Source organism: Pontibacter mucosus, assembly GCF_003054055.1.
Lineage (GTDB): Bacteria > Bacteroidota > Bacteroidia > Cytophagales > Hymenobacteraceae > Pontibacter > Pontibacter mucosus.
The window spans coordinates 230,687-288,357 of sequence record NZ_QBKI01000006.1 but is presented as its reverse complement, the minus strand read 5'-3'; the positions used below and the strand labels follow the sequence as shown (position 1 = coordinate 288,357).

Sequence of the window (57,671 nt, the reverse complement as noted above, 5' to 3'; positions counted from 1 at the left end):
AGGATAACAAAAAGAGACGAGTACAACTCTCTCCTGTTTTGTAGGGGATACGCTTTGGAGACCACTATAGCAGCGGCATTTTTATACTTTAGGTTTCCAGCCCGGAGTACCAACGAGGCTTATTCTCAGTTCGAGCGCGTACTTATAGCGGGCATGTTATACGTACGCCAGTTGAAAACTGGCCCAAAATAGCTCCAAGTTGTAAACTTGAAGCAGCAATGGACTTGGGTCCTAATCGTAGCCTTAGCCAAGGAGGGGCAAAGGTGGTTGGACCCGGTGCTGTAAAAGCTAAACCCTGTTTTTAGGACTGGTTTATACTTGTATAGGGTGGTTGGACCCACTTCTCCCCTACAACTCCAGCGTCAGTTGGTACCCCTCCCGCAGGCGGTCGTGCTGGTAAGTGAGGCTGGAGACAGAGATGCCCAGCAGGCGCACCGGGTAGGGCGGCAGTTGCGGCATGCGCAGAAGTTCTCTTGCAATAGTATAAATGGCATCGGTGGAGCTGAACTCGCTCAGGTAGGTTTTGCTGCGGGTGTTCAACGTAAAATCGAAGTACTTTATCTTGAGCGTCAAGGTTTTGGCGGTAGCCTGCAGGCGGGCCATGTCCTGGGCCACTTCTTCGGAGAGGTGCTGCAGGCGCTCCAGCATGTCGTCCTCCTCTGTCAGGTCGTTATCAAAGGTGCGCTCCGATCCGATGGACTTGCGGATGCGGTGTGGTTGTACTTCGCGCTCGTCCTGGGCGCGGGCTACGCGGAAATAGTAGCGGCCCACTTTGCCAAAGTGGCGTACCAGTTCCTCCTCTGTGCGCTGGCGCAGGTCAGCCCCGGTCAGGATGCCCATACTTTGCATTTTGGTCGCGGTTACCTTGCCAATACCATGAAACTTCTCAATTTCCAGGCCTGCCACCACTTCCTCGGCCTTATCCGGCGTGATGAGCGTAAAGCCGTTGGGCTTGTTCATGTCGGAGGCAATCTTGGCCAGAAACTTATTGAACGACACGCCTGCCGAGGCCGTAAGGCCTGTTTCCTCCAGAATCCGCTGTTTGATTTCTTTGGCGATGATGCTGGCTGAGGGCATACCGATTTTGTTTTCCGTCACGTCCAGGTAGGCCTCGTCGAGCGAGAGCGGCTCTACCAGGTCGGTGTAGGAGTAGAAAATCTCCCGTATCTGCCGCGACACGGCACTGTACACGTCAAACCTGGCTTTCACAAAGATAAGCTGGGGGCAACGCTGGGCTGCTATTTTGGAAGCCAATGCCGAATGCACGCCATACTTGCGGGCCTCGTAGCTGGCTGCGGCCACCACGCCCCGCGCTTTGGAGCCTCCCACGGCCACAGGCTTGCCGCGCAGCTCGGGGTTATCGCGCTGCTCCACGGAGGCAAAAAAGGCGTCCATGTCGATGTGGATGATCTTGCGGATGGGCTGTTCCAAGGTATGGCTTTTATACTTGCAAAGGTACAAAAACCGCTGCAGGAAGTACAGCGCCTGTCACCCCTTTGCCATACTTTCAATGGAGCCACTCTGCCCGGAGAACCCCTGATTGCATACCTAAGCCGGTACCGCCGGCTTGATGTTCTGGTTTACCTTAAACAGGTTATTTGGGTCATACTGATACTTGATGTGCGCCAGCCGGTCATAATTGTCGCGGTACGTGGCCCGGATGCGCTCGTCCCCTTCCTCCATCATAAAATTAACATACGCGCCACCCGCTGAGTAAGGGTGTAGGGCATCGAAGTAGGTCTTTGTCCAGGTAGTAATTTTTTCCTTGTTGGCCGGATCGGGATCTACACCGACGATGACCTGCGCCCAGTTGGCGTCGCGGTAGCTCCAGGCCGTGGCATCTTTGCCCAGTTCATGCGCGGCGCCGTTGACGGGGTAGAGGTGCATGGTGGATTGTGGCGTTGGTAGTTTGCGGGCAAACTCCAGGTGGCGATCAATAGCTTCATCGCTGATCTCTTTTACAAAGTCGGCGCGCCAGTACCATTGGTGGCCGGGCGGGTAAAGCGGGTCGAACATACTTTGCAAGGCCGGGTGCGGAATCGGGCCCACCAAATCAACGATAGGTTGGGGAGCCATACTTCGGATGGGGCCGAAGACCTGCTCCACTTTTTCCGGATCCCCGGTATAACACCACACCACACCGCCTACAATCTTGTTATGATGTTCGGCTGGGAAAGGTGCTACGGGTGGTATCTGTACGAAGGCGAAAAAGCCGTTCAAATCCTCTGGTGCCTCCAGTATGAAGTCGCGCCACCACTGCATCACCTCCTTCGCCTGGTCCAGCTCCCACATCATCGGGCCGCCATAGTCTATACTTACCGGGTGCAGTTTAAACAAGAAGGAGGTTACGACGCCAAAGTTGCCGCCGCCGCCGCGAATGGCCCAGAAGAGATCTTCATGGGTTGTCTCGCTTGCTTTTACCAGGCTGCCGTCGGCCAGCACCACATCCGCCTCCAGCAGGTTATCAATGGTTAAGCCATAAGCACGTGTCAGGTGCCCGATGCCGCCCCCGAGCGTAAGCCCGCCTACGCCGGTGGTGGAAATAATGCCGCTGGGTGTTGCCAGGCCAAAGGCATGCGTAGCGTGGTCTACTTTGCCCCAGGTACAGCCGCCTTCCACCCGCACCGTCATCTTCTCCGGGTTCACCTGCACCCCGTTCAGATGCGACAGGTCAATCACCAGGCCGTCGTCGCAAATGCCCAGCCCGCCGCCGTTGTGCCCGCCGCCCCTGATGGCCACCAGCAGGTTGTTTTCGCGGGCAAAGTTTACGGCGTAGATTACATCGGCCACGTCCTCGCACCTGGCAATGAGGCGGGGGCGCTTGTCTATCATGGCGTTGTATACTTTGCGGGCCTCGTCGTAGCCGCTTTCGCCGGGCTGTAGCACAGCGCCCCGCATACTTGCCTTCAGTTGTTGAATGTTAATTTCCTCCACCATATCGGCCTCCCTTTTTTAAACATGCACCCTAACACAGCAATGGGCTTGGGGGATGGGGGTGCTGCCAATACGACTGGTTAAGGTGCAATAAATAATTGATTGTCACTACAGTATACGAGTGTAAAAAGGCAGCAGGAATTGGCTTTCCGGAAAATGCGTCAGGGGAGATGGTGTGCCTTTGAAGGCCTACAGAGCGTGGGTAAAATGACAGCTGCTTCCTTGCCTGGCTTCCTCCAGACGGATTAAAAATAATGTGATTTTTATCGCTAAGGCAAACACGCCTTATAGGAATTACCTAAAAAAACCAAACAACTAACCTGACTATGAAAATAACGCATCTATACGTTTTGCTGGTAGCCTTGCTTGGAAGTATAACCTTATTCAGCTGCTCCGAGTCCGCACGGACGGTGGAGGAAGGAGACTCTGATACCACGGCAGTAGCTGGTGCCACCGGATCCACTGACTCCCTATTGCATCAAAACAATGCCAACGTGCAGCTGCCGTCACCGGATACCACGCACCGTGCCGAGAAAAGAAGCAAAGCCATTGGCTGGCCGGCGGGCAAAACCCCAACTGCACCGGCTGGTTTTACCGTTACCAAATTTGCCGGCGACCTGAAACACCCGCGCTACATCTACGTGGCCCCTAACAACGATATTTTTGTGGTGGAGTCGGATGATAAGGAGAAGAGCGCCAACCAAATAACCATTTTCCGTGATACGAACAACGATGGCAAACCCGAGCTGCGCGAGGTGTTTCTGACGGGCCTGAATCAGCCCTACGGCATGCTGGTGCTCAACAACTATTTCTACGTGGCCAATACCGACGGGCTGCTGCGCTATTCCTACAAGGCGGGCCAGACCAAAATTACAGGGCAAGGGGAGAAGATTCTGAACCTGCCGGCTGGCGGCTATAACCACCACTGGACGCGTAACCTGATTGCCCGCCCGGACGGTTCCAAGATTTATGTATCAGTAGGCTCTGCCAGCAACGTAGGCGAGTATGGCATGCAGGAAGAGGAGCGACGGGCTGCTATACTTGAGATTAACCCGGATGGCAGCGGCGAGCGCATTTACGCCGGCGGTTTGCGCAACCCGGTGGGCATGGACTGGGCTCCCGGCTCCAACACCCTCTGGACAGCCGTCAACGAACGCGACAACCTGGGCGATGACCTGGTGCCCGACTACCTAACCAGCGTGCAGGAAGGCGGTTTCTATGGCTGGCCGTATGCCTACTTCGGGCAGAACGAAGACCCGCGCCGCAAAGGCGAGCGGCCTGACCTGGTTCAGAAAACAATCGTGCCGGATCTGCCGCTGGGCTCCCATACGTCCTCCCTGGGGCTGGCATTTTACAAGGGCAACAAGTTTCCGGAGAAGTATAGAAACGGCGCTTTCGTAGGCCAGCACGGCTCCTGGAACCGCAGCGAGTTTTCCGGCTACAAAGTGGTATTCGTGCCGTTCCAGAATGGCAGGCCTACCGGAAGCTACGAGGATTTCCTGACCGGTTTTATAGCGGATGCGGCAAAGAACGAAGTATACGGCCGTCCCGCTTGCGTGGCCGAGCTGCCCGATGGCTCGCTCCTGGTAGCCGACGATGATGGCAACACCGTATGGCGCGTGACCGCCCGGTAAAAGTATAGCTCTGGCGAGGATGACCAACGACTAAGGTAACAACGTATAAACAGGCCTAGTAACCACTAATAAACAAGCTATGAAAGTATTATTTGTATTGACATCCCACGCAGAACTGGGTACTACCGGCAAGAAGACCGGCTTTTGGGTGGAAGAATTTGCCGCGCCTTACTATGTGCTGACCGATGCGGGTGTTGAGGTAGTCCTGGCGTCGCCGGAAGGAGGGCAGCCCCCCATTGACCCCAGCAGCGAGGCGCCCGGTGCCCAAACCGACGCCACCAAGCGCTACTACCAGGATACAGAACTGCTGGAGAAGATGCAGAACACCAGAAAGCTAAGCGAGGTGAATGCGGACGAGTTTGATGCCGTGTTTTATCCGGGAGGCCACGGTCCGCTCTGGGACCTGACTAACAACGAGGAATCCATCAGGCTGATTGAGAGTTTCGCCAAGCAGAAGAAGCCTGTGGCGGCCGTTTGCCACGCCCCGGCGGTACTTACCAAGGCCAGAAATGCCAACGGGGAACCACTGGTAAAAGGCAAAAAGGTAACTGGCTTCACCAACTCCGAGGAGGAGGCCGTGAAGCTGAGCGAGGTCGTGCCTTTTTTGGTGGAGGACGAGTTGCAGGAGCTCGGCGGTATATACTCTAAGGTGGACGACTGGCAGCCTCATGTGGTTCGCGACGGGCTGCTGATTACGGGCCAGAACCCGGCCTCCTCAGAGGGCGTTGCCGAAGAACTGCTGAACCTACTGAAAAAGCAACCTTAAGGCTGCTAGTTTCAAAGCAGCACCCTTTTAAAGTATAACCAGGGTATCTCCTTACCGGTAGAAAACTTGTGTGAACCATTGCACCGGTTGATGGTTTTCCTGCTGATACAAACAAAGCAATGGCTAAACTACTCGACTTTATAGGCAACACTCCGCTGGTGGAGCTCACCCAAATCAACCCAAAACCAAGCGTTAAACTGCTTGCCAAACTGGAGGGCAACAACCCCGGCGGCAGCGTGAAAGACAGGGCTGCTTATAGCATGATTAAAGGGGCGCTGGACCGTGGGGAGCTAAAGCCCGGCATGAAGTTGATTGAGGCCACCAGCGGCAACACCGGCATTGCCCTGGCTATGATTGCCAGGTTGTTTGAAGTGGAAATTGAGTTGGTGATGCCTGCCAGCGCCACCAAAGAGCGGGTGCAGACGATGGAGGCCTTCGGGGCCAAGGTTATACTTACGCCCGCCGAAAAATCGATGGAAGGGGCGATAGACTATGTGGCGGAGCAGGTGGAGCAGGGTGGATACCTGGTGCTGAACCAGTTTGGCAACCCCGATAATTACCTGGCACATGTGCGCACCACAGGCCCTGAGATCTGGCGCGACACCGGTGGGGAGGTAACGCACTTTGTTTCTTCCATGGGGACGACGGGTACGATCATGGGCGTGTCGCGCTACCTGAAACAGCAGAACCCGCAGGTGCAGATTGTAGGGGCTCAGCCTGTGGAGGGATCGCAGATCCCGGGTATCCGGCGCTGGCCGGAGGCGTACCTGCCCAAGATTTTTGAACCCGAGCGTGTGGACCGCATCATCGATGTAAGCCAGGACGAAGCCACAGCCATGACCCGACGGTTGGCCAGGGAGGAGGGTGTGTTTGCCGGCATGAGCAGCGGCGGTGCGGTGCATGTGGCTACCAAGCTGATAGAAGAACTGGACGAAGGCGTAGTAGTCTGCATCATCTGCGACCGCGGCGACCGCTACCTGTCTTCCGATTTGTTTGCTTCTAATTAAGCAAGTATAAAAGAGGCGCTGTATCAGGCCATCGCCATTTAAGAAGTGGGGCTGTTTCACTCTGCTTTCAATAAATCCAAACCATTTGTCATTCTGTTAAGAAACCTGTTGGAAGGGAGGTTAAACCTATACTACTCGCTACCAGGATCCTTACAGGATGACAAAAAAGAGAATGAAACAGTATTAGCATATAAGAAGGGCAGTGGAATGGGTATACCAAGGTATAAGCATTCATCCACTCGCTGAATTAAGCTTCCGCAAAGTATAAATCCCGCATAACTTGTACCCCGTTGCTTTGGTTTATACTTTAGTGTACCTACATGAAAGAATCTGATGAGGAAAATCAAAAAGAAACACAAAGCCATTAGCGCTCCCATTGCTGACCTGGTAACCTACCGGGCTCTACCCACCAACACTGTCAACTACATCGACCCCTTCCTGTTTCTGAACCACCACGGTCCGCAGGTATACCAGCCGGGCAACCAGGGCCTGCCCTTCGGGCCACACCCGCACCGGGGCTTCGAAACGCTCACGTTTATACTTGATGGCGACATTATGCACCAAGATACTGGTGGCGGGAAGGATGTGATTGAGGCCGGCGGCGTGCAGTGGATGACAGCCGGGCGTGGCTTGATTCATGCGGAGGTATCCTCTGAAAAATTTAAGCAGGAGGGTGGCTCGATGGAGATTCTGCAGCTCTGGTTTAACCTGCCTGCCAGGTATAAAATGACGGATCCGAAGTACATCGGGCTGCAAAAGGAAAGTATACCTGTTGTAAGTGAGGATGAAGGCAAAGTAAAAGTGAATGTGATCTCCGGCAACTGGCGCGGCACCAAGGGGCCAATTCCATCGCTGAGCGACATCCACATGGCAAGTATAGAAATGCAGCACGGCGGTTCCTTCGTTACTTCGGTAGAGGCGGCACGCAACATCTTTTTCTACGTGGTGCGCGGCTCGGTAAATGTAAACGGCGATACAGTAGAGAAACTGCACCTGGTGGAGTTCACCAATGAAGGGGAGCAGGTAGAGGTAGAGGCGTTGGAAGATAGCTATATCCTCTTTGGCCATGCCTTACCGTACAACGAGCCGGTGGTGGCGCACGGTCCCTTCGTTATGAACACAGAAGCGGAAATCCACCAAGCTTTCCGCGATTACCAGGCCGGCAAAATGGGAAGCTGGGAGAGTTGAGGAGTTAGAGAGTCAGAAAGTTAAAGAGTTAGAAAGTTAGAGAGTTATAAAACACGCAGCCCCTACTATATTTTGGTGTAGCAGGGGCTGCGTGTTTTATACTTTATACTTATACTTATACTTAGCGGGTTCTTCCGCTGCGGCCTTTGGGAGCGGGGGCCTTACCTGTAGTGCTTTTTCTGGTAGGGGCGCTAGTGCCCGAGGCGCCACCTCTGCCACCTGTTTTGGTGGGACCTTTGCCGGGGCTGCTTTTTCTGCCGCTAGTACCGCTTCCGTAGGAGCTTCCTGGGCCACCGCCTGCTTTAGGGCCTGCCGTTCTTTTGGCAGTGCTGCCACCTGGTTTGCTTTTGCCAAGGCGCGGGCCGCTTCCTTCAAAGGTTTTAGGCCGGCTCTTCCCGTCTCTGCCACCGCTTTTTTCAGAAAAAGCTGCCGTCTGGCTTTTGCTGCCACGGCTGCTGGTTATACTTGCCAGGGTTTCCACCTCGGCGGGGCTAAGCTTGCGCCAGTGGCCGTTCGGGAGTTTGGCCAGCGTAAAATTCTCTATCCTTACCCGCTGCAGGTGCACTACTTTATACCCCAAATCCTCGCACATCCTTTTAATGTTGTGGTTGGTGTTGGGCCTGAGTATGATTCTAAAACGGGTGGATCCCTCCTTGGCAATAAAGGTTTTCTGCAGCTTTTCGCCGCTCTCCGATTCGCCCCCGCCAATCAGTTTGGCAATAAAGTCCTGGCTGATGAGCTTGTCTACCGTAACGATGTACTCCTTCTCATACTTGTTATCGGCCTTCGTTATTTTGCGTACCAGCTCGCTGTCGTTGCTCAGGAAAAGCACGCCCTCTGCGTCGCGGTCCAGGTGGCCGATGGGCTGCAGGGAGGCCGGGTAGTTGATGGCCCGCACCACGTTGTCGCGCACGCCCATATCGGCCGTGGCCGACATGCCGGATGGCTTGTTGAGGAGCAAAAACACCGGCTCCTCCTCCCGCACGGTCAGCAGCTGGTCGTCTATACGCACTTTGTCTTTGGCGGAAACCTTCATGCCGGGCTCCGGCAGTTTGCCGTTTACCGTCACGCGTTCTTCCTCAATCAGCCGGTCAGCCTCGCGGCGGGAGCAAAAGCCCGAGTCGCTGATAAATTTATTTAATCGTTTTGGTTCCATGGTATGTGGTGGCGTTTTAGGGCAGGTATATATGTAGTGCGTTCTGCCCGCTTTGGTTACGCCGTTTTGGGAGAACAAACTTACGGGAAAAGCTTTGCTTTACCTATGCCGCACCGGAAGTGACCACTTAAAGTTGTTGATAAAGGAGCTTAGCGCCTTCTGCCACCTTTCCCTGCGGAGGTACGGCCCCGGCCGGCGCTGCTTCCGCTTTTGGCCGCCCCGCGCGCGCCTCTGGCACTGCCAGAGCTTTTCGATTTGCCTGGCTTGCCGGCAGCAGCGCTTTTGCCACTTCTGGGGCTGCTACTCTGTTTGCCTGGCCTGCTCGTGGAGGAGCTGCTGCGTGGCTTGCTGCTTTTGGGCTTGGAGGGGGCGGTCCCGGAGGCCGCTTTCTTAGCGCCTGGCTCTTCCCCCGTTTTAGAAGACCGCTCTACCAGGCGCATCATCTCGGCCACCTCGGCATCGGTCATATTGCGCCACTGGCCCAGCGGAATCTTCGCCAGCGACAAATGCATGATACGGGTGCGCTGCAGGGTCTGCACTTCGTAGCCCAGCGCCTCGCACATGCGCCGGATCTGGCGGTTCATGCCCTGGGTAAGTATAATCCGGAACTTGGTGGATCCCAACTGCTCTACAAAGCACTTCCGGGTGTTCACGCCAAGTATAGGCACCCCGTTGCTCATCCGCTCTACAAAGCTCTGGTTGATGGGCTTGTCCACCGTTACAATGTACTCCTTCTCGTGGTTGTTGCCGGCCCGCAGGATCTTGTTGACGATGTCGCCGTTGTTGGTCAGGATGATAAGCCCCTCGGAGTCCTTATCCAGGCGGCCCACCGGGAAAATGCGCTCCGGGTAATTGGTGAAGCTGATGATGTTGTCCTTCTGCGAGGTGTCGGTGGTGGTTTCGATGCCGGGCGGCTTGTTGAGCAGCAGGTATACCGGTTCCACGGCATCCACTTCCAGCAGGTTCCCGTCCACGCGTACTTTGTCGCGGGCTGTTACCCTAGTGCCTACCTCCGGTTGTTTCCCGTTCACGGTTACGCGGCCTTGTTCAATGAGCTTGTCGGCCTCGCGGCGGGAGCAGTAGCCTGCGTCGCTGATAAATTTGTTGAGTCGTTTGGGTTCCATAGGCGCGCCCGGCTTCAGTTAGGTACTTTGTAAGGTATAAATCCCCGCCAATTTAGCAAACACTTGTCAGGGGAATAAACCCTGCAAAGGTACGGGAATAGCCGGGCTATCCAATGCGGGTTGTGCAAGTGCCGGTGGTTATACTTTGCGGTGAACTTAGCTGGCAGCGCAAAAAATTAAGAGGTCTGCTTGCCCAGCGAGTATTGCCGGAGCCATGCTTCTGCGTCGCTCCTGTCGTCAAACACCTTCGTCTCGAAAAGCTTGGCGGTTTTGTGGAAGGTATCAGCCGTTGACCCGCCGAAGGTCTCGGGGGTGGCTATCATGGCAAAGTGCTTTAACCCGGCTTTGGCAGCCTGGGGCGACCACTCATTCTGCACCCAGTCCAGCGAGTGGTCCCAGCCCCCGATAATCAGGCGGGTGTCGTTCAGCACACAGTTATAGCCTGCAACAGTCAGCGCCTGCACATAGGCATTGGCGCCGTTCTTAATGTTATCTTCTGTCAGATACCCCATCCACCTTACATGGATCCACCTGTTAGCCCTGTTCGTTTCGATGGTTAAGTATACCCGACCAAATGGATTTGTGAGCTCTTGTATCATACAAAGTATAGATTCACAAATTTACTACAAAATCAAAAAACAGCTCCTGCCTTAACTGCGCCTGCTATCCGGAAATAGCCGGGCCACTAAAGCTGGTACAGGTAGAGCAGGGAGCAGTGATTCTAATTGCTTACGGGCTTATCGCCGGGGTGTTCGTGAAAAAAGAGGCTAACGTTATGCCTTCTCCAGCACAAGGCTACCCTGGCGCAGCGAAACCAGAAACCCAATAAGGCCTCCCACTATGGCAGGCAGCAGCCAGCCCATGCCCAGGCTAAACAGCGGAAGGTAGGTTGACAGGAAATCGTTGAGGGCGGTTGAACCAAGCCCAGCCGCGTTCAGGCCGTCCACGATACTTACTGCCCCTGCAAACAGCACGGCGAAAGTATAAATGGCATTTCTTTTCTTTAGGAATGGCCCAAACAGGGTAAGTATGATTAGGATGATAACAGTAGGGTAGATGGCAACCAGCACCGGTACTGAAAACGAGATAATTTGCGTCAGGCCCACGTTCGAAATCAGCGCACTGACAATGGACAGCACAATGACATAGGTTTTGTAGGAAACAGTAGGGCGCACTTTGCGGAAGAAGCTGGCGCAGGCTACAACCAGACCAACACTGGTGGTAAGGCAGGCAAAAATAATGGCAGTGCCAAGTAAGAGCTTGCCATACACCCCGAACTGCAGGTGAGAAATCTGGCTGATGATAAGGCCTCCGTTTTCCAGGTGCCCCAGGGTGTCGACGCTGGTAGCGCCGGCATAGCCCAGGCCAATATATACCAGGGCTAGCCCGGTAGCAGCGATGATGGCTGCGATGGTACATACTTTGGCAATCTGGCTTGGGTTAGTTACGCCCTTTTCGCGTATGGCGTTGATAACGATGAGGCCAAAGATGAAGGATCCGATCGTATCCATGGTCAGGTAGCCTTCCTGAAATCCTTTGAAGAAGGGAGCGCCCTCATAGGCAACCAACGGCTCCTGAAAATCTCCCAGCGGATCGGCAAAGCTCTTAACCAGCAGCACCGTGAGTATGATCAGCAGCACCGGCGTCAGGAATTTGCCGATACGGTCCACCACCTTACCAGGGTTCAGCGAAAGCCAGTAGGTTACGAAAAAGTAGATAGCTGTGTAGCAGAGCATACTGAGCCTGGAAGCTTTCAGGTCCTCAGACAAAAAGGGCGCAATCCCGATCTCGTAGGACACGGTGCCCGTTCTGGGTACAGCAAACAGCGGCCCGATAGTCAGGTAGATGACAACCGGGAAAATCAAACCGAAGAGTGGGTGCACCTTTGCCGAAATGGTTTGAACGTCCTCGTTTTTGGAAGCACCGATGGCAATCACTCCCAACAGGGGCAAGCCAACCCCAGTGGCAAGAAAGCCCAGAATAGCTGGTAACAAATTAGTGCCTGATGCCTGGCCAAGCGATAAAGGGAAAATCAGGTTGCCAGCGCCGAAGAAAACGGCAAACAGCAACAGACCAATAAAAAAGGTGTCTTTAAAGGAGAGGCTTGTAGAATTCAAAACTTAAGATTCAGGTTAGTAGGAAAATAAGTGTTCTAACTGCAAGTAAGCAACCCGAGGCTCAAAATCCTACATTTATCTTATGTTTTGAGGCAAAGGAAGGCCGAGAGGCCTTTTTTATACTTTTCGGAGTGGCAAGTGGTGGGCCTGTAAAGTATAAAGAAAGAAGCCCACCGGTGAGTTGCATAAAGCAATCACTGGTGGGCCGCTAAAGGTTGGTACTTCAATGCCGCATCAGGCCTCCGCCATACTTTCGCTGCTGTTTTGCGCGTTCTTCAGCGTGACAGAGGGCAGTGCCAGCAGCGGAACCTGCGGGTGCGCCGTGATCTTACCGGTTATACTTTTATCAAGCAGGCGATCCAGGAAACTGTGGCGCTGCGGAATAAGCACGAGCAGGTCGGCCTGCTGCTCCTGGATAAACCGCTGGATGCCCTCTGCCACATTGTCCCGGACATCGTAGGTGAAATCCAGGGCCAGACCTTGTAGTTTCTGCTCCACTTGCTCCTGCACCGCGCTTGGGTCGAAGGTGGCAAGCTGCATGTTGTTGCGGTAGAGGTGCAGCACTTTCAGTTCCGGCTCAAACGGAAGCAGGAAACTGCGGAGCGGCTCCAGGTCGGTAGTGGGCGGCATCTTGCGCATGTTGGTGGCAAATACCACTTTCCGGAACGGTCTGAAAGGGATGTTCTCCGGAACGGCAAGTATAGGCACCTCACACTCCTGCATCACGGAGATGGTGTTGCTGCCCAGCAAGGCCTGGCTGATGGCACCGCCACCCTGCATCCCCATGATCACCAGGTCCGCCTCATAGCGTTTTATGGCCTCCAGGATCATTTCATAAGAACCTCCCATGCGGGCGCCAGCCTTTATGACAATGGTCTTGTATACATCCAGGCGACCGTTCTCCTTGCCGAGTTCGGTGAGGGTGGTTCTACCGAAATCTTCCAGTGATCGGGCTTTGCCCTCTTCCAGGGCAGCGATCACATCGGTCGTGTCGAGGCTGGCCGGTGGCGGCATGATAGGGTAGAAGGCATGGAAAAGAACCAGCTGGGCGCCGGTTAAGCTGGCAATCTCCAGGGCGTAGCCCAGGGCGTTGCGGGAGTGCTTGGAATAATCGATCGGTACTACTATTGTCTTCATGGCGGTAACTTCTCAAAGGTAAAGCGGCTAATTTATAACCACATTACAAAGGTACCGCAAAAGCCGCGCTAAAACCATGCCCCTTGTCAACCCTAAAACTGAGGTTTATCAGCTTTTACATCAAAAGAGGCTACCGGTAAGGGTAGCCTCTTTTGATGTAAACTAGTGTCTTAGGAGATTAATCCAGCCCTCCCTTGCGGGTTGGCTCTCTCAGGGCAGGCCATGTGCGCTGCTCGCCTGTTCTAGGGTCTACAGGCAGCCTGATGCGCTCGCGGTTGGCAAACTCCGGGTCCTCGCTGGCTTGGTAGGCAAGTATGGCTACCAGGATGGCATTGCTGCGCACATCGTCAAACACGATCTTATCGTACGTGTCGCGGTTGGTGTGCCAGGTGTAGGTGCCGTATGACCAGCTAAGCGAGCTTAGCATGAAGGCAGGGGCGCCCGCTGCTACAAAAGAAGCGTGGTCGGAGCCACCGCCACCCGGGAAGCCAGGGAAGCTGGTTTCAATAGAGCTGGTAATCTCGCGGGGCGCGGCGCTCAGCCAGCGGCCCAGGAAGTCGTAAGAGTGCAGGAAGCCTTGTCCGGAGATGTTGGCTACGCGGCCTGTTCCGTTATCCTGATTAAACACGGCCTGGGTTTTCTCCACAATCTTCGGGTTGTCGGCTACAAAGGCGCGGGAACCGTTCAGGCCCTGCTCCTCACTGCCCCAGTGGCCCACCAGGATGGTGCGCTTCGGGTTCGGGTACAGTTTCTTCAGGATACGCATGGCCTCCATCATCACAATCGTGCCGGTGCCGTTGTCCGTGGCACCTGTGCCACCATCCCAGGAGTCGAAGTGCGCGGACAGGATTACGTACTCATCCGGCTTCTCTGTGCCCTTTATCTCAGCAATGGTGTTAAAGGTTGGGGCGTTTTTCTGGTGCTTAGACTCTGCCTGAATACGGATCTGCGGCTTCTGGCCGGATTCTGCCAGACGGTACAGCATGCCATAGTCTTCCAGCGCCATGTCGATGCTAGGTACTTTCTTGGTATAGGCTCCGAAAATCTTGTTTACACCGAATCCGCGCGACCAGTTGGACGTTACCACGGCGGCAGCGCCGGCCTGCTCCAGAGCTCCTGGCAGCGTGCGGGCATTGTAACCGGTTTTCTTCATGCGCTCCGACCAGGCCTCTGTCTGGGCATCGCGCTCCTTCTTCATTTTCTCCAGCGACTCCTTGGTAGCAAACTCCTCCCAGTTATAGTCGGGGCGGCCGGTTGGCTGTGGCATGGAGATAAGCACGATTTTGCCCTTGGCATTGGGCAGCCACTTCTGGAAAGCCACCGAGTCCTGTACGTCCGGCAGCATGATTACCTCACCGGTTACGCCCTTGCTTTTAGTGGATGGGCTCCAGGCCAGTTGTGTGGCCTCCAGCGATTGCACGCGCGGGTGCACCATGTCCACGTGGGTTACGCCACGCTGCCAGCCACGCCACTCGCCCCACTTATCGTTGCGGGCCTCGATGCCCCAGCTTTTATACTTTGCCACAGCCCAATCGTGGGCCTTCTGCATTTCGGGGGTACCTACCAGGCGAGGGCCAATGCCATCCAGCAGCTCATGTGCTAAAGCTTCCAGCTGTGAGTTCTCGTTCGCCTCCTTCACGATGGCTGCAATCACAGGGTCCTGGGCCTGCGTTTGCGTCTGCGCCTGGGTTTGTGCCTGCACCTGCACCATGCTGCCGCACAGCAGCAGCGACAGTACAACGGCTTGCATCCTTTTTTTCATCATTTTAAGTATAAGGGTTAGTGTTTGATAATGCGTTTCAAGAACCTGCTACCTTTGCCCCGCTACCGCAAGAGCCGTATCAGGCTTCGCAGTGTTTTAAGCCTCTAGTGCGTAAATCCTCCTTTAGAGGCAAATTAGGCAATATGGTTTAATTCTGAAAACTGAATATTTGAATTATGGGCTTCAGACACCTTAAATGAAACTTATTGCGCCCCGCCGGCCTTATTTATAGCTGAGTTATCCAGACCAAATTTATGCAGGAACACTCCATGTTTGAGCGGCTTCCGTTTCGGAGCCAGGCCGAGGTGATAGCCCGCGACGGGGTGGTGCTTGCCCAGCGCAAGTATAACCAGTGGCAGGTAACCCTGTATGCCGTAAACAACACGTTTGTGGAGTTGTGGGCCGGGGAAGAGGTGCAGGTTTACAGCACGTTTAAGCGCTCGGCCAACGCGGCCGCCATTCTGGAGCCCTACGTTGAGGGGGTGGATGTACGGGATGGCCTGAGCCTGCTTTAACTGTATTCAGAGTTTATAGTATACACGTACGCCCTGCTGAAGCATTTTCAGCAGGGCGTACGTGTATTATACTTGCACTACAGGCCGGAGCTGCCTGCGGACTGCGTTTACTGTACCTGGTCCAGCTCAAGTTCTGACTCAGACACTGTTACCGGAGCTTCCTGCATGTAGCGCTCGAAGCTGTCGTCCATCTCGTCGAGCCAGCGGGTATGGTGCTGGGCGGCTGGCGTGCCCGTCATTACGGAAGTATAGGTCTTGTCGCGGTAGCGGAGAATGTCCTCTTCCTTATCCTGGAGCCACTGCTTGAAAAGCATGGCCACTCTGTCCAGGTCAATCGTCGGGTAATCGGTCATGTTCATCAGCTCGCGCATGTACTCGGTCTGGAAGTCAATCTCATCGTCGTGGCTGCAGTTAGCGGCTGCCTTGTTTAGCCACAGGTTGATGTCCTTCTGTCTTTCTTCCTTTTCCGGCAGTTGAATCTTGCCCTGGATGACGTCGCGCGCATACCAGGCCTGCACATCAAACATGTTGAACGTATAGTACTGGTCCTGCATGCCCAGGTAAATGAGCTGGGGCAGCTCGTTGAAGAAGACGCCCTTGTAGATTTTATCCGGGTAGAGGCAGTTTTTGGTCTTCAGGCGCAGTTCGTCGGGCAGGTACGGGAATTTGTGCTGGTAGCCGGTGCACATCACCACCGCATCAAAACGCTCCTGGGTGCCGTCGCTGAAGTGGGCTACCTCTCCCTCAAAGTGGGTGAGCAAAGGCACTTCCTTCATGCCCTCCGGCCAGTCCATACCGATGGGGTTGCTGCGGTAGCTCAGGGTAACAGAGCGGGCGCCGTGCTTGTAGCTCTGCACGCCAATGTCCTCAGCAGAGTAGCTGCTGCCGATAAGCAGCACGTCCTTGTCCCGGAAAATATCTGCCCCACGGAAATCATGCGCGTGCATCACCAGACCCGGGAACTCCTCGATCCCTTCGAAGTACGGCATATTGGGTGTGGAGAAGTGGCCGGAGGCAACGATCAGGTAATCAAACTCCTCGGTATAGGTTTTGTTGTTAGCCAGGTCCTCGAGCACCACCGAGAAATGCTGCGTGTCCTCCTTGTACTCTACCCAGCGGGCGGTGGTGTTAAAGCGGATGTAGTCGCGCACGTTGCACTTGTTTACGCGGCCCTGTATGTAGTCGAACAGCACAGGGCGGGGCGGGTAAGAAGAGATAGGCTTGCCAAAGTGCTCATCGAAGGTATAATCAGCAAACTCCAGGCACTCCTTAGGGCCGTTGGACCACAGGTAGCGGTACATGCTGCCGTGGATAGGCTCGCCGTACTTGCCCACTCCGGTGCGCCAGGTGTAGTTCCAAAGGCCACCCCAGTCTGCCTGCTTCTCAAAGCACACGATTTCGGGTATGGCTTCGCCTTTCATTTCTGCTGATTTAAACGCGCGTAGCTGCGCCAGGCCGCTGGGGCCGGCTCCGATGATTCCTATTCTTAACTTCATATATACTTAAAATTGGTAAATGCAAAGCACAATAATCTGCCTCGAGATATGCTCTAAAGTCGGCTGTTTGGCGATCGGAAAAATTACAATTCCGGGTTTTCGCGCGAGGTTAAAACAGCCTGGCGGAAAACAGAAAGGGGTGCAGGAAGTATAAGAGAAAGAGGCGTTGGAAATGATGCCTTACAAAAGAAGCCGGTTGGCCTGAACTATACTATCAAAGCGCCCTTCTGAAATATTTATATCTCTATGTCAGAATGCCTGTTTTGCAAAGATACAGAATATGTAGGTAAATTTATAATTTCCTTTTTATGATGTTGTGTGTTAGATCTAATCTGTATTAGATAAAGAATACTTAAGGTGCATTAAGTGCAAGCATTAGATGCGGCTTACGTATGGCACTTTAGTCAGAGCCTCTTTAGGAGAATAAGAAAGCTGTGAGGTGGAGTAATGCCTTTAATAGCAAAGCATTGTAGCGCGTGGTCTCCACCGGAGAAGAGCAGCAAGGGCTTGTATGAAAAGGCGAAGTATAGGACGCGGAGGCAAGCTCCCTGCAAGCAACAATAAAAAAATCAGGGGTAGGCGATAAAGTATAGAAACCGGGCTGGTTTTTGGCAATAGGCCTGACTTCGTAATAGGAGTGCCTATAAAAGTATAAACCGCCCCCTCCAGCAGGAAAAGGCGGTTTAGGTATGGCTTGTACTTCGGGTTTACTCACACCCCATGTACTCCCCGCTTCCAATTGGCGCACCTGGCGGCAGGTCCAGGGTTTTGCCGGGCTTCACCTCTACGGTTACCGGGCGGGTGAGGCGCTCCAGCGCCAACGTGATGTGGGACTGGTAAGTATCCTGCGGGTTAAGGTTGTACCGGCGACCCAAGTAATTATTTAAATCCTTGAGGGTTGCGGTAGCCAGGGCACGGGCCTGGTAAGTGGCGTTTTCGTTTTGCGACAGGTCAAGCAAGTGCGTGAGTACAATCTGCTCGGTCTGCATCTGTACCAGCCCTTCCATACCGTCTTTTCGCTTGCTCTTCCAGGTGTTGTCCATCAACTGCCCGATCACGTCCTGCAGGCTGAGGCTGTTGCTGCGGGCTCCCAGCTCCACGAGGCGTGAGGCGCGTTCCGGGTGAAGCAGCAGGGAAATGGTAAAGTTAGCCGATGCCTCCGCTGCCGCCAGCGGGTCAAAGGTAACACCGGTGCGGCGCTCAAACAGCTCGCGGTTGTTGCGCAAACCCGGCGCGCGTGGTGGAATCATCGCAATAACAGGTTCTGGCAGCGCGAGCACCTCCGGCGAGATGGTTTTCAGCAAGGCATCCAGTGCTTTTTGCTGCTCGCGCTTGGCCAGCACGGCCGTTGCCTTTTGCCCATCGCCGCGCACGGTGTAGTTGTAGTACACGCCGCCCACCATTTTGGCTGCCGCCTCGGTCTGGTAACGGTGGAAGTTGTAGATAGGCACCAGCACATCCTCCAGCGCACTCATCGGGGTGCCGGGCTTGATGTTGTGCTCGGAGAAATTCTGCAGGGCCTTCTCCCGTACTTTGAGGACGTGCAGCAGTTCATCTGCCGCATGCGTGCCGTTGTCCCACAGGTGAGCGTCCGGGTGAGAACCACCTGGCGAACGGGCGTCGCGGTCGGTGATAAACTGTAGCCCTTTTTCTCTGCCTTTGGCCAGAATGTCATTTAGGGCCTTCTTCTCATCTGTTCCGTTTGGAAAATCCTGGTAGCCGTAGGCCACGGCCACTTTGTCCCACTCGCCAATGCTGGTGCCGTAGGCATTGCTCAGGTCGATGTTACCGGCGCGGTCCAGCTTTACCTGCGGGTGCGGGTAGTCCATCACGGAGGCGTTGTTGTTGGCGGCATAGTTGTGCATGATGCCCAGTGTGTGGCCCAGTTCGTGCGCCGACAGCTGCCGGATGCGCGCCAGGGCCATGTCCATCATCTGCTTGTTTTCCTTGTTGCCTTCTTTGTAAGGCGCCAGCAGGCCTTCGGCAATCAGGTAGTCCTGGCGCACGCGCAATGAGCCCAGCGATACGTGTCCTTTGATGATTTCGCCGGTACGTGGGTCAACCACGGAGGCGCCGTAAGACCAGCCGCGCGTGCTGCGGTGCACCCACTGGATAATGTTGTAGCGCACGTCCATCGGGTCAGCTCCGTCCGGCAGTACCTCCACCCGGAAAGCGTCTTTGTAACCGGCCGCCTCAAAGGCCTGGTTCCACCAGCGGGCGCCGTCCAACAGGGCGGTCCGAATAGGTTCGGGTGCGCCATTATCGACATAGTATACAATCGGCTCCACGGCTTCCGATACTCTAGCGGAAGGATCTTTTTTCTGCAGGCGGTGGCGGGCGATGTAACGCTTCTCGATGTTTTCGTCCACTGGGGTGGCGTAATCGAAGTAGGAGATGCCGAAGTAGCCGGCGCGCGGGTCTGCCTCCCGTGGTTTATACTTGTTGTCGGGGAGTTGGATGAAGGAGTGGTGCTGGCGCAGCGTGATGGCCTGCACGTCCGGGGTTACCTCGCGCACAAAGCGGCCGGCATCATCGCCTCCGGTAAAGGTAAGCGTGGCCTCAAACTCGGTGTTTTCCGGAAAGTTTTTGGTGCGCGGCAGGTAGATAGCCGAGCGGGTGGGGTCGAGCTTGTAGGTACCTTGTTTGGAGCGTTTTATACTTCCAATCACATCATGGGCGTCGCGCAGCAGGAAATCGGTGGCATCCACCAACACGCTGTTGCCTTCTACCGCTTGTGCCTTAAAGCCCCAAAGGATGGATTTGGCAAAAGACTCGTCCACGGCGCGGGCCTCGTTTTTGTTGTCGGTAATGGCGCGGTAGGCCAGGTTTGGCTGCACGAGCATCACTTTGGTGCCGATTTTCTCAAAGTATACCACGCGCTGGCCGCCCAGCTGGCCGCGGTCCAGGCCAATGTCGTTGGAGCCAAGACCGGAGGGTAGGGAGTTGACGTACAGGAACTCCTGGTTCACTTTATCTACCTCCAACCATACTTTGTCAGTTTCCCTGTCGTAATAAAAGGTGAAGTAGCCGGGAAACTTCCGCATGTCTTTGGTGAAGAGGGTGATGGTAGGCAGTGCCTGGGCCAGCGCCATACTTGCCGAAAGCAGCGGCAGCACCAGCGCGAGCCAGAGGGTTCTGAGGAAGGGTGATGTCATGGTTATAAGGTTAGAAATGCGCTTGATGCTGTAATATAGGAATTTTGAAATTCAGAATTACGGGCCTACCTTCGCAAAGGTATCACGGCATGGCTGCACGGGCCTTCCCGGAACCGGAGTTTCGTAACAAACCATAGCCGGAGAAAGTATAGTTTTCAGAAACACTCAATAAACAATTATGAGCTCAAAATTTCTTTATGCTGCACTTGGTCTAGGATTCATGCTCGCCTCCTGCGGTAACCAAAAATCAGAATACGACCGCTTTTACGAGCAGGATTATAAGGATTCCGTTGCCGAGGCCGTAGCCAACGCTCCGCAACCAGCGCCAGGCACCCGTACCCCAAGTGCTCCTGCCCAGCAGCAGCCTGCTCAGGAGATACACCCTGGCTCCAAACTAATTGCCGGCTCTGACTGTACGGCCTGCCACAGCAACCAGCAGAAGCTTGTAGGCCCGGCCTATGTTGATGTGGCTGCCAAGTATGAGGAAAACGATAAGAACCGGGAGTACCTGATCGGTAAGATTATAGAAGGTGGTGCAGGCGTATGGGGCCAGGTACCAATGCCTCCGCACCCGAACATTAAAAAGGAAGACGCCGGCCAGATGGTAGACTACATCTTGTCGCTGAATAACTAACAAACCCACCTAAGGCCACACAAATCAAGTTGTGTGGCCTTATACTTTTTTGCGCAATACCAGCGTGGTCATACTTCGCTCGTGCTCCACCAGCACGGTTTTCAGGGGCTCCAGTAGCTCGGCCTGCAACGCATTAACCAACTCCCGCAGCAGCGCCTCGTCAGGCAGAAACCACACCGGCCCGTGCGGCATTTTATACTTTTGCGGCGCCACCTGCTGCAGTTTTCCCTCCATGCCAATTGTTGTGCTGAAACGGCAGAAGAGCATCCCCTCCGGCTTTAGCACGCGCCACAACTGCTCCAGCATACTTTTAAAGTGAGCCTCGCCTTGGGCAAAATGCAACACAGCGCTGCACAGCACCACATCAAAAGCCTTGTCCTCAAAGGGCAGCTGGCTCAGGTCAGTCACCACAAAGTTTTTGGGCGATAGGGTAGGGGCCAGTTCGGCCGCCAGCCGCCTCACCTCCCGTATCGCTTCCTCAGAAATATCGGCACCGTATACTTTCACGCCGGCCTGCATCAGGTAGTATATGTTTCGGCCGGCGCCGCAGCCGGCATCCAGCACTTTCATCCCTTTGCGGATGCGGCCTTTCAGCAACTGGTCGAACAGGTAAATATCGATGTTGCCGAACTGGGCGGGCAGGGACGAGATAGGTAGATGGAACATAAACGGAAGTATAGAATGGTAAGGACTGTTAGGGCTTCTGCGGTTAAATTAGCACCGTTTTCCTGTTATTTTTGATATAAATTTCAGATTATTGAACAAACCCATACCGAATTAAAAACTATGACTACATCAGCTGCCACAGCATCATCACCAAAAGCCGGCCTCACGGCCGAGCAATTCATACAAAAATACGCAAACCATCCCACCTACATCCCGCCACGCGGCCCTGAGCTGCACTGCAAGAACTGGCAGGCAGAGGCCGCGCTGCGCATGTTCCTCAACAACCTGACCGACGAGGTGGCCGAAGCGCCTGCCGACCTGGTGGTATACGGTGGCACCGGGCAGGCGGCCCGCACGCCGGAGGATGCCCGCAAGATTATAGAAGTGCTGCTGGAACTGGAGGAGGATGAAAGCTTGCTGGTGCAGTCGGGCAAGCCGGTGGGCAAGGTGCGCACGCATGCCGAAGCCCCGCGCGTGCTCATCGCCAACTCCAACCTGGTGCCGCATTGGGCTACCTGGGAGTACTTTAACGACCTGCGAAAGCGTGGCCTGATCATGTACGGGCAGATGACGGCCGGAAGCTGGATTTACATCGGCTCGCAAGGTATATTGCAGGGCACCTACGAAACCTTTGCTGCCTGCGGCGATAAGTACTTTAACAGCGATTTGCGCCACAAGCTGCTCGTAACGGGCGGTCTGGGTGGTATGGGCGGCGCGCAGCCTTTGGCCGCTACCATTGCCGGCGCCACTTTCCTGGGCGTAGATGTGGACCCGGACCGTATCCAGAAGCGTCTCGATACCCGCTACATCGACAAAATGACCTACGATTATGAGGAGGCGAAGCGTTGGGTGCTGGAGGCAAAAGAGCGCGGGGAGGCTATCTCAGTTGGTCTGGTAGGTGATATTGGGGACGTACTGGAGAAGCTGATAGCAGATAACATCACACCGGACATTCTTACCGACCAAACCTCTGCCCATGACCCGATTAACGGTTATGTGCCGAACGGGCTGACACTGGAAGAGGCCAGAGCCTTGCGTCAGCAGGACCCGGCAAAGTATAAAGAACTGTCGCTGAAAAGTATGGCCCGCCATGTGGGCTTTATGCTGGAGCTGCAAAAGCGCGGCAGCAAAACCTTCGACTATGGCAACAACCTGCGCGAGTTCGCGCAGCAGGGCGGGGAGGCCAATGCCTTCAACATCCCGGGCTTTGTGCCCGAGTACATCCGTCCGCTTTTCTGCGAGGGCAAAGGACCCTTCCGCTGGGCGGCACTTTCCGGCGACCCGGAGGATATCCGTGTGACGGACGAGGCACTAAAGGAGCTGTTCACGGAGAACACGCACATGATCAAGTGGCTGGACGAGGCGCAGGAGAAAGTTGCTTTTCAGGGACTTCCGTGCCGCATCTGCTGGCTGGGCATGGGTGAGCGCGAGAAAGCCGGTCTGCTCTTCAACCAGCTCGTGCGTGAGGGCAAGGTAAAGGCCCCAATCGTCATCGGTCGCGACCATCTGGACTGCGGTTCTGTGGCCTCCCCGTACCGTGAAACCGAAGGCATGAAAGACGGCTCCGACGCCATCTCCGACTGGCCGCTGTTGAACCTGATGTCGAACACTGCCGGTGGCGCCACCTGGGTGTCGTTCCACCACGGCGGTGGCGTGGGCATCGGCTACTCGCAGCACGCAGGCATGGTGATATTGGCCGATGGCACCGACCGTGCCGAGCGCTGCCTCCGCCGCGTGCTCTACAACGATCCAGCCATGGGCATCTTCCGCCACGCCGACGCCGGCTACGAAACGGCGCAGGAAAACGCGAAGAAGTTTGGGTTGGAATTGTAATTTGGCCCTTGGCTGAATCAGGATTTTTGGGGTGGGTAGCAGTAAAGGGTTTAACCAGCTTCTGCAAAACCCCACCCCAACCCTCCCCTAAAAACAGGGGAGGGAGTTCTGCAGTCCCGGGTCCAACCACCCCTAACCCCTCCTTGGCCAAGGCGGGGAGCCTGTAGTTACTTTGGCTGAAGTATAAGTTCTATAGTAAAAGGTATTGCGGTTACACCCCTGTGGTCCCCTCAAGGGGGCAGTTTATACTTACTACTCACTATGTAATCTCGAACGCAGTGAGAGATCTATCCGGAATCCCATATAGATCTCTACCGATGGTCGAGATGACAGTAATAGCAGTGGCTATCGAACCTTATCCCAGCCTTTGGGTTGAGCGCCTCGAGAGGTTCCGGTGCCGAGCGTAAGTGAGGCAGCCCGAGGTACGAGGGCAGGAAGCGAAAGCAGCGCGATGCCCGAAGGCGAGGCCTCCCGGCCTAGGAGGGAGCCAAGTAGGAGATGCAACGATTGGTAAGTGGGGCTGGAGGATGAACTGTGGCTAGAAAGGATAGCTTGTGTCAAGTAGAGGGAAGCAGCGGCTAGGAAAGTATAACAGGCAAGTCTAAAGTGTAGCCCAAATATAAAGTATGGCTTTTCAAGCTAGTCGGGTTACAAACCCAACATCATAAAAAGACACGAGCTACAAGCCCGCGCCAGAGAAAGTATAAATCAGCAAGTATAAAAGTATAGCTGAAGTATAAATCCGGCTTTTAAGCAAAGTACTGACTACTTTTAGCTCGGACAAACAGTATAAAAGTATAACGCGCTACATCATCAAACCAACTATGAAAGATAACAAAGACACATCAACCCATACGTTAATCGGCCCCTTCAGCCAAACCCTGCCAATGACCAACCTGCCGGAGGCTGGCGCGATACAGGACGGGCAGCTGAAGGTAATCGAACAGGCCGGGGTGCTGGTGCAGGAGGGCAGGGTGCAGAAGGTAGGCAAGTATGACCAACTCCACCGCGAGGCGCTTGATAACAAGTATAAACTGGAACTGGTAGAGGAGCCGATGGTGCTGCTCCCCGGCCTTGTCGACGCCCATACCCACATTTGCTTTGCCGGAAGCCGTGCCAACGACTACGCCATGCGCGTGGCCGGTAAAACCTACTTAGAAATTGCCCGCAGCGGCGGCGGCATACTGGACAGTGTACGTAAAACCCGCGAAGCAACCTTGGTGGAACTGGTTGATCTACTGCGCAAGCGCTGCGACCGCCACCTGCGCGAGGGCGTTACCACCTGCGAGGTTAAGAGCGGGTATGGCCTGACGGTGGACGATGAACTGAAAATGCTGGAGGCCATCAGTCTCGTAAACAAGCACCATGCACTAGACCTGGTGCCCACCTGCCTGGCGGCACACATGCGCCCACCTGAGTTTACCGACTCCAAAGTATACTTGCAGCATATTTTAAATGAGTTGCTGCCTCAGGTGCAGGAGCAGAACCTGGCCAGCCGCGTGGATATCTTTGTCGAAGACACCGCCTTTACGGAAGTAGAATCGCTGGAATTCTTACTAGCTGCCAGGGAAATGGGCTTTGATATAACGGTTCACGCCGATCAGTTCAGCACGGATGGCAGCCGGGTAGCCGCAGAGGCCGGTGCTGTGAGTGCCGACCACCTGGAGGCCAGCGGAGACGAGGAAATTGCCCTGCTGCGCGATGCCGGGGTGGTGGCTACGGTACTACCGGGGGCCTCGCTGGGGCTGGGCATGCATTACGCGCCTGCCCGCAAAATGCTGGACGGCGGCCTATGCCTGGCCATCGCTACGGATTGGAACCCGGGCTCTGCCCCCATGGGCGACTTGCTGATGCAGGCGGCTATACTTGGTGCTGCTGAAAAATTAACTACTGCCGAGACCTTGGCCGCCATTACGACCCGCGCCGCCAAAGCGCTCAACCTCCCGGACCGTGGCAACCTGGCGAAAGGAAACCTGGCCGACATGATCGCCTTCCCGACAGAAAACTACAGGGAGATTTTATACTTGCAGGGGAAACTGAAACCTTCGAAAGTATGGAAAAGCGGGAGACAAGTATAAATTACAAGCGCTCGTGCGAATCACTATAAGTCACAAAACGGAAGATTCGCTTCAGGGACAAAAACAATCAACAACAAACAATTAAGAACATAACAAATGTATAAACCCACCGCACCCGGGACCTGGAAAGGCAGAGTAGACACGCTCGATGGTGAAGAAGGCAAACGCTGGCACCAGGGGATTAAACTGCTCCACCTGACCGACACCACGGACCCCGCTCCAGCAAATCAGGCTATCACGTTTTTGGGGTTCTGCTGTGATGAAGGCGTGCGCCGCAACCAGGGCAGGGAAGGGGCAGTGGAAGGGCCGGCGGCGTTGCGGCAGGCAATGGCCTCGTTTGCGTGGCATTTGGAGGATGATGTGGCGCTGTTCGATGCGGGCGATGTATACTGTACTAACCAGAACCTGGAGGAAGCACAGAAGCAGTTAGGCCGGAAAGTGAGCGCCCTGCTATCCAACACATACAAAACGATTATACTCGGCGGCGGGCACGAAACCGCCTACGGCCATTTTTTAGGTATCAAGCAGGCTCTCCCGGAGGGGCAGCAGTTGGGCATCATCAACTTCGACGCGCATTTCGACCTGCGGAGCTATGAGAAACAGGCCAGCTCCGGCACCCCGTTCCTGCAGATCGCTGACGACCTGGACGCGTTGGGGCAGGACTTTAATTACCTGTGCCTGGGCATACAGCAGCAGGGCAATACGCAGAAGCTGTTTAACACCGCCGCCGCCTATGGTGCCGATTACGTGTTTGCGCCGGCGATGCAGGTGTATAACTACGAGGCGCTGCGGGAGCGGCTGCAGCAGTTTACGGAGCTGGTTGATGTGCTGTATGTAAGCATCGATATGGACGTGTTTGCCGCAGCCTACGCGCCGGGCGTGAGTGCCCCGGCCGCCCTGGGCGTGCATCCGGAGATCGTGCTGTTGCTGTTGCAGCAGATCATCAGCAGCGGCAAACTGCTGACGCTGGATGTGGTGGAGCTAAACCCAAAACTCGATGTTGATAACCGCACGGCCAGGTTGGGAGCATCGCTGCTCTACCATGTAGTGCAGCAGTGGAGCCAGGTATAGTTCTTAAATTATTTCAGATGAACGGTGCGCATCTGAAATAAGTGCACTGCTGCTCCGGATTGTAATCCGGAGCTTTATACTTTGCGGATTTGTAATCCGCCTGCCTGAGAGTAGCTACTCCTCTGCCACTGCGGATTACAAATCCGCGGTTACTATACTTTCGGATTGCAAATCCGAAAGAGCATGTCATAATTGAATCCGCAATAAATTTTTCAAGATTGACTTAAGTATAAAACACAACGGCCCTGCAGTATAATGCAGGGCCGTTGTGTTTTATACTTATTTGCCCACTTTAAACTTGGTCCAGTAGGTGGTGTCGCTGGTTTTTACCTCTATCAGGTAGGTGTCGGGCTTAAGCTTGCCGAGCTGGTAACGCCAGCTGCTGCGGTTGCCCTCTATGCTGACAGGTTTGGTGTATACCGTTTTTCCGGCGGAGCTTTTTACAAAAAGTACGGCATTCTCATCCAGCTCCTGCGAGAAGTCCAGTTCAAAGGAACCTTTAGCGGTGGGCTTCAGGAAAATCCCCGACAGGGTTTCCTTGTTGGCATCAGGGTGCTCGGTGCTAACAAGTATATGTTCTTTCTCCTGTGGAGGTAAGGGCGTGGTCTGTGCTTTGGCGAAGGTCAGGCTGAAAAGCGGCAGGCTCAGGGCCAGTGCTAAGGTATATGTTTGCTTCCTGTTCATGTGTGTTCTGCTTAAAGTATAAGTATAACACACGTTATTGCATTTTTGATGCCAGATTTATCAGGCGTGCTTGCGCAGGCCCCCTTTTTCTGGATCGAAGCAGTAGGGGCAGCTGCCGTTTACCTCTGAGCCACCCAGCCAGCGTGATTTAGGGATGAAAGCTCCGTATCCCTCCAGCACCCGCTCCCCAAAAAAACTGAGGGAAAGCGGCTCTTTGGCCTGTACCAGGTCGGGTTGCAGACGGGCTAATATCTCTTGTAGCTGCCAATCGCCGAAGCCGTAGCCGGGGTCCTGCTGCCAGAACTGCTGCATAAGCGCATCTACAGTGGTAGTGCCAGCCTGTATTATACGTAGCAGCATGTGCTCGGGCTGGCTAAGGCCATTTGTGCAGGCCGGGAAACGGTGCAGGTGCAGTTGCAGGGCCTGCTGCAAGTATAAAAACGGGGCAGACTGCTGCTGTAAGTATACCTGTAGGTTAAGGTGATTGGGGCTGGCATAGAGTTGCCACAGTTGCTTGGCCTGCTCCAACTGCGTATCATCCACCTGTATCCTGCCTTCAAACAGTTGTTGCAATTCCTCTGGCCTCAGCAGCGCAATGTTTTTGCCTTGCACAGGTGTGCAGATTGATACTATGGGTGGTTTTTTCTGGTGCAGGCGCTGCAGTAAGTATAACAGGTTTACCTGGCACATCAGGTCAGCGTCGAACCACAGCACCACCTCAAAAAAAGCCCCGATTCCCTCCAGTTTCTGCACTTCATCCAGCACTTTGGCTCTATACTTCTCTGCCGGCTCGCCATAGGTGGAGGTGATGTAGTCCTGCCGCTTTTGCCAGAACTCCGGCTCAGGCAACATATAGAATACCGGCCCTTCCGAAAGAATTTCGCGCCACACCAGCACTTGGCCGGGCAACCCGGCTGCGGTAAAGGCAGGCACTGAGGCATCGCCGTTGAGGATGTGCAGGGTGGGAAGTTTTTTCATCAGCCTAAAGTATAAAACGCCGCAAATGAGAAGGCAACTAACACGTAACGGTGCAGCTGCCTTACCTCAAACATTATAACGGTATAAGTATCTAACGTAATTACCTGCCTTTTAGTCTGTAAGCCACCACCCTGTTATCACGGAAAGTGGGCACCAGCAGCAGGCCGGGCTGCCGGGCATAGCTGATGTCGGCAGCGTTGATGTTTTTGCTTTTCGTGTCCAGCACGCGCCATTTACGGCCTTCCTGGTTCACGTAGTATACTTCGCCATCCCAGCTGGAGATTAAATAATTGCCATCTTCCAGACGCGTAATGCCGTCCGCTGACTTAATGCCATCGGTCCAGTCCGTGAAGTCTTTCGTGCCGGGGTCTACCAAACGCACGTGGCCGCTGTTAAAGAAAGCCACCAACATGCGGTCGCCTTCGATAAAGATGCCGTTTGGATTCTCGCGCTTGGTGTTTTCTATCCATGTGCTGATGCGGCCGTTGCGCATCTGGTAAATGCGCCGCTGCTCTGAGTCGGTAACGTACACTGTGCCGTTGTCGTCAACCGCCACATCGTTCAGGAACTTGGCTTTCTCGGCTTTATACTTGCCCAGCACCGAGCCGGATTGCGTGGCAATGGCCACTACCTCGTCTGCATCGGCCACGTAAAGCACGTTGTTGTGCAGGGCCATACCCGCCGGGTTGTTCAGGCCGGTTACCCAGTACAGGTCTTCAATATTCCCTTCCGCATCCAGCCGGGAGATAAAGCCGTCGCCGTCGTTGCGGTCGGAGGTGCTGTTCATGTTCGACACGTAGATCACGTTGCGCTGCGGGTCGAAGAGGGCAGACTCCGGCGTTCTGAGGGTATTGTCGGAGGCCCATACTTCCTGCAGCTCCACGGGCGCACGCGAGGAGAACAGGTTGCCGCTACAGCCGCTCAGGGCAAAGGTGGCCAGCAAAGTATAGAATCCGGTACGTATACTTTTTCTCATGCTTTCGGTTTTGGTTTATACATCTTACGGACAGGTGCGCGTGCCGTTCTAATTTCAGGCTACTCGGTATGCAGGCCAAGCTTCCGGAGCGTGCGCTGGCGCGATACTTTTCCGGTGGAGGTTTCGGAGAAAGCCTGGCTGTAGTATACTTCCTTGGGCATTTCATACTTGCCGAGCTTGCTGCGCAGGCGCTCCAACAGCTGTTTTTCCTCCTCTTCGGATAACTGATCGCCCTCCAGCACCAGCACAATCTTCTCGCCAAGCACCTCGTCGGGCTGCGGGGCTATGAAAAAGCGCGGCGAGTCCACATCATCCACAAAGGCCTCGGCGATGGCCAGCTCCACCGTCTCTGTCTGTACCTTCACGCCACCGGTGTTAATGGTGTTGTCGGCGCGGCCTATCCAACGGAAGCGGGTAGGGGTGAGCAGCTCCACGATGTCGTTGGTGACGAGCAGCTCGTTGTTAGTGAGGTCGCCTTTGATGGTGAGGCAGCCGCGCTTGTCCAGGCCTACCTCGATGTTTTCCAGCACCTCGTAGTAATCGGCCGCGTCATACCCGTTGAGCTTGCGCAGGGCGATGTGCGAGGCGGTCTCCGTCATGCCATAGGTATGGTACACCGGCGCCTGTATTTGCTGGAGCTCACGCTGCTGGGTAGGGGTAAGCGGGGCGCCACCCACCAGCATGCCATGCATGCCGTTAAGCTGCCCGAGCCGCTGCGGGGTTTCCTGAAGTATGGCGTGCAGCTGCATCGGCACAAAGGAGCTGAAAGCTATCTTCTCCTCCGGGCTTACCAGGGTTAGCGGGTTGCTGATGGGTTCAACAATAATCATGCGCAGGTCGGCCACAAAGCCGCGCACCAGCATCATCATGCCGGCGATGTACTCGGTGTTCAGGCAAATGAGCGTGCAGTCGCCGGGCTGCAGGTGAAGCAGCTTGATGGTGCGGCGGGCGCTGGCCTCCAGCTGCCTGCGGGTAAGGTTAATGGTTTTGGGTACCCCGGTGGAGCCGGACGTCTGGATGGGGAACTCCTGCACCCCATTGAGCCAGCTGCGGCAGAATTCAAGGGTTTTACTTTCGTAGCCATTCAGCGGAATGCTGTTGCGGAAGGAGTACGAGGCAATTTCGTCGTAGTAGAACTTCTTGCCGTTCAGGGTCAGGTATTTGTCTGTCATGTAGCAATATCTTATAGGCCACCCCTACAGGCATTTGCCCTGAGAATGGTGCCCCGTCATCATTTCACGTTAACACGTACGTGCTGCTGCAAAATTGGGGTAAAGCGCTATTAAAACAAATACTGCCGGCAAAGGTTTTTCTCCTGCTTCCTGCCCCGGAGCCGGTATGAACCGGCTAAATTAGTAGAGCCAGTCCTTGTCAGGCTTGCGGATGAGCCGGTCGATGGAGAGGCGGCCGGAACCGAAGATCAGGAAGAAGATCAGCAGCATCAGCACGATGATGGAGGACCATAGCTCGGTGTTCTCTGAGTAGAAACCCCGGTTCGGGTTAATGAAGAAAACCGCCCCAATCAGGATGGGCAGCTGAAACAGGATGGCCACCCGGGTGATCAGGCCCATCGCAATCAGCAGGCCGCCTACCAGGTGGGCAAAGGCAACGTAATGCGCCAAACCGATCGAAATCCAAGGGAACTGGCTCTTCTGCATGATTCGGAACAGCGCTTCTGTGTCCTGAATAAACATAAAGCCCTTCACCATCAGGAAAATTCCCAGCCCCATCCTCAAAAAATCGAGCCAAACAGGGTGATGCGTGTCAGCCCAGCGCTCTACGCGGTTCATGTCTTGTGCTAGGTTCATGGCTTTATAAATTTAAATGTGAAACATGCTGACTATCATTTTATTTAACGTATTTCACCATGAACCGGACAAATCTCAGTACAAATTATATTATTCGCGCCTGATGTCCTGGAAGCTTCGTGATCAGCAGCCAACCATGGGTTTTACTTCTGTTTCCGGAGCACTTTATTATCCACCGAATAGCGGCCCGGGCCAACAATCATAAAGAAGAGCAGCAGGCCTAGCACGACCACCGATATCCAGAGCTCCGTGTTCTCCAGATGCAGCCCCCGGTGCCTGTTTACGAGCAGCACCGCCCCCAGCACCACCGGTATCTGGCAGAGCAGCGCCAGCCGGGTCAGAAAGCCCATGGCAATCATCAACCCGCCGACAATGTGCACGGTGCTGGTTAAAACCGGCGCTTTCTGCAGGCTGATAAAATCCTGGTTCTGGCTGAAAACCTGGAACACATCACTGGTGTACTCCAGGAACATGACTCCCTTTATGAAGAGAAACAATCCTAAAAGGATGCGTAACCCGTCCATCCAGACAGGATTGCTGGCGCTGTTACGCTGGACAGGGTGACTGACTTCGTGTGTAAAGGCCATGATTAAAGTGATTTAGGTAAAACATGTTCGTATTTATATATACGCCTAATGTTAGCAACCCGGATACAAAAGACCAGAGATTATGGTTTGGAGTTGAAGTGGGAGGGCCTAAAAGTATAGATTGTGCTTAAACAAACAGCGCCTCCCAGTGTGAAAACCAGGAGGCGCTAGGCGGTTAGTTTATACCTTAGCCGTTATTTAAATCGCAGCTTTCGTCCTTCCGTGCGGTAAGCGTCGAAGGCGCTGGCGTTGGCGTTGCTTTCGGTGAAAACCTCCAGTATACCGGCACCGGCCTCAGGATGGAAGAAGGCAGGCAGGGCATCTTCCAGCTCCTCCAGCGAGTTAACCGAAGTATAACGTATGCCAAAATCGCGCGCCGTGTTCTCGGCGTTCAGTTCCTGGCGGGTTTCAAAGTATGGCTCCAGCTCCGGTTGCTGCCGTGGCCCGTCTATCAGCCTGAAAATGCCGCCGGCGTGGTTGTTCAGCAGCACGATGCGCAGGTTCGGGGGCAGGTAATTGTGCCAGAGCCCGTTGCGGTCGTAGAAAAAGGCCAGATCACCGGTGAGTAACGTGGTGATGCCTGGGCAGGAAAGGGCGCAGCCCACTGCGGTGCTCGTGCTGCCGTCGATGCCGCTGGTGCCCCGGTTGGCGTACACCTGCACCTGCTGTGCTGCTTGCAGCCCCACAATGTTGGCGTAGCGCACCGCCATGGAGTTGGCCAGGTGCAGGTTGCTCTTTGGCGGAAGCTGCCGCAGCACGCGTGCTACCACCGGCAGCTCGCTGTAGGGTGCTCCCTGCGTATACTTTTGCAGGTAGTTTCCGGCTGTTTCGTTGGCCGCGGCCCAGGCTGCGGCAAAGTTCTCATCGGCTCTGGTGCTGCCGGCCAGTGCCGTGAAAAAGTTCTGCGGCGTGCAGCGCACTATCTTTGTGAGCGACTGGAATGTGTCGGCCACCTGGCCGGCGGGCTGCACGTGCCAGTGGGCCTTGGGTTTATACTTGCGCAGGTATACTTTCAGCGACTTGGAGATGATGGACTTGCCAAAAGAAATCAGCAGGTCGGGCTGCAGTTTGGCCAGTTGCTCCTGGTCGGTGTTGCCAAAAATGATGTCCTGGTGCCGGATGGCCTGCGGCAGCTGGTGGATGTTGCTGATGATGTCGCCCACCACCACGGCTCCGGTACTCTCAGTAAAAGTATGCAGACTTTTCAGCAGCGGCTCCTGTTGTTGGTCCTGTCCGGCCAGCACCAGCACCTTTCTATACTTGAGGATCTCCTCCTGCAGCCTGAGCGACTGCGCTACACTTAAATCGTAGGCCTGTGGCTCCTCGGCTATGACTTTTACCTGCTTGTTATACTTCAAGTCCTCGTCAGGAGCGGGGTAAAAAGGCTCGCGTAAAGGCACGTTGATGTGTACGGGTCCTGCTGGATAGTTCATGGCCTCGTTCAGCGCCTCCGACACCATCCGCTCGCTGTACCAGGTGGCATCCGGGTGCGAGAAATCCGGGGGGAAAGTATAGCTCTGCTTGATGTGCTGCCCGAACACGTTCTGCTGCCGTATCGTCTGCCCGTCAAGTTGGTCGATCCACTCGGGTGGGCGGTCGGCGCTAAGGATGAGCAGCGGCACCCGCTGGAAGAAGGCCTCCGCCACGGCGGGTGCGTAATTAAGGGCAGCGGTTCCGGAAGTGCACACCAGCACGGTTGGCTTGCCTGTTGTCAGCGCCATGCCCAGAGCCATAAAAGCGGCGGCCCGCTCGTCGCTCACCGTCTTCACCTGAAACCCGCCATGGCGGGCAAAGGCAATCGTAATCGGGGCACAGCGCGAGCCCGGCGACAGCACCACATGCTCTATCCCTTTCTGGGCACAGATTTCAGCAATATTGACAACAGGCGCTAGAATCATAGTGAGTGAATTAGTGAATGAGCGAATGAGTGAATGTTGAAGGTTTATTATACTTTGATGTTAAATGAGTGAAAACATACAAGCTTTCAAGTGTAAGTGAAGTGGGTGATAAAACGATTTTTCTACTACGATTAAAACCATTCATTCAATCGCTCATTCACTCCATCAAAATTAAAAATCCGACAGGATTTTACCCATCGTTTGCATTTTGTGCTGGGTTTCGAGCCATTCTTTCTGCGCGACGGAGCCTTCGGTAACGCCGGCGCCGGCGTAAAGAATGGCCTCCTGGGTCAGCAGCTGCATGCAGCGCAGGTTCACGTAGAGGTGTGAGCCGCTAGAGCCGTTGACCGGTCCCAAATAGCCGCTATAGTAGCTGCGGTTATAGCCTTCGTGGGCAAGTATAAACTCAAGGGCCGGCTGCTTGGGCAAGCCGCAGACCGCCGAGGTTGGGTGCAGCAGCTCCAGCATGTCGGTGCCCAGGGTAGGGAAGTGTACATCCCGCAGGTTTACCTTAAAATCTGTGCGCAGGTGCATCAGCCCGCCGGCAATAATCGTTCTGGGACCTACTTCAGTATACTCGCGCAGGCGCAGCTTCTTAAAGCAACTCAGCACGTAGCGCTCCACCATCGCCTGCTCCTCGATTTCCTTCTGCCGCCAGATGGCATCGGCCACGTTTTCCACGGCGGGTTGCGTACCGGCCAGCGCCATGGTATGGAACACCTGCTGCTCGTCTATACTTACCAGTATCTCCGGGGTGGCGCCCATCCACGTACCTACGCCCGGCACTGACACCAGCGACACAAAGGCCCTGGGATACTTCTCGGCCATCGCCCGGAAGGCAGCTACCGGGGAGAATCCCTCGGGCAAGGCTTCCTGGTCCGTTCGGGACAAAACCACCTTTTCCATCTGCCCGGCCTGTATTGCTTCCACGGCCTGGTGCACGGCCCCCACAAAGACCTCCTCAGTCTGAAAAGCGTGGCGCTGCTCGTTGGCAGGCGTGTGCCAGGCATGTATACGTTGGGGATTTTCCAGTAAAGTATAGAAAGCCTGAAGCGGCTGCTGCGGTGCCTCGGGGGCACTGCTCACATGCTCACCATCAAAGTATAAGTCGGCCTTTATAAAAAGATTGGGCTCCTCTTTGGAAACCTGGAAGGGGCAGAAAAAGAAACCAAAGGGACTGGTTTCCAGTTGTGGTTGCCCGGTAGTGAAGTGTTGCCCCAACTGTACACAGGCCTGTGGGTGGGGGGCATTTGGTAATCGCCAGACGGCTACTGCCTTTTGCCCGGCAATGGCCGCCTGAAAAAACTGCTCTAACGTATAGGTTCGGGCTTGTTCACCCATCATCATGTCTCCTCCGGCCAGTATAGCCGCTGTTTTATTTTTTGTCTATCACTGCCACCGTCATGCGGCTGATGCAAACTAATTCGCCTGCCTCGTTGGTAACTTTTGTTTCCCATACCTGGGTGCTGCGGCCCACATGAATTGGGGTGGCTTTGCCATACACCCAGCCCTCGCAAGCGCTGCGCAGGTGGTTGGCGTTTATCTCTAAACCCACGCAGGCCTTTTTTGTTAAATCCACTTTCAGGGCTGCTCCCATGCTGGCCAGCGACTCGGCCAGCACTACCGAGGCCCCGCCGTGCAGCAGGCCCATGGGCTGGTGGGTGCGCTGATCCACAGGCATTCTGGCGCACAAAAAGTCGTCGCCCACCTCCGTAATCTCAATGCCCAGGTGCTCTATCATGGTGTTTTTGCACCACTCTTTTACCCGCTCTACCGTATCTGTATTTTTATCCATAAGCTGCGATGCCTAAATTCGCGCTGATTTAGTAAGTAGGCAAAAGTAGAATAATTTTGATTAAGAAGATATACCTCATCCGCCACGGACAGACCGACTATAACCTGAAGAGCATTGTGCAGGGAAGCGGCGTGGACTCAGTATTGAATGCTGAGGGGCAGCGGCAGGCGGACCTGTTTTTCGAGAAGTATAAGGAAGTTCCCTTTGATAAAGTTTATACTTCTACGCTGCAGCGCAGCATACAATCCGTTCAGAAATTCATCGATTTAGGCATCCCACACGAGCGGCACGCCGGGCTGAACGAGATTAACTGGGGCACCCGCGAGGGCACGCGCATCACCCCCGAAGAAGACGCCTACTACCACAGCATCCTGCAAACCTGGTGCGAGGGCAATACCGCCGTGTGCATTGAGGGTGGGGAGAGCCCGGAGCTGGTGTACGAGCGGCAGAAACCCTTTGTAGACCTGATGCTGAGCCGGCCCGAGGAGGAAACGATCCTGATTTGCATGCACGGGCGTGCCATGCGTATCTTGCTGTGCCAACTGCTGCGGTACCCGCTGCGCTGCATGGATGAGTTCGAGCACCGCAACCTGTGCCTTTACCAGCTCGACTTTACCGGCAGCATGTTCTCTGTCAGGAAGTACTGCGACGTGGCACACCTGCAGGCGCCGGAACAAAGCTAAGGCAGCTGTTTTCCGGATTTTAGAAATTGAGCTTGATTCCGTATCTTGCTGTTCCGAATCAGGCGGACACAAAATGAGGTTGCCGCGGCCTTTGTTAGCAGGTTGCCATCTTTTGTGTGCGAACATAGTTTGAATAGAATATTTTTAAATCTAATTTTGGGCGGATAATACAAGACCTATTGGGCGAATAAAACAACACGAAATTTATGGCTGAAGTTATAAGAATGCCCAAGATGAGCGACACGATGACTGAGGGGGTGATTGCATCTTGGCTGAAGAAAGAAGGCGATAAGGTGAGCTCCGGCGATATCCTGGCTGAAGTGGAGACCGATAAAGCTACTATGGAGCTGGAATCCTATGAAGACGGTACACTGCTGTACATCGGACCCAAAAAAGGGGACGCTGTTCCGATTGACGCCGTAATCGCCATCATTGGCAAGGAAGGGGAGGATATCTCCGGCCTGCTGAACGAGGTGAAGGGCGGAGGTGCCCCGGCTGCCAAAGAAGCGAAGCCGGAGGCGAAGGAAGAACCGAAACCCGAAGCCAAGCCTGCTGCGGCTAAAGAGGAGGCCCCTGCGAAAGTTGTCGATACGAGCAACATCAAGGCTTCTGTTATCCGGATGCCAAAAATGAGCGACACCATGACCGAGGGCGTACTGGTGAGCTGGCTCAAAAAACAAGGCGATAAAGTGAAGTCCGGCGACGTGCTGGCTGAAGTGGAGACCGATAAGGCCACCATGGAGCTGGAGTCGTATGAGGACGGAACCCTGCTATACATTGGCGTTAACGAAGGCGACGCTGTTCCAATCGATGCCATCATTGCGATCATCGGCGAGGAAGGCGCTGATTACAAAGCCCTGCTGAGCGGCGCAACCTCTACTTCCGACAGACAGGAGCGTGAGGAGAACGCCCAGACGGATGAGGCCATCCAGACAAGCGTGGACGCTACTACCTCTGAGAAAGCAACGGGAACTACGGTGCCGGCACAAGGCGCGGAAGTGCAGGAAGTTGCTTCTGACAACGGCCGTGTGAAAGCTTCTCCGCTGGCCAAGCGCGTAGCGAAAGAGAAAGGCTACAACCTGGCGCAAATCAAAGGTTCTGGCGAAGGCGGCCGTATCGTGCTGCGCGACGTGGAGAACTTCTCGCCATCTGCCGCACCACAACAGGCTGCTGCCCCTCAGGCGAAGCCAGCGGCTCCAGCTCCGGCTGCTATCCCTGGCGCTCCGGCCGAGGCTTACGAAGAAGTGAACGTGTCGCAGATGCGCAAGGTAATTGCCCGTCGTCTGGCGGAGAGCAAGTTCTCTGCACCACACTTCTACCTGACTATGGAGATTGATATGGACAAGGCCATGGAGGCCCGCGCCAGCATCAACGAAGTATCTCCGGTGAAGGTATCCTTCAACGACCTGGTGATCAAGGCAGCCGCTGCGGCCCTGCGTCAGCATCCTGCGGTGAACTCTTCCTGGCTGGGTGATAAGATCCGTTACAACAAGCACATCAACATTGGCGTGGCTGTGGCGGTAGAGGAAGGCCTGCTGGTACCAGTGGTTCGCAACGCAGATTACAAGTCGCTTTCTGCCATTGCGGCGGAGGTGAAAGACCTGGGCGGCAAGGCTAAAAGCAAGAAGCTGCAGCCATCTGACTGGGAAGGTAACACGTTTACCATCTCCAACCTGGGCATGTTCGGCATCGAGGAGTTTACGGCCATCATCAATCCACCGGATGCGTGCATCATGGCGGTAGGCGCTATCAAGCAGACGCCAGTGGTGAAGAACGGCAACATTCAGATCGGCAACGTGATGAAGGTGACACTGTCCTGCGACCACCGCGTAGTGGACGGCGCTGTTGGCTCTGCCTTCCTGCAGACGTTCAAGAACCTGCTGGAAAACCCGGTGAGAATCCTGGTGTAAGTACACGAAGTATAAAGTATAGAAAAGCCCTCCCGGAAACGGAAGGGCTTTTCTTTTTTAGTGTGTACAGTGTTTACAAAATCTGAGACTATCTGCGCCTTTAGTCTCTGGACACTCGCGAACCTCCAGAAGTATTGCCCTCGCTCGCCTCTGGCGAGTGTGCGCTATCCCAAGACCTCTGGCCGCTTCAGGTTTATACTTTATAACTTAAGATGCGATGAACCCACCCCTAACCCCTCCAGGGAGGGGAATTTCTGCAATTTTAACAAGATTCCCCTCCCTGGAGGGGCGGGGGTGGGTTATACCTTCCAGCCAACGTAAATAGCAACTTGATGTTTTATACTTCTGGCTATACTTTATACTTGTTGACAAGCACTATCTGTATGTAACGTGGCGGGACGCCACCTGATAACGCACACTCTCCAGAGGCGAGCGAGGGTAAGATTCGAGGTTCCTGTATTGGCTATACTTTCGCCAGTTGAACACTAGCCCCATGGAAACTCGTAACAGCTACTAGCCTCGGTTACTGCTGTTGCACCAGCTTCTCTGCCCGGAACAAATCGTCGGAAGCCTGCAGGATTTTGGCTTTTAGTTTCGGGTTATAGCTTGGGTTGTCTTTCAGAAAATCATGCACGACTTGAGCGGCTGTAGTGGTCTGGTAAGAGCCAAAGGTAGCGCGGAGCCAGTTAAAGGGAAAGAAAATATCGCCCGTACGCTGAATCTCGGCCAGTAGCTCCAGGCTTTGCGGCAGGTATTTCTCTGAGGTTTGGGCGCGCAGTGGATGGTGCAGATACCCCAGGGCCGAGGCCACCCAGGCTTCCTTCTCCCGGTTTTCAGCGTTCTTCAACGAAGCAAAAAAAGCATCCCGCACCTGTACGTCTGACGAGAGAGCCGGCATTATAAACTCCAGGCGCTTTTTGCGGTCCGGGTTTTGGATGCGGGTAAGTTGCTCCTGAAGTATACTTTGGTTTGGACAGTCGCGTACGGCCAGGGCAAGCGCTAGCGAAGTATAATCATCCTCGTTCAGCTTTACACCAGTTGGCGGCTGTTGTTTTTGCCATACTCCGTATAGTTTGTCCTGCGCTTCCTTGCTAAGGGCTATACTTTGGTAGGTTTTAAAGAGCAGCTTTTTCACGTTCGGAGCTTGATGCTGCTGCAGTGCCTGCCATACCTGTTGCTCCAATTGCGTCGCCAGCTGCTGGCGCTGTGCCGGGGAGAGGAAGACCCAATAGATGTCACTCAACTGGCCGGTCATGAGTTTAATGTTGAGTTCCTCCTGTTCCTGTGTCAGGCCTTTCTGGTAGAAGCTGAGCAGCTGTGCCGGCGTTAGGCCGCGGCCGTTGAGCATGTTTTCGTACAGGTTGATGTAGGCCGAGGCGCGTTGCACGGGGTCTTGCAAGGTATACAGCCGCTGCAGCATCGCCTCCTCCACCGGAAATACGCCGTAGCCCTGCCCCGTGGAGTTGAAAAGTATAAACTGCGGTGCTTCCTTGCCTGCGGCCTGCTCTACTACCACTTCCGCCTTGGTCATGTCCACGGTCATCTCTTCCAGCCGGTCCGGGTATACTAAAGCAATTTCAAAATACTGCGGCCATACTCTCTCAGAGCCATCTTCGCCTCGCTGTAATACCCGCAGCTGCTCAATTTTGCCGTTACTGGTTTTGAGTTCATGCGTGAACACCGGGCGGCCTGCTTCGTTCACCCACACCTGGTTCCACTGCGCCAGGTCTACCGGTGTGCGGGCATCGAGAATTTGGATGAGGTCGGGCCAGGTGGCGTTGCGGTAGGCGTAGGTTTTCAGGTATTCCTGCAGCCCTTTGCGCAGCTCTTCTTCGCCCATCAGGCGCTCGAGTTGGCGCATCATAATAGGGGCTTTGTGGTAGATGATACTGCCGTAAAGAGAGCCCGCATCCTGCAGGTTATCAAGCGGCTGGCGGATGGGGTTGGCCCCGGTGGTGCGGTCGATGCTGTAGGCGGCGGGGAAATGGTCCACCAAAAACTTCATGTCGTAATTGGTGTTCTCCAGCGCCACCTGCGTCACCTTGTCGGCCATAAAATTAGCGAATACCTCCTTCATCCAAACATCGTTAAACCACTGCATCGTCACCAGGTCGCCGAACCACATATGGGCCGTTTCGTGCGCGATGAGGTTGGAGCGGGCGATTTTCTCGTCTTTGGTGGCCGTTTCATCCAGGAACAAGGTAGAGGCTTTGTACTGTATGGCGCCCACGTGCTCCATGCCGCCGTACTGGAAATCCGGTATCGCCACAAAATCAAACTTCTGGAAAGGGTAAGGAATCTGCGTATACGCCTCCATAAACCGTAGCGCGTCGCTGTGGAGCTGGAAGATTGGGTTTGTACTTTCGCGGATTTTGGCCTCGTCCGTTTCGCGGTGGTAGAAGTGCATGGCAGTGCCGCTCATGTCGCGCTGCACGTGTTTGAACTTACCCGCCGCAAACGAGAACAGGTAAGTCGGAATGGTGTCCGAGGTGGCAAACGTATAGCTTTTGCTGTTTTCGGCTAGCGTAGAGTCTACCAAAGCGCCATTGGCCAGCGCATTCCAATCCTTGGGCAAAGTTAAGCGAAGGGTAAAGGTGGCTTTCAGGTTGGGCTGGTCGAAAACGGGCACCACGGTGCGGGCGCGGTCGGGCACCAGCAAGGTATACAGATACTCCTCGTTGCGGTTGAGCGACAAATCCCCGGCGATGAACTCCAGTTTCAATTCATTCTCCCCAACCTTAAGCCCGCTGGCCGGCAGGAGGATGTGCTCGTTATCTAGTTTCGTTTCCAGTTGCTTGCCGTTGAGCCATACTTGTTTCAGTTTCTCCGGCTGCTCTTTAAAGTCGAGTTGCAGCGGCTGGCTGTTGTCGGAGAGGCGGAAGGTGATGGTTTCAGAGCCAAGTATAGGTTGCTGCTTCTGGGGCGGAATCTGCAACGCAATGTCGTAGGCGATGTGGCTGAGCACCTGCTTGCGGTAATCGGCCAGCTGCTTGGACACGCCCGTTTCCACAGGTAAGACTTCTGTGGTGGCCAGCTGCTTGCTGCAGGAAGCCAGCGTGCCGGCGCTGAGCAGCGCTATACTTGCTATGAGTAGGTTTCTGTTTCTCTTTTTCATACTTTTCAAATATACTTAGAGCGAGGGAGAGTTGGAGAGTTTAGGAGTTAAAGAGTTGGGGAGTTTGGGAGTTAGAAAGTTAATAAGTTAAAAAGTTAGAAGGTTAGAAAGGTGTAAAAGTATAGAAGTATAAATTCCCCTCTTGGGAGGGGTCAGGGGTGGGTAACTTCGAAGTCTGACCTCTTTGTCATTCTGTTAAGAAACTTGGTGGAAGGGAGATTAGGCTTCTGCTACCTGCTACCTGCTACCTGCTACCAAGATCCTTACAGGATGACAAAATAAAGAGAAATAAAGGCTTAGCTCCAAGGAGGGGGATAGGAGTGGGCTAAGTATAGAACTTGTACTTTAAAACTAACATGGAACACAAAACATATAACGTCATCATTGCCTCTAAAAACCCGGTCAAAATCAATGCAGCGCTGGATGGGCTGCAGCGGATGTTTCCGGAGGCAGAGTTTATGCCGGAGTCGGTAAGCGTGCCATCCGGCGTGGCCGACCAGCCCATGACCGAGCTGGAGACGCTGCAGGGGGCGCTTAACCGCTTGGCCAATGCCAGGGAAGTGCACCCGGAGGCGGATATTTGGATTGGGATTGAAGGTGGCGTGGAAGTGATTGGCGGCGAACTGGCTACCTTTGCCTGGGTGGTAGTGCAGGACAAAGAGCAGCTGGGCAAGGCGCGGTCGGGCACCTTTTTTCTGCCGCAGCAGGTGCGGGAGCTAGTGGAGCAGGGGGTGGAGCTGGGCGAGGCCAACGACCGTATCTTCAGCTACTCCAACTCCAAGCAGAAAGGCGGCGCCATCGGCATCCTGACCCATAACGTGGTGGACAGGCGCGAGCTGTATGAACAGGCGGTGGTGCTGGCACTGGTGCCGCTGCGTAACAAAGAACTATACCTCAACCCGCAACCCTAGCAGCAAGTATAAAAGCGCTATGCCGCAACCCGCTCTACATCCCTCCTTGTTTCTGTCTCCCCTCGGCGATAGCGCCGTGGTGCTGCAGTTCGGGGAGGAGATTAGCCCTGCGATTCATCAGCGTATCCGTGCAGTGACGCACCTGCTGGAGCAGCAGCCTTTTCGCGGGTTGGTGGACTTTGTGCCGGCCTTTACTACGCTCACGGTGTATTATGACCCCTGGGAACTGAGTCAACAGGGCACAACGGATGCCTATAGCGAAGTGGTGCGGCATCTGGAGATACTCGTGGAGCAGGCGGCTGTTACGGCGGCAGCACCAGCGCGGGTGGTGGAGATTCCGGTAGTATACGGAGGCACGTTTGGTCCGGACTTGCAGGAAGTTGCGGAGCAGGCCGGGTTAAGTATAGAGGAGGTCATCCGCATCCACAGCCAGGGCAGCTACCAGGTATACATGATTGGTTTTGCACCCGGCTTCCCTTACCTGGGCGGCATGGATGCCCGTATTGCTACTCCCCGAAAAGCTAAGCCCCGGGAAAGTATACCTGCCGGCAGCGTGGGTATCGCCGGGGCGCAAACAGGCGTTTATTCTATCACTACTCCTGGCGGCTGGCAGTTAATCGGGCGCACCCCGCTCAGGCTTTTCGACCCTTCCCGGCAGGAGCCGAGCCTGTTGCAGGCCGGGGATAGAGTGCGCTTTGTGCCCATCACAGAGGCTGATTTCTTGTCGAGAAAGGAGGAGCAGGCATGAGTATAACAGTACTGAAGCCCGGCTTGCTGACCACAGTGCAGGATTTCGGGCGCTTCGGACACCAGCGCCAGGGCGTGGTAGTGGGCGGTGCCATGGACAAACTCGCGCTGCGCATTGCTAACCTCCTGGTGGGCAACCACGAAAACGCAGCCGCGCTGGAACTGGCCATGCAGGGGCCGGCGCTCCGGTTTGAGCAGGACCAGGTCATTGCACTGGCCGGCGCCGACCTGTCTGCAAATATAAACGGGGCGCAGGTGCGGCTGTGGCGGCCGGTGCTGGTGAAAGCCGGATGTATCCTTCGTTTTGGCAAACCCGCTTATGGCAACTATGCTTACCTGGCCGTGGCCGGAAGTATAAAAGTGCCGCAGGTAATGGGCAGCTGCTCGACTTACCTGCGCGCTGGCATGGGTGGCCTGGAGGGAAGGGCGCTTCAAAAGGACGATGTTCTATACGTTGGCGAGACCTCTGAGACGAATAAATTAGTGCTGAGCGCGCTGTTGATGCAGGCCAAAAAGGAGGCAGAATTTACCGAGGCCAGCTGGTGGCCCGAGCCGGAGCTTTTGCCCAAGTATGAGCCAAACCCAGTGCTGTGTGCGATGCCCGGGCTGGAGTATCATTGGTTTTCGGAGAACAGCCGGGAATACATCTGGCAACAAAAGTATAAACTTACCGCGCAGTCCGACAGGATGGGCTACCAGGTGCAGGGAACCGCGCTGGCGCTGGAGGAGAAGCGGGATCTGCTCTCCACCGCCGTTACCTTCGGCACGGTGCAGGTGCCACCACACGGCGACCCGATTATCCTCATGGCCGACAGCCAGACCACCGGCGGCTATCCCAGAATCGCGCAGGTCATTACGGCCGATTTGCCTAAACTGGCGCAGGTGCAGCCCGGCGGCATCATTCAGTTTGAGGAAGTAAGCCTGGAGCAGGCGCAGCAACGCTATTATCAGCAGGAAAAAACCATGCTTGCCCTGCAGCAGGCGATACACAACAAGCTAAATCAAGTATGAGCCAACTTACCGTAGACCTGAACTGCGACATGGGCGAAAGCTTCGGGGCCTGGCGCCTAGGCAACGACAGCGGGCTGCTCACCTACGTCAGCTCAGCCAACATTGCCTGCGGCTTCCATGCCGGCGACCCGGCCACCATGAAAAAAACGGTGCGCCTTGCGCTGGAGAAAGGGGTGGCCATTGGCGCTCATCCGGGCCTGCCCGATTTGGTAGGCTTTGGCAGGAGAGAGATGGCGGTATCGGCCGAGGAAGTATACGACATGGTAGTGTACCAGGTGGGGGCGCTGATGGGCTTTGCTAAGGCGGAAGGAGCCACGCTGCACCACGTGAAGCCGCACGGCGCGCTGTATAACATGGCTGCTGCCAATGGCACATTGGCCGAAGCCATTGCTGAGGCAGTAGCCAGGCTGGATGAGCAGCTTATACTTTACGGCCTGGCCGGCAGCGAACTTGTAAAGGCAGGGGAGAAGTATGGCCTGCGAATTGCCAGCGAGGTTTTCGCCGACCGCACTTACCAGGCTGATGGCACGCTTACACCTCGCCGTCAGTCAGATGCACTCATTACCAATCCGGAGCAGGCTATTCGACAAGTACTGCGCATGGTAAAAGAAGGCAAGGTGCAGTCGCAGCAGCGAACGGAGGTAAGTATAATGGCCGATACCATCTGCATCCACGGCGACGGCCCGCACGCACTGCCCTTTGCCCGCCTCATCCGCGAGCGTCTCCTATCGGAAGGAATTCTCATTTCAGCTCTCTAAGAAAGTATGATGCAAAAGAACCGGAGCGTGCTGCTGGGGGCGGCTTTCCTGATGGCGACCTCTGCCGTTGGCCCCGGCTTCCTGACGCAGACCACTGTGTTTACGCAGCAACTGGCGGCCAGCTTTGGCTTCGTTATACTGGTCTCTGTTATACTTGATATTGGCGTGCAGCTGAACGTGTGGCGGGTGATTGCCGTGTCGGAGCGGCGGGCGCAGGATATTGCCAACCTGGTGCTGCCGGGACTGGGCGCGTTCATCTCTTTTCTGATTGTGCTGGGTGGGCTGGCTTTTAACATCGGCAACGTGGGCGGCGCCGGGCTTGGCTTTAACGTGCTGCTGGGCATCTCCCCCGAAACCGGGGCTATACTTGCCGCTGCCATGGCCATTGGAGTATTTTTGGTACGTGAAGCGGGCAAAGTGATGGACCGTTTTGCGCAAGTCATGGGCTTTCTGATGATCCTGCTGATCGTGTTCGTGGCCTTTGTTTCGGAGCCGCCCGTTGGGGAGGCTGTTACCAAAACTTTTCTGCCCGATGAGGTGGACATGCTGGCGATTGTAACGCTGGTTGGAGGTACCGTGGGTGGTTACATCACCTTTGCCGGAGGCCACCGCCTGCTGGACGCCGGTATAAAAGGGAAGGCATCGCTACAGCAGGTAAACACCAGCGCTGTGATGGGAATTGGGGTGGCCTCTGTTATCCGTGTTTTACTTTTCCTGGCTGCCTTTGGGGTGGTGAGCAAGGGGTTGGCGCTGGATACAGCTAATCCGCCTGCTTCCGTTTTCCGGTTGGCCGCAGGGGAGGTGGGCTACAAACTTTTCGGGGTGGTGATGCTCTCGGCGGCGGTTACCTCTATTGTTGGCTCGGCTTATACGTCAGTGACCTTTATTAAGTCGTTCAGCAGCGTTATCAGAAAGTATGAAAACTGGGTCATCATCGGATTTATACTTGTCTCCACGGCTATTTTCGTCACCATTGGTCAGCCTGTGCGCCTGCTTATACTTGCCGGCGCCCTCAACGGCCTCATTCTGCCGCTCACCCTGGCGGTTATACTTGTGGCTGCCTATAAACCCGGCATCATGGGTGCCTACCGCCACCCGCCGCTGCTTACTGTTTTTGGGGTACTGGTGGTGCTGGTGATGGCCTACCTGAGTGGATATACGTTGCTACAGCAACTGCCTAAGTTGTTTAGTTACTAGTTGCTGGTTGTTAGTTATCAGTGCGATTAAATTTTATCATTATCTAATAACGAATAACTAACAACGAACAACGAACAACCATCCCGCCGTACAACCAAAGTATGAGCATGCAGCAGGGGCAAACCGCTACTTTTCGTTTCCATGGGTCATTGAATAATTTTCTGCCCAAGCGCCGGCGAGGGAGCGCTATACATTATACTTTCAATGGGACGCCGGCCATTAAGGATTCTATCGAAGCACTAGGCGTGCCACACCCGGAGGTGGATGTGATACTGGTAAACCACAAGCCGGTTGCTTTTTCATACCTGCTGCAGGAAGGTGACGTGGTAGAAGTATACCCGGTGGAAACGGGGAGGAGTTGGCCGGCTGGTTATACGATGGAGGAGAAAAACCCGCCCCCGCACCGCTTTGTACTGGATGTGCACTTGGGCACGCTGGCCAAAAGTATGCGCATGCTCGGCCTTGATACCCACTACCAGACTGACCTTGCCGATGCCGCCATTGCCCGCATCGCGGTCGCAGAGGAGCGCGTGGTGCTGACGCGCGATGTGGGGCTATTGAAGCAGAAAAGCATCACCTGGGGCTACTGGCTTCGATCCCAGCACACGGAGGAGCAACTGGAGGAGGTAATCCGGCGCTATAGCCTGCAGCCCAGCTTCCGACCCTTTGCCCGCTGCCTGGCCTGCAACGTGCCGGTACAGCAGGTACGCAAAGAAGAGGTGCTGGAACAACTGCCACCCAAGACCAAGCTATACTTCGAGGAATTCTACCGCTGCCCCTCCTGTAGCCGCGTGTACTGGAAAGGCTCGCATTATGAGCGAATGCAAGAATTTGTAACCAGAATCAGTCGCTCCTGAGACCAGCCGCTAATTTCAAGCTACCTTTAACAATTATGGCCATTTTTAAAGGGAACCTTTGCCTTTCTAAAGATTACTTGTGGTGAGATGGTGTTCCAACATCAAATTTTTTATACTACTGCCGCTTTTTCTTATAAGCCAAGAGCTCGAAATGTTATTTTATTCACCTGTTTCTGCTGCATCTCCAGTGTCCCTCTTTTATTGCTGCATTTCTGATGCATTGTATTCATATTATAAAGAGTAGGGTTATCACTGTCTAAACTTAGTTTAGTAAGGTGCCAGATTGTAACATCTCTATATGCAGCTGCCTTTACAGGTTCCGCATACGTTTGCGGACAGTAGCTTCTATCATGCTTTAAAATTGTAATATATTGAGTATGGGTGGCTGAAAAAGTACCCCCTCAATAAGGTTGTAGCGGTAGTGGGTAGTTGCTTACTTTGCCTATAGGGTATCTTTTGTTATGCTGTAATCGCTTGTAGGTAAATGTTTTGCATTCGATTTAATGAGGTGTTAAGAGAGGTGATAGCACACTCATTTTAGGCTTAAAAATCTATTCAGAAATGATAAATTCTTTTGAATAGTAGCATAGAATATAAAAGATTATATATCTTCACCCCCCAAATAACAACCTATCATAAACATGAAGAACTATTTACGATGTATTTTGTGGGGGCTCTGCATGCTCCTGCTACATGCAGAGGGTTTTGCCCAGGGCAGAACTGTAAGTGGAACAGTAACATCCGCCGAGGACAGGATTGCGCTCCCGGGTGTTTCTGTTACCGTAAAGGGTAAGTCGCGCGGAACTGTCACAGATGCCGCCGGACAATACTCTATTAACAATTTGGAGGGTACAGATGTACTTGTTTTCTCCTTTATTGGTATGAAGCCTGTTGAGCGTACTGTTGGCAATGCAACGTCGATCAATATTGCGTTGCAGGCTGACAACGAGACACTGGATGAGGTGGTCGTAACCGCTCTTGGTATTAAGCAGGAGAAGAAGGCCCTGGGGTATGCCGTAACCGAGGTTAAAGGCGCTACCATTGCACAAACGCAGCGCGAGAACTTCGTGAATGGCTTGGCGGGTCGTGTAGCTGGTGTTGATGTAAATACTACCTCAGGTATGCCAGGTGCCTCTACATCTATCATGATTCGTGGCGTGTCCTCACTTAGCGGTAGCAACCAGCCCTTGTTCGTAGTAGATGGTCTGCCAATCAGCAACAGCACCTTCAACACAAGCGCATTTGCCTCTACTGCTGTTTCTGCCACGTCGCTTAACAACAGATCCTCTGACTTCACCAACCGAGCCGCTGACCTTAATCCGGAAGATATTGAGAGCATCACCATCCTGAAAGGCCCTGAGGCATCAGCTCTGTATGGTATTGACGCCGCTTCTGGTGCAGTTGTAATCACTACGAAAAGAGGTAAGTCCGGTGCCCCGCGCATCGACTATAACAACAGCTTTAGAGTAGAGCGCATTAATAAGTATCCAGAAATTCAGCAGGTGTACGGCCGTGGCGACAACGGTGTAACGGACGCTAGCGGACAGGCTACTTCATACTTTGGTGGTCGCTATCCGGAAGGAACCCAGTTCTATGATAACATAGACAACTTCTTCCAAAACGGCTTTACTCAAAAGCACAACGTGGCGATGAGCGGCGGCTCCGATAAGGCGACCTACCGTATTTCTGCCGGTTATACCGATCAGGAAGGTTTTGTGCCAGGTACAGACCTTTCCAAGTTTAACCTGTCCTCTGCAGTTACTGCAGAAATGAACAAGTATATTTCGGCTGATCTGACATTTGCCTATACTTATACTGATAACAACTCTGCCTTTAAAGGTGCGGGAGGCCCGCTGCTGGGACTGCTTGCCTGGCCAAGCACGGACGATGCGAGCATCTACCTGACTCCTAATGGCGAGCGCAGGTTCTATTCCACAGGGGATAATGAGATTGAGAACCCGTTCTTTAACGTAAATAAGAACACGATCAACAACCTAAACAACCGTTATATCACAAACGCCCGCATCAGCATAGAGGCAACCGACTGGCTGCGCTTTGTAGGTAATGCTGGTTTTGACTTCTCTTCCGGTAAAATTACCATGGTGCGCCACCCGGAGTCTGCCTATGGCTTCTCTCGTGGTGGTATCTTTGACCAGTCGCTCGATAACAGCAGAAACTTTAACCTGCAGTACTATGGCGAGGCTGATCGCTCTTTCTTCGGAAGCAAGCTGAACGCTAACCTGAAGGTTGGTAGCGCTGTTTACTCACAGGAAACTTATACCCAGGCTGTTACAGGAGAGCGCTTCCTGGCCCCGGACCTGTACTCCATCGAGAACACGGACAACACGACGCACCGTGGCCGCAACCGTCTATCTGAGCGTCGCCGTGTAGGTGTTTTCGGTAACCTGACGTTGGATTACGACAACATCTTCTTCCTTACGGTAACCGGCCGTAACGACTGGAGCTCCACGCTGCCTGTGCAGAACAGGTCGTTCTTCTATCCATCTGTTGGCGCCAGCTTTATCTTCACCGAGCTTGAGCCGCTTCGTGCTATTAACAATGTGCTGAGCTACGGTAAGCTGCGCGGTTCGTGGGCACAGGTAGGTAAGGATGCCAACCCTTATAGTATCCGTGCGTTTCTGGAGCCTAAACCAACTACAGGCGGTGGCTTTGGATATGGCTTCACCGGACCTAGCCCGAATCTTCGCCCTGAGATGACAACCTCTTACGAATTCGGTACGGAGCTGAAGTTCTTTAACAACCGCATCGGCATTGACGCGACTTACTTCAACAAGCTATCAGAAGATCAGATTGTACAGGATATGCGTCTGAGCTATGCTACAGGCTTCATTCTGCAGGCGTTTAATGCCGGTAAAATGAGAACTGAAGGTATAGAATTACAGTTTAACGCTGCCCCGGTGGTTAGCTCAAACTTCACTTGGGATGTGTTGGCAAACTTTACGCACCTGTGGAGTGAGCTTATCTCCCTGCCAACTGGTGTAAACGAGTTCTACATGTCTGATACCTGGCTGTACGGCAACGTGCGTAACGGTTCTGTGATTGGAGGCCCATTGACAACACTGACTGGCTTTAACTACCAGCGTAACGATGCCGGTCAGATTTTGATTGATCCGAACACAGGCTATCCGCTCCGCAACCTTTCTGAGTGGGTAGTGGTGGGTGACAGACAGCCTGACTTCACGGTAGGTCTGACTAACACGTTTACCTACAAGAACATGTCTCTTAGCTTCCTGCTCGACTTCAGAAAAGGTGGCGATATCTACAACGGCACAGAGCACTTCCTGACTGCCCGTGGTCTGAGCACCAGAACGCTGGATCGTGAGACACCGGTTGTTTTTGAAGGTGTGTTGAAGGATGGCAGAGAGAACTCTGCAACCCCAACGGTAAATACCCGAGTAATCGACCCATCCCGTGACCCTAACTTCTGGTCTACTACTTATGGCCTTCCAGAAATCAACTTCATCGAGAAGGATATCAACTGGATGCGTCTGCGCGATGTCACCCTGAATTACAACTTTGACTCTAATCTGCTGAACCGCACCAAGTTCATTAAGGCTGGCAGCGTGTTCGTTACAGCGACCGACCTATTTATTATCACTAACTACTCTGGCCTGGACCCTGTGGTTAATGGAAACTCAGCAGCAGTTGGCGGTAGTGGCGGGGTTGGCTTCGACTATGGCAACTTCCCAATGCCAATTGGTGTGAACTTCGGTGTAAGATTAGGCTTCTAATTAAGATCTATCATGAGAACGAAATATAATTACTTTAAAAAGATAGTATGTGCCTCCCTGTTTGCAGTAGGCACACTGGCTACCACAAGCTGTGATAGCTACCTGGACGTTAATACAAACCCTAATGGTCCTGATCAGGTAGTAGCCCCGCATTTATACTTGCCGTCAATACAGTCTGATCTAGCCCTGGGTATTCAGTTTGATTCACGCTACCTGGGCAACTACATTCAGAACTGGAATTACCGTGATGTTAACAACACATGGGATCGCCATGGCTATGTTGCCGGTAGCGATGCCGCAGGACAGTTATGGCGTTCGGTATATTGGACGATGGGTGAGAACCTAACGGACATGATCAACAAGGCAGAAGAGGAAGAGCGCTGGGACTTTGTGGGCGTAGGGTATGTGCTGCGTGCCTTTGGTTGGCAGCTGCTAACCGATTACCACGGAGAGATCATTGTGAAGCAGGCTTTTGAGCCAGGCCGTACTACTTTCGACTACGACTCTCAGGAGTTTGTGTACGAAGAGGTAAGACGCCTGACGCAGCTGGGCATCCAGAACCTGGAGCGTACCGATGGAAAAGTGGGTAGCTCTACACTGGCTCAGGGAGATCTGATTTACAATGGCGACCGCGACAAATGGCTTCGCTTTGCATATGGCCTGCTTGCCATCAACGAAAGCCGTTTAACGAACAAGTCTACCTTCAGTCCGGATAAAGTGATCGAGTATGTAGACAAGGCACTTCGCAGTAATGGCGATGATGCTTCGGTACGTTTCGAAGGGGCTGTGAGCAACGATACAAACTTCTTCGGACCTAGACGCGGTAACCTGAACATCTACCGCCAGTCTAAGTTTATTGTAAGCCTGCTGGATGGAACAAACCCTGCGCTTAAAGATCCTGCTCTTGCCGGAACCGATCCTGTTTTTGCAGGTGAAAGCCTAAAGGACCCGCGCCTGCCAGTGTTGCTGGCTCCGGCTAACGACGGCAAATACCGTGGCGTTACGCCTGGTATCGGTGTAACAGAGTATACTGTTGCCAACGAGCGGCCACGCAACCTATGGGCGACAGCCTCTGATAACGTGCCTGCCACTACGCCTAACAAGTACCTGTTTGGCAACAACGCACGATTCCCGCTGATGACATTCTCGCAACTGCAGTTCATTAAAGCAGAAGCGGCCTACATCAAAGGTGATAAGCCTACCGCATTGGATGCCTACACCAAGGGAGTAATGGCTCACATGGACTTTGTGAAAACCTTTGTTACAAACGACTCTTCTACTCCGGAGGATGAGGTGGCTGTATTTGAGCAGCGTCGTAGCAAGTACCTGGCCAGTGAGGAGCTGATGCCTACCACTGCAGAGGGCCTTACCCTGCAGAAGATTATGCTGCAGAAATATATCGCGCAGTTTGGCTGGGGCTTCATTGAGACATGGTCTGACCTGAGAAGGTATGATTACATTGCAAACGAAGACGGCACCATTGACGACAACCCGGACAATAACGTGTTTGCTGGTTTCGTGCTGCCGAATCCGCTCTTTGGCCAGAACCAAGGCAAGCCTGCCTACCGCTTCCGCCCTCGCTACAACTCAGAGTATATGTGGAACGTGGCTTCCCTGGAGAAGATTGGTGGCCTGGCGCCAGATTACCATACGGTTGAAATGTGGTTTAGCAAGTAAATGTAAAGTAGATTATTATGAAGAACATACTATATAAATCCTTTTTAGTGCTGGCAGCCGGCCTGATGCTGGGCGCTTGTGAGGAGAACGCGATTGAGGATCACAATAACCCTGTACAGGGTGGTGCTTTCATCAAGTTTGCGCATACGTCTCCTACTGCACCTGCTGTTAACTTTTACCTGAATAGCAGCAAAATATCTGGCTTGGCCCCTACCGCAAGTGGGGAAGAGCAGGGATTGAGTTTCACCACTACTTCTGTATTCCCATCCAGTTTTGGGTATTCCAATGTGCCAGCCGGAACACATAACCTGCAGGCCATAAGCCCGGCAGCTGCGGGTGGGGCAGTGGTAGCACAAGGAAACGTGGCTCTAGCTGAAGGCGGACATTACACAGCGTTTCTGCTGGGTTTAGCCGAACCGTATGAAACACTACTGGTTGAGAGCAAAATGCCGGAGGCGAATTATTCCCGAAGCTACATTCGCGTTGTCAATGTGGCCGAAAATGCTCCTTCTGCACTTGATGCTGTTGTTGTGCGTACCGCAACTTCAGAAACCGCTGAAACAAGAACTTCCATTGGCAATGATGTATCCTATAAAGGACAGACTGACTATGTGGCTATCGACGCCCAGGGCAGCTACGTGGTGGAGCTAACTCTTGAAGGTGCAGAAGGACCAGTTGTGCTGAAGTCTGCTAGCTTTTCACCAATTGCGGGCCGTGTGTATACGCTCATCGTTCGCGGCGACTTTGCTACTGCAGCAGGCTCTCTGCTGATTAGAGACAGATAATCAATCCCTAAAACCTATCATAAACAAAAAAGCCGCTCATCTGAGCGGCTTTTTTGTTTATGATAAAGCCGTAAACTGCTAACCGCCTACAACAGCTTCTTCCCTTTCACCTTTACCCTCGCCGTGGGTGCGCTTTCATTCTGGATCTGGTCTAGCGCCGTTACGACGTAAGTATAGCGCCTGCCTGGTTTCACGTCCCGGTCGAGGTAGTGCAGGGTGTCTTTGTATACTTTAGCAACGATATTTTCGGGGTTATCGAAGTCCGGCTGCTGGTTTTTCGGGAATCGGTATACCACGTAGTAACGGGCGGTTTCGCCGTCGGAGGCAGGCTTGGAGGGGCTCCAGTTCAGGTACACGCCTTCGTGCGTGCTTTTAGCCTCCAACGCCTCCGGGGCCATCGGGGCAATAGCGTCAATCCAGGCCATGGTGGGAACCAGCGCAGGCAAGCGGTAAAAGTCCTGGCGCAGGCTGTCCTGTACGCCGTTCGGGTTGCTCATTACCGATTTGGAACTGAAGAACACGCTGCCATGCACATTAGGCGTACTTCGGTTCAGGCGAAGCTGGCGGCCATTTTCCAGGGGATCAGACCATTCCCTAAACCTTCGGTCGCTGTTGACCTTATAGGTGCCCTGGCCAATGTAGAGGTGCTTGCCAAAGTTATTTTTGCTCCACCAGTCCAGCAGCTTGGCGTAGTCAGCCACATCGTATCCGATGTGGAAGTATAGCTGCGGCACGTTGTAGTCTATCCAGCCTTTTTCAAGCCAGCCCCGGATATCGGCGTACAGGTGGTCGTAGTTCGTGAGACCGCCTTTGGTGTCAGAGCCGCGCGTGTCTTCTGCGGTTTTGTTACGCCAGATGGAGAAAGGACTGATGCCGAATTTAACCCTTGGGTTCACCGCTTTTATACTATCGGAGAGGGACTTGATAACCTCATCCACGTTATAGCGGCGCCAGTCGTCTTTGCTGGCAAAGCCTGCGCCATACTTTTCGAAGTCCTCATCATCCGGAAAAGGCTCGGCCGTAGGGTAGGGGTAGAAGTAGTCGTCGAAGTGAATGGCGTCTACCTCATAGTTGCGCACCACATCCATGATAATGCCGGTGATATACTCACGAACTTCCGGGAGGCCAGGTTTAAAGTATAGTTTGCCGCCATACTGTATAAACCATTCCGGCTTGGTTTGGGTGATGTGGTTGGGGTTGAGGTTAGCAATGATGGTGTCGTGGGAGGCGCGGTAGGGGTTAAACCAGGCATGGAACTCCATGCCGCGCTTATGGGCCTCGGCAATCTGGAAAGCGAGCGGATCGTAGGGAGGGTTGGGCGCTTTGCCTTGTGTTCCGGAGAGCCAGTGCGACCACAGTTCCTTGTCGCTGCGGTAGAACGCGTCTGTGGTGGGGCGCACTTGTACCACCACCGCATTCATGCCGTTCTTCTGGTGCTCATCCAGAATGTACTTAAACTCCTCTTGCTGAATAACCGAGGAAAGGCCCGGCTGGCTTGGCCAATCGATGTTGGCCACCGTGGCAATCCAGACCGCCCGGAACTCGCGCTTCGGCGTGGTGGATTGGGAGAAAGCCTCCAAAGCCGGAAAGCTTAGTAGAAAGAGGCAAAGTATAAAAAGTTTTTTCATGGGTGTTGGTTAAAGATAGGTTGGTTATGAGTTGGTTTATCTGTGGCAGATCGCCGTGCGAAAGAAATCTCAGAAGTATAGGTTAGTGCATCAGTGTTTAATTGTCAATATATAATGGATATTGTATATTAGCAATGCTAAATTACTATCACTGAGCGCGGAGCAAAGTATTAAACCCGTGCCTCACCTCCTGCTTAACCTATGAAATACACCCTCCTGCTCCCGTTTATACTTGTGCTGTTGCTGGGCTGCCAGCGCCCCGCCTCGCAGCAGGCCGTAGCTGGCGACATCGCTTTTCTCTCCCGCGAGGCTTGGGGGGCGAATGCACCGGTGTTGCCCATGCGCAGCCATACCCTCACGCGCCTAACCATCCACCACACAGCCACTAAGCAGCTGCCCCACAGAACCTTAACCGATAAGATGCGGGCCTTGCAGAAGTTTTCGCAGGAGGAAAGCTTGCTATGGGATGGCAGAACCAAGCCGCAGTGGGCTGATATACCTTATCATATGTACATTGATTGCCACGGCCAGGTGGCAGAAGGAAGAGACCTAGGTTATGCAGGAGACTCCAATACTTCCTACGATCCGGCTGGTCACCTGCTGGTAGTAGTGGAGGGAAACTTTGAGGAGGAGCCTATCACCTCGGCGCAAATGAAAACGCTGAACAGGCTGGTGCCTGCCCTGGCAAAACGCTATAACATTCCGGCAGACAGCTTGGGCGGCCACCTGGATTTTGCACAGACCCAGTGCCCGGGCAAGGGGCTCTATGACATGCTTCCGCATTTCAGGGAGTTGGTGGCAAGGAACAAGTAACCGTTCATTTCCTGATTTTATACTTTAAAAACCGAGCTTTAATTTCTGCATGATGATACAAAAGAAAACACTTAAAGCACTGGCCTTGGCGGCCCTCGTTTCAGCATCCGGCGGTTTGGGCCTAGTGGGCTGCGCGCAAACAAAGTATAAGGGCACTGACGAGGCCGCTTCGGGACAGGCAAGCGCCTGGGTGCGCATCAACCAGTTGGGGTACACGCCCTCTGGCATCAAGGTGGCGGTGTGGGTGAGCAAGGGCCAGGAAAAACTGCGCCGTTTTGAGCTGGTAGACGCTTCTACCGACAAGGTGGTGTTTAAAGGCGAGGCCGGGGAGGCATTCGGGGCCTACGGTCCTTTCACGGAGTCGTACCGCCTTAACTTCACTTCCTTTACAGCGCCAGGCACCTACTACATCAAGGCAGGCGGCGCTACGTCGCCGGTTTTCAGGGTAGCGGCCGATGTGTATGAAGGCACCGCAGACTTTACGCTCCGCTACATGCGCCAGCAGCGCAGCGGCTTTAACCCCTACCTCAAAGACTCCTGCCACGTGCACGATGGCTATACCATGTACGGGCCGATGCCGGACAGTACCCTCATCGACGTGTCAGGTGGTTGGCACGATGCCTCCGATTACCTGCAATATTCGACTACTTCTGCCAACGCGACCTACCACCTGCTAGCCGCCTATCGCGATTTCCCTGACGTGTTCGGCGACGATCACCAGGACAATGGCCTGGAGGGAAGCAACGGCGTGGCCGATGTGCTGGATGAGGCGAAATGGGGCTTGACCTGGCTCACCAAAATGCACCCGCGGGAAGATTGGCTCTTCAATCAATTGGCTGACGACCGCGACCACCAGGGGCTGCGCCTTCCGACCAAAGACGATGTTGATTACGGCATGGGGCCAGGTAAAGCGCGCCCCGTATACTTTGTAACCGGCGAGCCGCAGGGGCTGGGCAAGTATAAAAACAGGGCGACAGGTGCAGCCTCCACGGCTGGTAAATTTGCCAGCGCCTTCGCCCTGGGAGCTCAGATCTACAGTGGCAAGGATGAAGCCCTGGCGGACTTATACAGCAAAAAAGCCCAATCGGCTTACAAGCTTGGGCTGGCTAAGCCGGGTGTAGCCCAGACCGCTCCAAACCGTGCGCCATACTTTTACGAGGAGGATAACTGGGTAGACGACATGCAATTAGGAGCGGCCGCGTTGCATCAGCTAACCGGGGACCAAACGTACTTCACTCAGGCCTATACTTACGGGCTGCAGGAAAAGGTAACCCCCTGGATGGGTGCCGACACGGCCCGCCATTACCAGTGGTATCCCTTCCACAACTTCGGGCACTATGAGCTAGCTAAAAAGGCCGACGAAGCTAAAAAGGCTGAGCTGCTAGGCTTTTACAAGGAAGGCATCGAGCGTGTATATGCGAAAGCAAAGAAGAACGCCTTTTACCGCGGGGTTCCGTTCATCTGGTGCTCGAATAACCTGACCACCTCCTTCGCTATCCAAAGCTACCTCTACCGCACCCTCAGTGGGGATGAGACCTATGCCGAGCTGGAGCAGGCCAACATCGACTGGCTGTTTGGCGCGAATCCGTGGGGCACCAGCATGGTGTTTGGGTTACCTGACCATGGCGACACGCCCGAAGACCCGCACTCTGCACTGACCTTCCTGCACCAGATGCCACTGGATGGCGGCCTGGTGGACGGTCCGGTGTACGGCAGCATCTATAAAAACCTGATTGGCATTAAGCTCGAGCAGCCGGATGAGTATGCTGCATTTCAGTCCGACCTGGTAGTATACCACGATGATTTCGGCGACTACTCTACCAATGAGCCAACCATGGACGGAACTGCCTCGCTCATTTACCTGCTCGCAGCCAAGGAGCACAGCGCACGGGAGGGGGCGCAGGCAAAAAAGTAATCCGGGACGCGCATGGGGCCATTATCCGGGGCGATACTACAATCAAAAGTATAGCACTGGTTTTTACGGGTGATGAGTACGCGGACGGTGGGGAGGTAATTGCAAAGACGCTACGGGAGCAGCAGGTAAAAGCCTCGTTCTTCCTGACTGGGCGCTTTTACCGGAATCCGGCTTTTAAGCCCCTGTTAAAAAAGCTTGCTAGGGAGAAGCATTACCTGGGTGCCCACTCCGACGAGCACCTGCTCTACTGCGACTGGACCAAACGCGACAGCCTGCTGGTGACGCAGGAGCAGTTTCGCCAGGATCTGCGGAAGAATTACGAGCGGATGGCTGCCTTTGGCGTTCGAAAAGCGGATGCGCCCTACTTTCTGCCGCCCTATGAGTGGTATAACAAAAGTATAACGGAGTGGACGGCGCAGGAAGGGTTGCAGTTGGTAAACTTCAGCCCCGGCACCCGCTCCACCGCCGACTACACCTGGCCGGAAATGGGCAGCAGGTATCTCAGTTCCGAAAAGGTATATCGCTCCATCCTGGAGCACGAAGCTAAAGACCCAAATGGGTTGAATGGTTTTATACTTTTGGTGCACATCGGCACAGACCCGCGTCGCACCGACAAGTTTTACCATCGCCTGGATACGCTGCTGGCTGAGCTAAAGGGCAAAGGGTACCGTTTTGTGACTATCGATGCGCTTTTGAATTAGTTAGTATAGCGTATATAAACCAAGAACAGCCGCTCCCAGAGCGGCTGTTCTTGGTTTGGTAAACTGATAAGGTTAAGTATGGGGAGAATAGCTTGAAGTATAAACAAATAAATGAACCTTAGCACCTATACCTCAAAAGTCCTTTGTCTAAAAACTCTTTTTTCCAAAATCCCTTTCCAGCTTTACCATTTATACTTTACCGTTACCGGTAG

46 protein-coding genes (1 of these 46 cut by a window edge) are annotated in these 57,671 nt (G+C 54.2%); 23 read left to right on the top strand and 23 right to left on the bottom strand.

Features of this window, described 5'->3' with window-relative positions; all coding sequences use genetic code 11:
- Positions 1-348: 348 nt before the first annotated feature.
- Together dinB and C8N40_RS13420 are read right to left on the bottom strand one after the other, a co-directional pair.
- Positions 349-1,431, bottom strand: a complete 1,083-nt coding sequence (gene dinB, locus C8N40_RS13425) for a DNA polymerase IV (protein ID WP_281259525.1) — start codon at positions 1,429-1,431, stop codon at positions 349-351.
- A gap of 117 nt (positions 1,432-1,548) precedes the next feature.
- On the bottom strand, positions 1,549-2,937 hold the full coding sequence (locus C8N40_RS13420; protein ID WP_108212281.1) for an FAD-binding oxidoreductase: 1,389 nt from the start codon (positions 2,935-2,937) through the stop codon (positions 1,549-1,551).
- 323 nt (positions 2,938-3,260) lie between these two features.
- Between C8N40_RS13420 and C8N40_RS13415 the strand changes: the two genes are divergently transcribed.
- The 4 genes from C8N40_RS13415 to C8N40_RS13400 all read left to right on the top strand — a co-directional run bounded on the left by C8N40_RS13415 (position 3,261) and on the right by C8N40_RS13400 (position 7,529).
- Positions 3,261-4,568, top strand: coding sequence for a PQQ-dependent sugar dehydrogenase (locus C8N40_RS13415; protein ID WP_108212280.1), 1,308 nt, complete (start codon positions 3,261-3,263; stop codon positions 4,566-4,568).
- Positions 4,569-4,647: 79 nt separating this feature from the next.
- Positions 4,648-5,334 carry a type 1 glutamine amidotransferase domain-containing protein gene (locus C8N40_RS13410; RefSeq protein WP_108212279.1) on the top strand — a complete coding sequence of 229 codons (687 nt, stop codon included), beginning with the start codon at positions 4,648-4,650 and terminating at the stop codon, positions 5,332-5,334.
- Between the two features lie 119 nt (positions 5,335-5,453).
- Entirely contained in the window at positions 5,454-6,341 is an 888-nt protein-coding gene (gene cysM, locus C8N40_RS13405; RefSeq protein WP_108212278.1) for a cysteine synthase CysM, read from the top strand.
- Between the two features lie 333 nt (positions 6,342-6,674).
- A complete protein-coding gene (locus C8N40_RS13400) occupies positions 6,675-7,529 on the top strand; it encodes a pirin family protein (protein ID WP_108212277.1) in 855 nt (284 codons plus the stop codon).
- 121 nt (positions 7,530-7,650) lie between these two features.
- On the opposite strand, the gene C8N40_RS13395 is transcribed toward C8N40_RS13400, so the two are convergent.
- From C8N40_RS13395 to C8N40_RS13370, 6 genes are all read right to left on the bottom strand, one after another.
- Entirely contained in the window at positions 7,651-8,685 is a 1,035-nt protein-coding gene (locus C8N40_RS13395; protein WP_108212276.1) for a pseudouridine synthase, read from the bottom strand.
- A 149-nt stretch (positions 8,686-8,834) separates the two neighbouring features.
- Positions 8,835-9,809 (bottom strand): 23S rRNA pseudouridine(2604) synthase RluF, encoded by a 975-nt coding sequence (rluF, locus tag C8N40_RS13390; RefSeq protein WP_108212275.1) that lies wholly within the window; start codon positions 9,807-9,809, stop codon positions 8,835-8,837.
- Positions 9,810-9,985: 176 nt separating this feature from the next.
- Entirely contained in the window at positions 9,986-10,408 is a 423-nt protein-coding gene (locus C8N40_RS13385; RefSeq protein WP_108212274.1) for an STAS/SEC14 domain-containing protein, read from the bottom strand.
- Positions 10,409-10,582: 174 nt separating this feature from the next.
- Positions 10,583-11,926: a branched-chain amino acid transport system II carrier protein gene (gene brnQ / locus C8N40_RS13380; protein WP_146173572.1), complete on the bottom strand. Its 1,344-nt coding sequence runs from the start codon at positions 11,924-11,926 to the stop codon at positions 10,583-10,585.
- A gap of 234 nt (positions 11,927-12,160) precedes the next feature.
- On the bottom strand, positions 12,161-13,063 hold the full coding sequence (locus C8N40_RS13375; RefSeq protein ID WP_108212273.1) for a universal stress protein: 903 nt from the start codon (positions 13,061-13,063) through the stop codon (positions 12,161-12,163).
- Between the two features lie 178 nt (positions 13,064-13,241).
- Entirely contained in the window at positions 13,242-14,828 is a 1,587-nt protein-coding gene (locus tag C8N40_RS13370) for a M20/M25/M40 family metallo-hydrolase (protein WP_108212272.1), read from the bottom strand.
- Between the two features lie 251 nt (positions 14,829-15,079).
- Between C8N40_RS13370 and C8N40_RS13365 the strand changes: the two genes are divergently transcribed.
- Complete coding sequence (locus tag C8N40_RS13365; RefSeq protein ID WP_108212271.1) at positions 15,080-15,340, top strand: hypothetical protein; 261 nt, start codon at positions 15,080-15,082, stop codon at positions 15,338-15,340.
- A gap of 107 nt (positions 15,341-15,447) precedes the next feature.
- Here C8N40_RS13365 and C8N40_RS13360 read toward each other — a convergent pair whose 3' ends face one another.
- Together C8N40_RS13360 and C8N40_RS13355 are read right to left on the bottom strand one after the other, a co-directional pair.
- On the bottom strand, positions 15,448-16,836 hold the full coding sequence (locus C8N40_RS13360) for an NAD(P)-binding domain-containing protein (RefSeq protein ID WP_108212270.1): 1,389 nt from the start codon (positions 16,834-16,836) through the stop codon (positions 15,448-15,450).
- A 707-nt stretch (positions 16,837-17,543) separates the two neighbouring features.
- A complete protein-coding gene (locus C8N40_RS13355; protein WP_108212269.1) occupies positions 17,544-19,991 on the bottom strand; it encodes a zinc-dependent metalloprotease in 2,448 nt (815 codons plus the stop codon).
- 178 nt (positions 19,992-20,169) lie between these two features.
- Here C8N40_RS13355 and C8N40_RS13350 point away from each other — a divergent pair, with 178 nt between their 5' ends.
- Positions 20,170-20,625 carry a c-type cytochrome gene (locus C8N40_RS13350; RefSeq protein ID WP_245905117.1) on the top strand — a complete coding sequence of 152 codons (456 nt, stop codon included), beginning with the start codon at positions 20,170-20,172 and terminating at the stop codon, positions 20,623-20,625.
- A gap of 39 nt (positions 20,626-20,664) precedes the next feature.
- Here C8N40_RS13350 and C8N40_RS13345 read toward each other — a convergent pair whose 3' ends face one another.
- On the bottom strand, positions 20,665-21,291 hold the full coding sequence (locus tag C8N40_RS13345; protein WP_108212267.1) for a class I SAM-dependent methyltransferase: 627 nt from the start codon (positions 21,289-21,291) through the stop codon (positions 20,665-20,667).
- A 120-nt stretch (positions 21,292-21,411) separates the two neighbouring features.
- Here C8N40_RS13345 and hutU point away from each other — a divergent pair, with 120 nt between their 5' ends.
- From hutU to hutG, 3 genes are all read left to right on the top strand, one after another.
- A complete protein-coding gene (gene hutU, locus C8N40_RS13340; protein ID WP_108212266.1) occupies positions 21,412-23,124 on the top strand; it encodes a urocanate hydratase in 1,713 nt (570 codons plus the stop codon).
- A gap of 824 nt (positions 23,125-23,948) precedes the next feature.
- Complete coding sequence (hutI, locus tag C8N40_RS13335; RefSeq protein ID WP_108212265.1) at positions 23,949-25,202, top strand: imidazolonepropionase; 1,254 nt, start codon at positions 23,949-23,951, stop codon at positions 25,200-25,202.
- A 96-nt stretch (positions 25,203-25,298) separates the two neighbouring features.
- Positions 25,299-26,273, top strand: a complete 975-nt coding sequence (gene hutG, locus C8N40_RS13330) for a formimidoylglutamase (protein WP_108212264.1) — start codon at positions 25,299-25,301, stop codon at positions 26,271-26,273.
- 279 nt (positions 26,274-26,552) lie between these two features.
- Here hutG and C8N40_RS13325 read toward each other — a convergent pair whose 3' ends face one another.
- The 9 genes from C8N40_RS13325 to C8N40_RS13285 form a co-directional block, all read right to left on the bottom strand.
- The gene (locus C8N40_RS13325) at positions 26,553-26,957 is read right to left on the bottom strand and encodes a hypothetical protein (protein ID WP_108212263.1); all 405 of its coding nucleotides are present in this window, start codon (positions 26,955-26,957) and stop codon (positions 26,553-26,555) included.
- 60 nt (positions 26,958-27,017) lie between these two features.
- Positions 27,018-27,935, bottom strand: coding sequence for a DUF1835 domain-containing protein (locus tag C8N40_RS13320; RefSeq protein WP_108212262.1), 918 nt, complete (start codon positions 27,933-27,935; stop codon positions 27,018-27,020).
- A 100-nt stretch (positions 27,936-28,035) separates the two neighbouring features.
- A complete protein-coding gene (locus tag C8N40_RS13315; protein ID WP_108212261.1) occupies positions 28,036-28,911 on the bottom strand; it encodes an SMP-30/gluconolactonase/LRE family protein in 876 nt (291 codons plus the stop codon).
- A gap of 59 nt (positions 28,912-28,970) precedes the next feature.
- Positions 28,971-30,083, bottom strand: coding sequence for an AMP-binding protein (locus C8N40_RS13310; RefSeq protein ID WP_108212260.1), 1,113 nt, complete (start codon positions 30,081-30,083; stop codon positions 28,971-28,973).
- Positions 30,084-30,263: 180 nt separating this feature from the next.
- Positions 30,264-30,719 (bottom strand): DoxX family protein, encoded by a 456-nt coding sequence (locus C8N40_RS13305; RefSeq protein ID WP_108212259.1) that lies wholly within the window; start codon positions 30,717-30,719, stop codon positions 30,264-30,266.
- 143 nt (positions 30,720-30,862) lie between these two features.
- Complete coding sequence (locus C8N40_RS13300; protein WP_108212258.1) at positions 30,863-31,306, bottom strand: DoxX family protein; 444 nt, start codon at positions 31,304-31,306, stop codon at positions 30,863-30,865.
- A gap of 194 nt (positions 31,307-31,500) precedes the next feature.
- On the bottom strand, positions 31,501-33,204 hold the full coding sequence (gene menD / locus C8N40_RS13295) for a 2-succinyl-5-enolpyruvyl-6-hydroxy-3-cyclohexene-1-carboxylic-acid synthase (RefSeq protein WP_108212257.1): 1,704 nt from the start codon (positions 33,202-33,204) through the stop codon (positions 31,501-31,503).
- A gap of 171 nt (positions 33,205-33,375) precedes the next feature.
- Positions 33,376-34,551: a chorismate-binding protein gene (locus tag C8N40_RS13290; protein ID WP_245905116.1), complete on the bottom strand. Its 1,176-nt coding sequence runs from the start codon at positions 34,549-34,551 to the stop codon at positions 33,376-33,378.
- A 28-nt stretch (positions 34,552-34,579) separates the two neighbouring features.
- Positions 34,580-34,999 carry a hotdog fold thioesterase gene (locus C8N40_RS13285; RefSeq protein ID WP_108212256.1) on the bottom strand — a complete coding sequence of 140 codons (420 nt, stop codon included), beginning with the start codon at positions 34,997-34,999 and terminating at the stop codon, positions 34,580-34,582.
- A 53-nt stretch (positions 35,000-35,052) separates the two neighbouring features.
- On the opposite strand from C8N40_RS13285, the gene C8N40_RS13280 reads away from it, so the two are divergent.
- Positions 35,053-35,682 carry a histidine phosphatase family protein gene (locus C8N40_RS13280; protein WP_108212255.1) on the top strand — a complete coding sequence of 210 codons (630 nt, stop codon included), beginning with the start codon at positions 35,053-35,055 and terminating at the stop codon, positions 35,680-35,682.
- Between the two features lie 206 nt (positions 35,683-35,888).
- The gene (locus C8N40_RS13275) at positions 35,889-37,592 is read left to right on the top strand and encodes a pyruvate dehydrogenase complex dihydrolipoamide acetyltransferase (protein WP_108212254.1); all 1,704 of its coding nucleotides are present in this window, start codon (positions 35,889-35,891) and stop codon (positions 37,590-37,592) included.
- A gap of 523 nt (positions 37,593-38,115) precedes the next feature.
- Here the strand turns inward: C8N40_RS13275 and C8N40_RS13270 are convergent.
- Positions 38,116-40,707, bottom strand: coding sequence for a M1 family metallopeptidase (locus tag C8N40_RS13270; protein WP_108212253.1), 2,592 nt, complete (start codon positions 40,705-40,707; stop codon positions 38,116-38,118).
- Between the two features lie 356 nt (positions 40,708-41,063).
- Between C8N40_RS13270 and yjjX the strand changes: the two genes are divergently transcribed.
- The 9 genes from yjjX to C8N40_RS13225 all read left to right on the top strand — a co-directional run bounded on the left by yjjX (position 41,064) and on the right by C8N40_RS13225 (position 52,402).
- A complete protein-coding gene (gene yjjX, locus C8N40_RS13265; RefSeq protein ID WP_108212252.1) occupies positions 41,064-41,618 on the top strand; it encodes an inosine/xanthosine triphosphatase in 555 nt (184 codons plus the stop codon).
- A 19-nt stretch (positions 41,619-41,637) separates the two neighbouring features.
- Positions 41,638-42,366, top strand: a complete 729-nt coding sequence (gene pxpB / locus C8N40_RS13260) for a 5-oxoprolinase subunit PxpB (RefSeq protein ID WP_108212251.1) — start codon at positions 41,638-41,640, stop codon at positions 42,364-42,366.
- On the top strand, positions 42,363-43,376 hold the full coding sequence (locus tag C8N40_RS13255; RefSeq protein ID WP_108212250.1) for a 5-oxoprolinase subunit C family protein: 1,014 nt from the start codon (positions 42,363-42,365) through the stop codon (positions 43,374-43,376). The genes pxpB and C8N40_RS13255 overlap by 4 nt, the downstream gene beginning before the upstream one ends.
- Positions 43,373-44,134 carry a LamB/YcsF family protein gene (locus C8N40_RS13250; RefSeq protein WP_108212249.1) on the top strand — a complete coding sequence of 254 codons (762 nt, stop codon included), beginning with the start codon at positions 43,373-43,375 and terminating at the stop codon, positions 44,132-44,134. The genes C8N40_RS13255 and C8N40_RS13250 overlap by 4 nt, the downstream gene beginning before the upstream one ends.
- A 6-nt stretch (positions 44,135-44,140) precedes the next feature.
- Positions 44,141-45,331 (top strand): NRAMP family divalent metal transporter, encoded by a 1,191-nt coding sequence (locus C8N40_RS13245; protein WP_108212248.1) that lies wholly within the window; start codon positions 44,141-44,143, stop codon positions 45,329-45,331.
- Positions 45,332-45,432: 101 nt separating this feature from the next.
- On the top strand, positions 45,433-46,188 hold the full coding sequence (locus C8N40_RS13240) for a Mut7-C RNAse domain-containing protein (RefSeq protein ID WP_245905115.1): 756 nt from the start codon (positions 45,433-45,435) through the stop codon (positions 46,186-46,188).
- Positions 46,189-46,829: 641 nt separating this feature from the next.
- Positions 46,830-49,940: a SusC/RagA family TonB-linked outer membrane protein gene (locus C8N40_RS13235; protein WP_108212246.1), complete on the top strand. Its 3,111-nt coding sequence runs from the start codon at positions 46,830-46,832 to the stop codon at positions 49,938-49,940.
- Between the two features lie 12 nt (positions 49,941-49,952).
- Positions 49,953-51,617 (top strand): SusD/RagB family nutrient-binding outer membrane lipoprotein, encoded by a 1,665-nt coding sequence (locus C8N40_RS13230; RefSeq protein ID WP_108212245.1) that lies wholly within the window; start codon positions 49,953-49,955, stop codon positions 51,615-51,617.
- 17 nt (positions 51,618-51,634) lie between these two features.
- Positions 51,635-52,402 (top strand): DUF4397 domain-containing protein, encoded by a 768-nt coding sequence (locus C8N40_RS13225; RefSeq protein WP_108212244.1) that lies wholly within the window; start codon positions 51,635-51,637, stop codon positions 52,400-52,402.
- Positions 52,403-52,488: 86 nt separating this feature from the next.
- On the opposite strand, the gene C8N40_RS13220 is transcribed toward C8N40_RS13225, so the two are convergent.
- Complete coding sequence (locus tag C8N40_RS13220; RefSeq protein ID WP_108212243.1) at positions 52,489-54,030, bottom strand: glycoside hydrolase family 10-like protein; 1,542 nt, start codon at positions 54,028-54,030, stop codon at positions 52,489-52,491.
- A gap of 201 nt (positions 54,031-54,231) precedes the next feature.
- On the opposite strand from C8N40_RS13220, the gene C8N40_RS13215 reads away from it, so the two are divergent.
- The 3 genes from C8N40_RS13215 to C8N40_RS23130 are packed head-to-tail and all read left to right on the top strand — an operon-like array spanning position 54,232 to position 57,459.
- The gene (locus C8N40_RS13215; protein WP_108212242.1) at positions 54,232-54,843 is read left to right on the top strand and encodes a peptidoglycan recognition protein family protein; all 612 of its coding nucleotides are present in this window, start codon (positions 54,232-54,234) and stop codon (positions 54,841-54,843) included.
- A gap of 49 nt (positions 54,844-54,892) precedes the next feature.
- A complete protein-coding gene (locus C8N40_RS13210; RefSeq protein WP_245905114.1) occupies positions 54,893-56,758 on the top strand; it encodes a glycoside hydrolase family 9 protein in 1,866 nt (621 codons plus the stop codon).
- Positions 56,758-57,459 (top strand): polysaccharide deacetylase family protein, encoded by a 702-nt coding sequence (locus C8N40_RS23130; protein ID WP_342749975.1) that lies wholly within the window; start codon positions 56,758-56,760, stop codon positions 57,457-57,459. The genes C8N40_RS13210 and C8N40_RS23130 overlap by 1 nt, the downstream gene beginning before the upstream one ends.
- A 182-nt stretch (positions 57,460-57,641) precedes the next feature.
- Here C8N40_RS23130 and C8N40_RS13205 read toward each other — a convergent pair whose 3' ends face one another.
- Positions 57,642-57,671, bottom strand: partial view of a glycoside hydrolase family 10-like protein gene (locus tag C8N40_RS13205; RefSeq protein ID WP_108212241.1) — the 3' end only. Its footprint extends 1,551 nt past the window's final position; 30 of the gene's 1,581 nt are visible here — the last part of the coding sequence; its start codon lies off the right edge, out of view; its stop codon occupies positions 57,642-57,644.

What these genes read in the sequence shown, in the direction of transcription:
- C8N40_RS13420 (WP_108212281.1), bottom strand. Translation starts at nt 2,937, where the DNA reads ATGGTGGAGGAAATTAACATTCAACAACTGAAGGCAAGTATGCGGGGC.
- C8N40_RS13415 (WP_108212280.1), top strand. Translation starts at nt 3,261, where the DNA reads ATGAAAATAACGCATCTATACGTTTTGCTGGTAGCCTTGCTTGGAAGT.
- C8N40_RS13410 (WP_108212279.1), top strand. Translation starts at nt 4,648, where the DNA reads ATGAAAGTATTATTTGTATTGACATCCCACGCAGAACTGGGTACTACC.
- cysM (WP_108212278.1), top strand. Translation starts at nt 5,454, where the DNA reads ATGGCTAAACTACTCGACTTTATAGGCAACACTCCGCTGGTGGAGCTC.
- C8N40_RS13400 (WP_108212277.1), top strand. Translation starts at nt 6,675, where the DNA reads ATGAGGAAAATCAAAAAGAAACACAAAGCCATTAGCGCTCCCATTGCT.
- C8N40_RS13395 (WP_108212276.1), bottom strand. Translation starts at nt 8,685, where the DNA reads ATGGAACCAAAACGATTAAATAAATTTATCAGCGACTCGGGCTTTTGC.
- rluF (WP_108212275.1), bottom strand. Translation starts at nt 9,809, where the DNA reads ATGGAACCCAAACGACTCAACAAATTTATCAGCGACGCAGGCTACTGC.
- C8N40_RS13385 (WP_108212274.1), bottom strand. Translation starts at nt 10,408, where the DNA reads ATGATACAAGAGCTCACAAATCCATTTGGTCGGGTATACTTAACCATC.
- C8N40_RS13375 (WP_108212273.1), bottom strand. Translation starts at nt 13,063, where the DNA reads ATGAAGACAATAGTAGTACCGATCGATTATTCCAAGCACTCCCGCAAC.
- C8N40_RS13370 (WP_108212272.1), bottom strand. Translation starts at nt 14,828, where the DNA reads ATGATGAAAAAAAGGATGCAAGCCGTTGTACTGTCGCTGCTGCTGTGC.
- C8N40_RS13365 (WP_108212271.1), top strand. Translation starts at nt 15,080, where the DNA reads ATGCAGGAACACTCCATGTTTGAGCGGCTTCCGTTTCGGAGCCAGGCC.
- C8N40_RS13360 (WP_108212270.1), bottom strand. Translation starts at nt 16,836, where the DNA reads ATGAAGTTAAGAATAGGAATCATCGGAGCCGGCCCCAGCGGCCTGGCG.
- C8N40_RS13355 (WP_108212269.1), bottom strand. Translation starts at nt 19,991, where the DNA reads ATGACATCACCCTTCCTCAGAACCCTCTGGCTCGCGCTGGTGCTGCCG.
- C8N40_RS13350 (WP_245905117.1), top strand. Translation starts at nt 20,170, where the DNA reads ATGAGCTCAAAATTTCTTTATGCTGCACTTGGTCTAGGATTCATGCTC.
- C8N40_RS13345 (WP_108212267.1), bottom strand. Translation starts at nt 21,291, where the DNA reads ATGTTCCATCTACCTATCTCGTCCCTGCCCGCCCAGTTCGGCAACATC.
- hutU (WP_108212266.1), top strand. Translation starts at nt 21,412, where the DNA reads ATGACTACATCAGCTGCCACAGCATCATCACCAAAAGCCGGCCTCACG.
- hutI (WP_108212265.1), top strand. Translation starts at nt 23,949, where the DNA reads ATGAAAGATAACAAAGACACATCAACCCATACGTTAATCGGCCCCTTC.
- hutG (WP_108212264.1), top strand. Translation starts at nt 25,299, where the DNA reads ATGTATAAACCCACCGCACCCGGGACCTGGAAAGGCAGAGTAGACACG.
- C8N40_RS13325 (WP_108212263.1), bottom strand. Translation starts at nt 26,957, where the DNA reads ATGAACAGGAAGCAAACATATACCTTAGCACTGGCCCTGAGCCTGCCG.
- C8N40_RS13320 (WP_108212262.1), bottom strand. Translation starts at nt 27,935, where the DNA reads ATGAAAAAACTTCCCACCCTGCACATCCTCAACGGCGATGCCTCAGTG.
- C8N40_RS13315 (WP_108212261.1), bottom strand. Translation starts at nt 28,911, where the DNA reads ATGAGAAAAAGTATACGTACCGGATTCTATACTTTGCTGGCCACCTTT.
- C8N40_RS13310 (WP_108212260.1), bottom strand. Translation starts at nt 30,083, where the DNA reads ATGACAGACAAATACCTGACCCTGAACGGCAAGAAGTTCTACTACGAC.
- C8N40_RS13305 (WP_108212259.1), bottom strand. Translation starts at nt 30,719, where the DNA reads ATGAACCTAGCACAAGACATGAACCGCGTAGAGCGCTGGGCTGACACG.
- C8N40_RS13300 (WP_108212258.1), bottom strand. Translation starts at nt 31,306, where the DNA reads ATGGCCTTTACACACGAAGTCAGTCACCCTGTCCAGCGTAACAGCGCC.
- menD (WP_108212257.1), bottom strand. Translation starts at nt 33,204, where the DNA reads ATGATTCTAGCGCCTGTTGTCAATATTGCTGAAATCTGTGCCCAGAAA.
- C8N40_RS13290 (WP_245905116.1), bottom strand. Translation starts at nt 34,551, where the DNA reads ATGATGATGGGTGAACAAGCCCGAACCTATACGTTAGAGCAGTTTTTT.
- C8N40_RS13285 (WP_108212256.1), bottom strand. Translation starts at nt 34,999, where the DNA reads ATGGATAAAAATACAGATACGGTAGAGCGGGTAAAAGAGTGGTGCAAA.
- C8N40_RS13275 (WP_108212254.1), top strand. Translation starts at nt 35,889, where the DNA reads ATGGCTGAAGTTATAAGAATGCCCAAGATGAGCGACACGATGACTGAG.
- C8N40_RS13270 (WP_108212253.1), bottom strand. Translation starts at nt 40,707, where the DNA reads ATGAAAAAGAGAAACAGAAACCTACTCATAGCAAGTATAGCGCTGCTC.
- yjjX (WP_108212252.1), top strand. Translation starts at nt 41,064, where the DNA reads ATGGAACACAAAACATATAACGTCATCATTGCCTCTAAAAACCCGGTC.
- pxpB (WP_108212251.1), top strand. Translation starts at nt 41,638, where the DNA reads ATGCCGCAACCCGCTCTACATCCCTCCTTGTTTCTGTCTCCCCTCGGC.
- C8N40_RS13255 (WP_108212250.1), top strand. Translation starts at nt 42,363, where the DNA reads ATGAGTATAACAGTACTGAAGCCCGGCTTGCTGACCACAGTGCAGGAT.
- C8N40_RS13250 (WP_108212249.1), top strand. Translation starts at nt 43,373, where the DNA reads ATGAGCCAACTTACCGTAGACCTGAACTGCGACATGGGCGAAAGCTTC.
- C8N40_RS13245 (WP_108212248.1), top strand. Translation starts at nt 44,141, where the DNA reads ATGATGCAAAAGAACCGGAGCGTGCTGCTGGGGGCGGCTTTCCTGATG.
- C8N40_RS13240 (WP_245905115.1), top strand. Translation starts at nt 45,433, where the DNA reads ATGAGCATGCAGCAGGGGCAAACCGCTACTTTTCGTTTCCATGGGTCA.
- C8N40_RS13235 (WP_108212246.1), top strand. Translation starts at nt 46,830, where the DNA reads ATGAAGAACTATTTACGATGTATTTTGTGGGGGCTCTGCATGCTCCTG.
- C8N40_RS13230 (WP_108212245.1), top strand. Translation starts at nt 49,953, where the DNA reads ATGAGAACGAAATATAATTACTTTAAAAAGATAGTATGTGCCTCCCTG.
- C8N40_RS13225 (WP_108212244.1), top strand. Translation starts at nt 51,635, where the DNA reads ATGAAGAACATACTATATAAATCCTTTTTAGTGCTGGCAGCCGGCCTG.
- C8N40_RS13220 (WP_108212243.1), bottom strand. Translation starts at nt 54,030, where the DNA reads ATGAAAAAACTTTTTATACTTTGCCTCTTTCTACTAAGCTTTCCGGCT.
- C8N40_RS13215 (WP_108212242.1), top strand. Translation starts at nt 54,232, where the DNA reads ATGAAATACACCCTCCTGCTCCCGTTTATACTTGTGCTGTTGCTGGGC.
- C8N40_RS13210 (WP_245905114.1), top strand. Translation starts at nt 54,893, where the DNA reads ATGATGATACAAAAGAAAACACTTAAAGCACTGGCCTTGGCGGCCCTC.